42 protein-coding genes and 41 pseudogenes are annotated in these 57,671 nt (G+C 72.2%); 4 read left to right on the top strand and 79 right to left on the bottom strand.

The genetic code is table 11. From position 1 onward, the window contains the following. From UG55_RS19365 to rimP, 34 genes and pseudogenes are all read right to left on the bottom strand, one after another. The coding region (locus UG55_RS19365; RefSeq protein ID WP_128423084.1) for an MBL fold metallo-hydrolase at positions 1 to 335 on the bottom strand (335 nt) is incomplete at its 3' end. Next, on the bottom strand, positions 332 to 1,336 hold the full coding sequence (dapA, locus tag UG55_RS19370) for a 4-hydroxy-tetrahydrodipicolinate synthase (protein ID WP_066068770.1): 1,005 nt from the start codon (positions 1,334 to 1,336) through the stop codon (positions 332 to 334). The genes UG55_RS19365 and dapA, both read right to left, overlap by 4 nt. 510 nt (positions 1,337 to 1,846) lie before the next feature. Then, complete coding sequence (locus tag UG55_RS19375) at positions 1,847 to 3,424, bottom strand: hypothetical protein (protein ID WP_199865139.1); 1,578 nt, start codon at positions 3,422 to 3,424, stop codon at positions 1,847 to 1,849. A gap of 256 nt (positions 3,425 to 3,680) precedes the next feature. Beyond that, a complete protein-coding gene (locus tag UG55_RS19380) occupies positions 3,681 to 4,805 on the bottom strand; it encodes an acetate/propionate family kinase (protein ID WP_066068839.1) in 1,125 nt (374 codons plus the stop codon). A gap of 83 nt (positions 4,806 to 4,888) precedes the next feature. After that, positions 4,889 to 7,294, bottom strand: a complete 2,406-nt coding sequence (locus tag UG55_RS19385) for a phosphoketolase (protein WP_066071158.1) — start codon at positions 7,292 to 7,294, stop codon at positions 4,889 to 4,891. A gap of 204 nt (positions 7,295 to 7,498) precedes the next feature. Continuing rightward, on the bottom strand, positions 7,499 to 8,257 hold the full coding sequence (gene thyX / locus UG55_RS19390; protein WP_242424457.1) for an FAD-dependent thymidylate synthase: 759 nt from the start codon (positions 8,255 to 8,257) through the stop codon (positions 7,499 to 7,501). A gap of 713 nt (positions 8,258 to 8,970) precedes the next feature. After that, a complete protein-coding gene (gene hisS, locus UG55_RS19395) occupies positions 8,971 to 10,290 on the bottom strand; it encodes a histidine--tRNA ligase (RefSeq protein ID WP_066071292.1) in 1,320 nt (439 codons plus the stop codon). Positions 10,291 to 10,423: 133 nt separating this feature from the next. Beyond that, positions 10,424 to 12,991 carry a hypothetical protein gene (locus tag UG55_RS19400; protein ID WP_242424785.1) on the bottom strand — a complete coding sequence of 856 codons (2,568 nt, stop codon included), beginning with the start codon at positions 12,989 to 12,991 and terminating at the stop codon, positions 10,424 to 10,426. 70 nt (positions 12,992 to 13,061) lie between these two features. Further along, on the bottom strand, positions 13,062 to 14,218 hold a 1,157-nt coding region (locus UG55_RS39445), incomplete at its 5' end, for an Hsp70 family protein (protein WP_242424786.1). A 1-nt stretch (position 14,219) separates the two neighbouring features. Continuing rightward, positions 14,220 to 14,544, bottom strand: a pseudogene (locus tag UG55_RS39450) (Hsp70 family protein); the annotation flags it as partial. Position 14,545: 1 nt separating this feature from the next. Beyond that, positions 14,546 to 14,681: pseudogene (locus UG55_RS39455) on the bottom strand (hypothetical protein); the annotation flags it as partial. Between the two features lies 1 nt (position 14,682). Further along, positions 14,683 to 14,897: pseudogene (locus UG55_RS39460) on the bottom strand (Hsp70 family protein); the annotation flags it as partial. 82 nt (positions 14,898 to 14,979) lie between these two features. Further along, the gene (gene dapB / locus UG55_RS19410; RefSeq protein WP_066071165.1) at positions 14,980 to 15,723 is read right to left on the bottom strand and encodes a 4-hydroxy-tetrahydrodipicolinate reductase; all 744 of its coding nucleotides are present in this window, start codon (positions 15,721 to 15,723) and stop codon (positions 14,980 to 14,982) included. Between the two features lie 97 nt (positions 15,724 to 15,820). After that, positions 15,821 to 17,224, bottom strand: coding sequence for a pitrilysin family protein (locus UG55_RS19415; RefSeq protein ID WP_066071168.1), 1,404 nt, complete (start codon positions 17,222 to 17,224; stop codon positions 15,821 to 15,823). Between the two features lie 44 nt (positions 17,225 to 17,268). Beyond that, on the bottom strand, positions 17,269 to 17,807 hold a 539-nt coding region (locus UG55_RS39465; RefSeq protein ID WP_242424787.1), incomplete at its 5' end, for a S1 RNA-binding domain-containing protein. A gap of 1 nt (position 17,808) precedes the next feature. Then, a pseudogene (locus UG55_RS39470) lies at positions 17,809 to 18,394 on the bottom strand (polyribonucleotide nucleotidyltransferase); the annotation flags it as partial. Between the two features lies 1 nt (position 18,395). Next, positions 18,396 to 18,982: pseudogene (locus tag UG55_RS39475) on the bottom strand (polyribonucleotide nucleotidyltransferase); the annotation flags it as partial. A gap of 1 nt (position 18,983) precedes the next feature. Beyond that, a pseudogene (locus UG55_RS39480) lies at positions 18,984 to 19,455 on the bottom strand (polyribonucleotide nucleotidyltransferase); the annotation flags it as partial. A 250-nt stretch (positions 19,456 to 19,705) separates the two neighbouring features. Beyond that, positions 19,706 to 19,900: 30S ribosomal protein S15 (gene rpsO / locus UG55_RS19425; RefSeq protein ID WP_242424788.1), on the bottom strand; the 195-nt coding region annotated here is incomplete at its 5' end. A 1-nt stretch (position 19,901) separates the two neighbouring features. Beyond that, positions 19,902 to 19,975: pseudogene (gene rpsO, locus UG55_RS39485) on the bottom strand (30S ribosomal protein S15); the annotation flags it as partial. 352 nt (positions 19,976 to 20,327) lie between these two features. After that, positions 20,328 to 21,257: a bifunctional riboflavin kinase/FAD synthetase gene (locus UG55_RS19430; protein WP_066071175.1), complete on the bottom strand. Its 930-nt coding sequence runs from the start codon at positions 21,255 to 21,257 to the stop codon at positions 20,328 to 20,330. Between the two features lie 108 nt (positions 21,258 to 21,365). Then, positions 21,366 to 22,223: a tRNA pseudouridine(55) synthase TruB gene (truB, locus tag UG55_RS19435; RefSeq protein ID WP_066071294.1), complete on the bottom strand. Its 858-nt coding sequence runs from the start codon at positions 22,221 to 22,223 to the stop codon at positions 21,366 to 21,368. Positions 22,224 to 22,330: 107 nt separating this feature from the next. Next, positions 22,331 to 22,648, bottom strand: a 318-nt coding sequence (locus UG55_RS39490; RefSeq protein WP_242424789.1) for a bifunctional oligoribonuclease/PAP phosphatase NrnA, incomplete at its 5' end; no start/stop codon positions are given. A gap of 68 nt (positions 22,649 to 22,716) precedes the next feature. Then, a pseudogene (locus tag UG55_RS39495) lies at positions 22,717 to 23,416 on the bottom strand (bifunctional oligoribonuclease/PAP phosphatase NrnA); the annotation flags it as partial. After that, positions 23,413 to 23,976, bottom strand: coding sequence for a 30S ribosome-binding factor RbfA (rbfA, locus tag UG55_RS19445; RefSeq protein WP_066071181.1), 564 nt, complete (start codon positions 23,974 to 23,976; stop codon positions 23,413 to 23,415). The gene rbfA and the pseudogene UG55_RS39495, both read right to left, overlap by 4 nt. Before the next feature lie 145 nt (positions 23,977 to 24,121). Beyond that, positions 24,122 to 24,287, bottom strand: a 166-nt coding sequence (locus UG55_RS39500; RefSeq protein ID WP_242424803.1) for a DUF503 family protein, incomplete at its 5' end; no start/stop codon positions are given. A 1-nt stretch (position 24,288) separates the two neighbouring features. Continuing rightward, positions 24,289 to 24,451 (bottom strand): annotated as a pseudogene (locus UG55_RS39505) (DUF503 domain-containing protein); the annotation flags it as partial. Positions 24,452 to 24,526: 75 nt separating this feature from the next. Beyond that, positions 24,527 to 24,884, bottom strand: a pseudogene (locus UG55_RS39510) (translation initiation factor IF-2); the annotation flags it as partial. Position 24,885: 1 nt separating this feature from the next. Next, positions 24,886 to 25,530: pseudogene (locus UG55_RS39515) on the bottom strand (translation initiation factor IF-2); the annotation flags it as partial. 1 nt (position 25,531) lies between these two features. Next, a pseudogene (locus UG55_RS19455) lies at positions 25,532 to 27,226 on the bottom strand (GTP-binding protein); the annotation flags it as partial. Between the two features lie 270 nt (positions 27,227 to 27,496). After that, positions 27,497 to 27,640 (bottom strand): annotated as a pseudogene (locus tag UG55_RS47655) (translation initiation factor IF-2 N-terminal domain-containing protein); the annotation flags it as partial. A 232-nt stretch (positions 27,641 to 27,872) separates the two neighbouring features. Next, positions 27,873 to 28,253, bottom strand: coding sequence for a YlxR family protein (locus UG55_RS19460; RefSeq protein WP_313954628.1), 381 nt, complete (start codon positions 28,251 to 28,253; stop codon positions 27,873 to 27,875). A gap of 97 nt (positions 28,254 to 28,350) precedes the next feature. Continuing rightward, positions 28,351 to 29,333, bottom strand: a pseudogene (gene nusA, locus UG55_RS19465) (transcription termination factor NusA); the annotation flags it as partial. A gap of 12 nt (positions 29,334 to 29,345) precedes the next feature. Next, positions 29,346 to 30,218 (bottom strand): ribosome maturation factor RimP, encoded by an 873-nt coding sequence (gene rimP, locus UG55_RS19470; protein ID WP_066071193.1) that lies wholly within the window; start codon positions 30,216 to 30,218, stop codon positions 29,346 to 29,348. Positions 30,219 to 30,541: 323 nt separating this feature from the next. On the opposite strand from rimP, the gene UG55_RS19475 reads away from it, so the two are divergent. Both UG55_RS19475 and UG55_RS19480 read left to right on the top strand, forming a co-directional pair. Further along, positions 30,542 to 31,147 (top strand): hypothetical protein, encoded by a 606-nt coding sequence (locus UG55_RS19475; protein ID WP_066071196.1) that lies wholly within the window; start codon positions 30,542 to 30,544, stop codon positions 31,145 to 31,147. Further along, on the top strand, positions 31,144 to 31,614 hold the full coding sequence (locus tag UG55_RS19480; protein WP_066071198.1) for a DUF4439 domain-containing protein: 471 nt from the start codon (positions 31,144 to 31,146) through the stop codon (positions 31,612 to 31,614). Before UG55_RS19475 ends, UG55_RS19480 begins: the two co-directional genes overlap by 4 nt. A gap of 45 nt (positions 31,615 to 31,659) precedes the next feature. Here UG55_RS19480 and UG55_RS19485 read toward each other — a convergent pair whose 3' ends face one another. The 30 genes and pseudogenes from UG55_RS19485 to rpsB (UG55_RS39615) form a co-directional block, all read right to left on the bottom strand. Beyond that, positions 31,660 to 32,463, bottom strand: a complete 804-nt coding sequence (locus UG55_RS19485) for an HAD family hydrolase (RefSeq protein ID WP_242424791.1) — start codon at positions 32,461 to 32,463, stop codon at positions 31,660 to 31,662. An 86-nt stretch (positions 32,464 to 32,549) separates the two neighbouring features. Continuing rightward, the coding region (locus UG55_RS19490; protein ID WP_242424792.1) for an Rrf2 family transcriptional regulator at positions 32,550 to 32,894 on the bottom strand (345 nt) is incomplete at its 5' end. A gap of 1 nt (position 32,895) precedes the next feature. After that, a pseudogene (locus tag UG55_RS39520) lies at positions 32,896 to 33,005 on the bottom strand (transcriptional regulator); the annotation flags it as partial. 58 nt (positions 33,006 to 33,063) lie between these two features. Beyond that, the gene (locus UG55_RS19495; protein WP_083986996.1) at positions 33,064 to 34,188 is read right to left on the bottom strand and encodes an ABC transporter permease; all 1,125 of its coding nucleotides are present in this window, start codon (positions 34,186 to 34,188) and stop codon (positions 33,064 to 33,066) included. Further along, on the bottom strand, positions 34,178 to 34,631 hold a 454-nt coding region (locus UG55_RS39525), incomplete at its 5' end, for an ABC transporter ATP-binding protein (protein ID WP_242424793.1). The genes UG55_RS39525 and UG55_RS19495, both read right to left, overlap by 11 nt. A gap of 1 nt (position 34,632) precedes the next feature. After that, positions 34,633 to 34,939: pseudogene (locus UG55_RS39530) on the bottom strand (ATP-binding cassette domain-containing protein); the annotation flags it as partial. A gap of 185 nt (positions 34,940 to 35,124) precedes the next feature. Further along, positions 35,125 to 35,584, bottom strand: a pseudogene (locus tag UG55_RS39535) (sulfonate ABC transporter substrate-binding protein); the annotation flags it as partial. A 2-nt stretch (positions 35,585 to 35,586) separates the two neighbouring features. Further along, positions 35,587 to 35,667 (bottom strand): annotated as a pseudogene (locus tag UG55_RS39540) (hypothetical protein); the annotation flags it as partial. Position 35,668: 1 nt separating this feature from the next. Next, positions 35,669 to 36,198, bottom strand: a pseudogene (locus tag UG55_RS39545) (ABC transporter substrate-binding protein); the annotation flags it as partial. Between the two features lie 333 nt (positions 36,199 to 36,531). Next, positions 36,532 to 37,383: a GNAT family N-acetyltransferase gene (locus tag UG55_RS19510; RefSeq protein WP_066071213.1), complete on the bottom strand. Its 852-nt coding sequence runs from the start codon at positions 37,381 to 37,383 to the stop codon at positions 36,532 to 36,534. Between the two features lie 22 nt (positions 37,384 to 37,405). Next, positions 37,406 to 38,395, bottom strand: a pseudogene (ispG, locus tag UG55_RS19515) (flavodoxin-dependent (E)-4-hydroxy-3-methylbut-2-enyl-diphosphate synthase); the annotation flags it as partial. Position 38,396: 1 nt separating this feature from the next. Then, positions 38,397 to 38,555 (bottom strand): annotated as a pseudogene (locus UG55_RS39550) (flavodoxin-dependent (E)-4-hydroxy-3-methylbut-2-enyl-diphosphate synthase); the annotation flags it as partial. Positions 38,556 to 38,768: 213 nt separating this feature from the next. Then, positions 38,769 to 39,962: an RIP metalloprotease gene (locus tag UG55_RS19520; protein ID WP_066071218.1), complete on the bottom strand. Its 1,194-nt coding sequence runs from the start codon at positions 39,960 to 39,962 to the stop codon at positions 38,769 to 38,771. After that, a partial coding sequence (dxr, locus tag UG55_RS19525; protein ID WP_242424795.1) for a 1-deoxy-D-xylulose-5-phosphate reductoisomerase occupies positions 39,962 to 41,069 on the bottom strand: 1,108 nt, incomplete at its 5' end. The genes UG55_RS19520 and dxr, both read right to left, overlap by 1 nt. A gap of 25 nt (positions 41,070 to 41,094) precedes the next feature. Then, positions 41,095 to 41,212: pseudogene (locus UG55_RS39560) on the bottom strand (hypothetical protein); the annotation flags it as partial. Positions 41,213 to 41,368: 156 nt separating this feature from the next. Next, positions 41,369 to 42,116: pseudogene (locus UG55_RS39565) on the bottom strand (plasmid partitioning protein); the annotation flags it as partial. Between the two features lies 1 nt (position 42,117). After that, positions 42,118 to 42,583, bottom strand: a pseudogene (locus tag UG55_RS39570) (plasmid partitioning protein); the annotation flags it as partial. Positions 42,584 to 42,761: 178 nt separating this feature from the next. Further along, positions 42,762 to 43,447: 23S rRNA (adenine(2503)-C(2))-methyltransferase RlmN (gene rlmN, locus UG55_RS39575; protein ID WP_242424796.1), on the bottom strand; the 686-nt coding region annotated here is incomplete at its 5' end. Position 43,448: 1 nt separating this feature from the next. After that, positions 43,449 to 43,579 (bottom strand): annotated as a pseudogene (locus tag UG55_RS39580) (23S rRNA (adenine(2503)-C(2))-methyltransferase RlmN); the annotation flags it as partial. Between the two features lies 1 nt (position 43,580). Then, a pseudogene (locus UG55_RS39585) lies at positions 43,581 to 43,828 on the bottom strand (23S rRNA (adenine(2503)-C(2))-methyltransferase RlmN); the annotation flags it as partial. 1 nt (position 43,829) lies between these two features. Next, a pseudogene (locus UG55_RS39590) lies at positions 43,830 to 43,982 on the bottom strand (23S rRNA (adenine(2503)-C(2))-methyltransferase RlmN); the annotation flags it as partial. Between the two features lie 69 nt (positions 43,983 to 44,051). Next, on the bottom strand, positions 44,052 to 45,089 hold the full coding sequence (locus UG55_RS19540) for a phosphatidate cytidylyltransferase (RefSeq protein WP_066071226.1): 1,038 nt from the start codon (positions 45,087 to 45,089) through the stop codon (positions 44,052 to 44,054). A 416-nt stretch (positions 45,090 to 45,505) separates the two neighbouring features. Then, positions 45,506 to 46,063 (bottom strand): ribosome recycling factor, encoded by a 558-nt coding sequence (frr, locus tag UG55_RS19545; protein ID WP_066071228.1) that lies wholly within the window; start codon positions 46,061 to 46,063, stop codon positions 45,506 to 45,508. Continuing rightward, positions 46,060 to 46,605 (bottom strand): uridine monophosphate kinase (locus UG55_RS19550; RefSeq protein ID WP_242424797.1); only part of this gene is annotated, 546 nt, incomplete at its 5' end. The genes frr and UG55_RS19550, both read right to left, overlap by 4 nt. 1 nt (position 46,606) lies before the next feature. Continuing rightward, a pseudogene (locus tag UG55_RS39595) lies at positions 46,607 to 46,720 on the bottom strand (UMP kinase); the annotation flags it as partial. A gap of 1 nt (position 46,721) precedes the next feature. Further along, positions 46,722 to 46,833 (bottom strand): annotated as a pseudogene (locus UG55_RS45555) (UMP kinase); the annotation flags it as partial. A gap of 325 nt (positions 46,834 to 47,158) precedes the next feature. Then, positions 47,159 to 47,387, bottom strand: a pseudogene (locus tag UG55_RS39600) (elongation factor Ts); the annotation flags it as partial. Between the two features lies 1 nt (position 47,388). Continuing rightward, positions 47,389 to 47,773, bottom strand: a pseudogene (gene tsf / locus UG55_RS39605) (translation elongation factor Ts); the annotation flags it as partial. A 227-nt stretch (positions 47,774 to 48,000) separates the two neighbouring features. Continuing rightward, on the bottom strand, positions 48,001 to 48,496 hold a 496-nt coding region (rpsB, locus tag UG55_RS39610), incomplete at its 5' end, for a 30S ribosomal protein S2 (RefSeq protein WP_242424798.1). A 1-nt stretch (position 48,497) separates the two neighbouring features. Further along, positions 48,498 to 48,885 (bottom strand): annotated as a pseudogene (rpsB, locus tag UG55_RS39615) (30S ribosomal protein S2); the annotation flags it as partial. A gap of 692 nt (positions 48,886 to 49,577) precedes the next feature. Between rpsB (UG55_RS39615) and UG55_RS19565 the strand changes: the two are divergent. Together UG55_RS19565 and UG55_RS45560 are read left to right on the top strand one after the other, a co-directional pair. Next, on the top strand, positions 49,578 to 50,031 hold a 454-nt coding region (locus UG55_RS19565), incomplete at its 3' end, for a M23 family metallopeptidase (RefSeq protein ID WP_242424804.1). A 1-nt stretch (position 50,032) separates the two neighbouring features. Continuing rightward, a pseudogene (locus UG55_RS45560) lies at positions 50,033 to 50,138 on the top strand (M23 family peptidase); the annotation flags it as partial. A 153-nt stretch (positions 50,139 to 50,291) separates the two neighbouring features. On the opposite strand, the gene dprA reads toward UG55_RS45560, so the two are convergent. The 15 genes and pseudogenes from dprA to UG55_RS39670 all read right to left on the bottom strand — a co-directional run. Beyond that, a complete protein-coding gene (gene dprA, locus UG55_RS19570) occupies positions 50,292 to 51,509 on the bottom strand; it encodes a DNA-processing protein DprA (RefSeq protein WP_242424799.1) in 1,218 nt (405 codons plus the stop codon). Further along, positions 51,506 to 53,050, bottom strand: coding sequence for a YifB family Mg chelatase-like AAA ATPase (locus tag UG55_RS19575; protein WP_066071243.1), 1,545 nt, complete (start codon positions 53,048 to 53,050; stop codon positions 51,506 to 51,508). The genes dprA and UG55_RS19575 overlap by 4 nt, the downstream gene beginning before the upstream one ends. Then, positions 53,050 to 53,342, bottom strand: a 293-nt coding sequence (locus UG55_RS19580) for a YraN family protein (RefSeq protein ID WP_242424800.1), incomplete at its 5' end; no start/stop codon positions are given. The genes UG55_RS19575 and UG55_RS19580, both read right to left, overlap by 1 nt. A 1-nt stretch (position 53,343) precedes the next feature. Then, a pseudogene (locus tag UG55_RS39620) lies at positions 53,344 to 53,403 on the bottom strand (YraN family protein); the annotation flags it as partial. A 181-nt stretch (positions 53,404 to 53,584) separates the two neighbouring features. Further along, a complete protein-coding gene (locus UG55_RS19585) occupies positions 53,585 to 53,881 on the bottom strand; it encodes a DUF2469 domain-containing protein (RefSeq protein WP_018640602.1) in 297 nt (98 codons plus the stop codon). Next, on the bottom strand, positions 53,878 to 54,591 hold the full coding sequence (locus UG55_RS19590; RefSeq protein ID WP_066071309.1) for a ribonuclease HII: 714 nt from the start codon (positions 54,589 to 54,591) through the stop codon (positions 53,878 to 53,880). The genes UG55_RS19585 and UG55_RS19590 overlap by 4 nt, the downstream gene beginning before the upstream one ends. An 11-nt stretch (positions 54,592 to 54,602) precedes the next feature. Continuing rightward, the coding region (gene lepB, locus UG55_RS39625; protein WP_242424801.1) for a signal peptidase I at positions 54,603 to 55,095 on the bottom strand (493 nt) is incomplete at its 5' end. Position 55,096: 1 nt separating this feature from the next. Then, positions 55,097 to 55,280, bottom strand: a pseudogene (locus tag UG55_RS39630) (signal peptidase I); the annotation flags it as partial. A gap of 41 nt (positions 55,281 to 55,321) precedes the next feature. Continuing rightward, positions 55,322 to 55,772, bottom strand: a pseudogene (locus UG55_RS39640) (signal peptidase I); the annotation flags it as partial. 193 nt (positions 55,773 to 55,965) lie between these two features. Beyond that, a partial coding sequence (locus tag UG55_RS39645; RefSeq protein WP_242424805.1) for a 50S ribosomal protein L19 occupies positions 55,966 to 56,089 on the bottom strand: 124 nt, incomplete at its 5' end. A 1-nt stretch (position 56,090) separates the two neighbouring features. Then, positions 56,091 to 56,322 (bottom strand): annotated as a pseudogene (gene rplS / locus UG55_RS39650) (50S ribosomal protein L19); the annotation flags it as partial. A 435-nt stretch (positions 56,323 to 56,757) separates the two neighbouring features. Next, positions 56,758 to 57,250, bottom strand: a pseudogene (locus UG55_RS39655) (tRNA (guanosine(37)-N1)-methyltransferase TrmD); the annotation flags it as partial. A gap of 1 nt (position 57,251) precedes the next feature. Beyond that, a pseudogene (locus tag UG55_RS39660) lies at positions 57,252 to 57,368 on the bottom strand (tRNA (guanosine(37)-N1)-methyltransferase TrmD); the annotation flags it as partial. 1 nt (position 57,369) lies between these two features. Next, positions 57,370 to 57,449: pseudogene (locus UG55_RS39665) on the bottom strand (tRNA (guanosine(37)-N1)-methyltransferase TrmD); the annotation flags it as partial. Between the two features lies 1 nt (position 57,450). Further along, positions 57,451 to 57,547 (bottom strand): annotated as a pseudogene (locus tag UG55_RS39670) (tRNA (guanosine(37)-N1)-methyltransferase TrmD); the annotation flags it as partial. Positions 57,548 to 57,671: the final 124 nt, after the last annotated feature.

Below are 57,671 nucleotides of genomic sequence, written 5' to 3' on the forward strand. Positions count from 1 at the left end.
AGCGTCAGCCGGGTGCCGATCAGCTGGATGTCCCGGCGCTCCCGCAACAGGTAGGGGACGGCCCCGATGTGATCCTCGTGCGCGTGGGTGAGGATGACCGCCTCGATGTCGTGCAGGCGGTCCCGGATGGCCGTGAAGTCCGGGAGGATCAGGTCCACTCCGGGCTGGTCGGTCTCGGGGAAGAGCACACCGCAGTCGACGATGAGCAGCCGGCCGGCATGCTCGAACACGGTCATGTTCCGGCCGATCTCGCCGAGCCCACCCAGCGGGATGATCCGCAGGCCGTCGGCGCGAAGCGGCGGGGGCGGGCCCAGCTCGGGGTGCGGATGCGTCATGAAGCCGCCGTCCCCGCGCCCGCCGACGCGGCGCCGGCTCCTGCTCCTGCTCCGGCTCCTGCTCCGGCCAGCGCGACCGCCGGATCCAGCAGGGCCGCCGCCAGGTCGGCGCGCAGCAGGGCACGCTCGGCATCGGTCGCGTCGACCAGCGGGGCGCGCACGGGCCCGGCGGGCAGGTTCGACATCGCCAACGCCGCCTTCGCCAGGATCACCCCCTGGGTGCGGAAAAGTCCCTCGTATGCGGGCAGCAAGCCCTTGTGTAGCGCGATCGCCCGACCCACCTCACCGGCCCCAAAGGCCTCGATCATTGCCCGGATGGCGGGTGCGGCCACGTGGCCGACGACACTGACCACACCGCAGGCGCCAACGGACAGCAGCGGAAGATTGAGCACGTCCGTGCCCGAGTAGTAGGCGAGGCCGGTGTTGGCCAGCACTCGCGAGGAAGCGGCCAGGTCGTCCTTGGCGTCCTTCACCGCGACGATGCGCGGATGTTCCGCCAGCCGCAGGAGAGTCTCGGTCGCCACGGGCACCCCGGACCTGCCGGGAATATCGTAGATCATCGTCGGCAGCCCCGTCGCGTCGGCGACGGCCCGGAAGTGGGCGAGCAGCCCGGCCTGCGGCGGCTTGTTGTAGTACGGCGCGACGACGAGCAGGCCGTCGACCCCGGCCTTCTCGGCGGCCTCGGCCAGCTCCAGCGTATGCCGGGTGTCGTTCGTCCCCACACCCGCGATGACCTGGGCACGCCCGCCGACGGCCTCGCGGACCACACGCAGCAGCGTGTCCTTCTCCGCGTCCGTCGTGGTCGGGGACTCGCCCGTCGTACCGTTGATGACCAGCGCCTCGTTGCCGGCATCGACAAGATGCTCCGCGAGCGCCGCGGCGCCCGGGACGTCCAGGCCGCCGTCCGAGGTGAACGGCGTGACCATCGCCGTGATCATCCGCCCGAACGGGGCCGGGGGCAAAGCTGACATACCTGCCACGCTAGCGGGCACCTCCGACATCTCCTCCGACGGTCACCGACCGGCGAAGTCGGCGTTCCCCCACCACATGCCTCCACCGTGCGCGGGCGACACCGCCCAGACGCTCACGGCTGGACACCCGCCACACACCGGCGGACCGGGGCAGGGAACGAAGTACTACTTCCAAGCGGCTTTCAGGAGCGTGATGCCAGCTCCGCAGAACTCGACGGACGGGCGGGCACACGGCCCGCAGGCCGCGGACGGGCCCCGGCGATCATGTTCCGGTCGAGCCGCAACCACAGCTCACGACGGCCGAGACGGACGAACGACCGCAGGCCACCCGCGCGCGCCGCGCTGCCCGCGACTCCCGCGCCGTAGTTCTTCGGCATGCTCACCGTCCCGTCTCGCACGACAGTTGGTTCAGGGTACCGCCCTGGCCGGGGCGGGGGCCGCCGTTCGGTGGCTCCGGCCGCGTCCTGCCCGCATGGCCTGGCCGAACGGCTCCCCCGCGGACACCNTGCGGGCCACATACGCCGTACCGACTGGTCCCGGTCATGTCCGCGCACCGGACTCGCCGGACTCAACGGACATGATGGACGGAGCCGGTTCCTCCGGTGGGGTGTGCCAGCCCAGCGCGCGCAGCCCGGACAGCACCGCCAGCGCGACCAGCAACGCCAGCAGAGCCTGTTTCGTCGGACCCAGGACCCAGGCCGCGAGGCTCGACCGCTCCCGGGTGAGCAGCATCGTCGCGGCGAACGACGAGGGGACCGCCACCACCGCAACCGCGTCGGCACCGAGCCGGAACGGCAGCGCCGACAGGGCGACGGTGAGCACCATCAGGACCAGGATCGCCATGGCCACCCGCCCGACGTCCGGCGAGACGCTCAGGCCGACGACCAGCTTCGCCCGCGCCGCCCGGCTCGCGTCGATGCTGTAGAAGGCGTACACCTCGCGGTTCTGATGGACGTCCTCGATGTAGGTCCGGTCGATCCGCTGGTCCCACAGGTCGACCGTCACCGGTGTGCTCAGTTCGATGCTGGAGTCGTCGGTGCCCACGCTGGCGTGGTAGCTGCCCGGGCCACCGGGGTCGATGTCCACCAACGCGACCGGGGTCAGCCACCGCCGCCGCAGCGGGACGGCGCCGTCCCGCACCGGGAACCGGCGCGCCAGCACCGTCCGGCGCTCCTCCTTCATCTTGATCAGGCACGGGCGGTACGGGTCCACCGTCACGGCCGCCAGTGCCTCCCAGCGCCGCCCGTACTCGGCGACGGTGCTCAGCACCGGCGTCGCCGCGGCGCCGACCAGGCTCAACCGGTCGATCCAGGCGGTGAACTCACCCAGGTAGCCGGAGATGTGGTCGATCTCCAACGGGGTGGGGACCTCCGGGTCCCGCCACAGCTCACCGACGGCGAGCAGGAGGGTGTCGGCGCTGCTCAGCGGGTCGAACGGCTCGTCCAGCACCTGGCCGAGCAGGCTCTGGGCCGGTTCCAGCAGCCCCTGCCAGGACCGCATGGTCGCCGCGGGTACCGCCAGGTCGGCCTCCCGCTCCAGATAGGTCCGCACGTCCTCGAGCGACAGCGGACGTCCCCGCCGGGGCGCCAGCCGCGGCAGGTTCCCCGTCAGCCGACCGGGGCGGAAGCGGGAGATCGCGTCCACCACCCGGCGGGCGTCCCCGGGGAGCGGACAGCCCGCGTCCTCGGCGAGCAGCGCGACGAGGTTCCCCTGGATGGCGACCGAGGTCCCATACGGCATCAGGTGGGCGTCGGAGCCACCCGGCCCGACCAGATCGAAGCCGACCAGCGCCCGCTTGGGCAACGTGGAGATCGGCAGCAACAGGCAGACCTCCGGGGGCAGCCGCCCCGCCGTGTCCAGCCGGCCGGTGCCCGGCACGATGCTGTTCAGCAGCCCGTCCAGCGGGCCCCAGTTCACGGACCGGGCGAGCTGGCAGCGGTTGGCGCTGACGATCGTGAACTGGTCGACGACCCGGCGGCGCAGCCCCTGGTACTCGGCCGGTGGCGCCAGCAGCATCGTGGTGACCTCGTCCACGTCGGTGAGGTCGAGCACCGGGGCGCTGTCGGCGTCGTCCCGCCGGCTCCAGCGCCGGAGCCGGCTGGGCCACGCGCCGCCCATGCCACCGAAACCGCCGAAGCCGCCGAAGCCACCCGGTCCGCCCGGCCCAGGCCCAGGCCCAGGCCCGGGACCCGGACCGCCCGAGCCTCCCGAAGCCACTGCGCGCTACACCGGTCCCTCGGCGGCGGCCGGCACGCTCCGGCCGGTCCCGCGGGCTTGTCCGCTCACAGTCCGGCAGAGTAGCAGTGTCTCCACGGACGGGGACATCCGCGACATGTCGCGTGTCAGGGGGTCGCGGCGGCAGGGGGTCGCGGCGTCAGGGGAGAAGCGCGCGGGCCGCCCGGGCGATCTCGATGTCCTCACGGGCCTCGATGACCAGCGTGCGCGCCGGCGCGCCGGCAGCGGTGATCTCCAGGTCACCGCCGGCGTAGGACGCGTTCAGGTCGTCGTCGACGGCGACGCCCAGGAAGCCGAGGCCGGCGGCGGCGCCCGACCGCACCGGAGCCGCCCGCTCCCCCACCCCGCCGGTGAACACGAGCACGTCGAGCCCATCGAGCGCCGCGGCCATGGCGGCGGTCTCGGCCCGCAGCCGGTGCAGGTAGACGGCGAATCCCAGCGCCTCCGGGCTGCCTTCCCGCCGGGCGCCGTCGAGGACCGACCGCATGTCCGCCGAACCGACCAGCCCGGTCATACCGCTGCGGTGGAACAGCGCATCGGTGAGTTCCTCGGCGGTCAGGCCACGCTCGGTCTGCAGCCACAGCAGCAGGCCGGGATCCACCGTCCCGGAGCGGGTGGCCATGACCATGCCCTCCAGCGGGGTGAAGCCCATCGTCGTGTCGACGCTCACGCCATCGCGGACCGCCGCCAGCGACGCCCCCGAGCCCAGGTGCGCCGTAACCACCCGGCGGCCCCCGGTCAGCTCGGCGGCCCGCCGGGAGGCATACGCGTGGGACAGGCCGTGAAACCCGTAGCGGCGCACCCCGTACTCCTCGCGCCAGCTCGCCGGAACCGGGTAGGTCACCGCCTCGGGCGGCATGCGCGCGTGGAAGGAGGTGTCGAAGCAGGCGACCCGCGGCACCCCGGGGAGCACCGCCGAGACGTCCGCCAGCGCGGTCAGCGCCGCCGGCTGGTGCAGCGGGGCCAGCGGCACCAGCTCGCGCAGCCGCCGCTCGACCTCCTCATCGACCAGGACCGGGTCGGTGAAGACCGGACCACCGTGCACCACGCGGTGACCGGTGATCGCTACCTCACCGGCGTGGGCGAGGTTCTCCACCGCCCGCTCGAGCTCGCCGGGATCCGGGCTGCCGGCGACCGCGCGCAGGTTGTGCGCTGCCAGCACCTGATCGCCCGGATCGAGCAGCCGCAGCTTCACGCTGGACGAACCGGCGTTCACCACCAGTACGTTCCGGTCCCCGCCGATACCTGCCCCGCCTTCGTTCATGCTGCCCTCGGTCGAGCCGGCCACAGTCGAGCCGGCCACAGTCGTGCCACCCTCGGTCGCCCCGCCCTCGGTACGGCGCATCCTCAGTACGGCCAGGTCCAGTCGCGGATGCTCGGATCGTCTTCGCCGTGGTCCCGGGTGTAGGCCCGGGCCGCCAGCCGCGCGTCGATCATCCGCTGCCGGACATGCGCCGCGCGCGCACCCAGGCTCGGCACCCGGTCGATCACGTCGACCACCAGGTGGAAGCGATCCAGGTTGTTCATCATCACCATGTCGAACGGCGTGGTGGTCGTGCCCTCCTCGATGTAGCCCCGTACATGCATGTTGTTGTGGTTGCGCCGGCGGTAGGTGAGCCGGTGGATCAGCCACGGGTAGCCGTGGTAGGCGAAGATGATCGGCCGGTCCTCGGTGAACAGCGCGTCGAACCGGGGATCCGAGATGCCGTGTGGGTGCTCCGCCTCGTCCTGGAGGCACATCAGGTCGACGACGTTGACCACCCGCACCTTCAGGTCCGGGAAGTGCTGGCGCAGGATGTCGACGGCAGCCAGCGTCTCCAGCGTCGGGATGTCCCCGGCGCAGGCCATGACGACGTCGGGGGTGCCGTCACCGGCGTCGGTGTGGTCGTTGCTCGCCCAGTCCCAGATACCCAGGCCGCGGGTGCAGTGCGCGATCGCGTCCGTCATCGACAGATAGTTCAGCGCGGGCTGCTTTCCCGCGACCACCACGTTGATGTAATGCCGGCTGCGCAGACAATGATCGGCCACCGAGAGCAGGGTGTTCGCGTCCGGCGGCAGGTAGACCCGGATGATCTCGGCCTTCTTGTTCACCACATGGTCGATGAAGCCCGGGTCCTGGTGCGAGAAACCATTGTGGTCCTGCCGCCAGACGTGGCTGGTGAGGAGGTAGTTCAGCGAGGCGATCGGGCGGCGCCACGGAATGTTCCGGGACGCCTTCAGCCACTTCGCGTGCTGGTTCACCATCGAGTCGACGATGTGGATGAACGCCTCGTAGCAGGAGAAGAAGCCGTGCCGGCCGGTGAGCAGGTATCCCTCCAGCCAGCCCTGGCACAGGTGCTCCGAGAGCACCTCCATCACCCGGCCGTCGGGAGCCAGGTCCTCGTCCGTGGGGCGGATCTCGGCGTTCCAGGCACGGTCCGTGGTCTCGAACAGCGCGCCCAGCCGGTTCGACTCGGTCTCGTCCGGGCCCATCACCCGGAAGGTGTTCGGATTGGCCCGCATGACGTCGCGCAGAAAGCCGCCGAGCACCCTGGTCGCCTCGCTCAGCGTGACGCCCGGCGCGGGCACGTCCACCGCGTAGTCCCGGAAGTCGGGCAGCGCGAGGTCCCGCAGCAGCTCGCCGCCGTTGGCATGCGGGTTGGCGCTCATGCGCCGGGTGCCCACCGGAGCGAGTGCCGCGAGCTCCGGCCTCAGCCGCCCGTCGGCCTCGAACAGCTCCCAGGGCCGGTAGCTGCGCAGCCACGCCTCCAGCTGGCTCCGCTGGGCCGGATCCCGTTTCGGGTCGGCGATCGGCACCTGATGGGAGCGCCAGTTCCCCTCGACCGGCTTTCCGTCCACGGTCGACGGGCCGGTCCAGCCCTTCGGCGTCCGCAACACGATCATCGGCCAGGCCGGGCGGGACGGGTCACCGAGCCGGCGGGCCCGGTCCTGGATGTCGTGGATCCGCGCGATCGCGAGGTCGAGCACGTGCGCGAGTCGCTGATGGACCTCGGCGGGGTCGTCCCCGGTCACGTGCAGCGGCTCGTAGCCGTAGCCGCGCATCAGCGCGTCGAGCTCCGGCTCCGGTATCCGGGCGAGGACCGTCGGCTGCGCGATCTTGTAACCGTTGAGGTGCAGGATCGGCAGCACCACCCCGTCGCGCACGGGATCGAGGAACTTGTTCGAGTGCCAGCTCGCCGCGAGCGGCCCGGTCTCCGCCTCCCCGTCACCGACGACCGCGGCCACCAGCAGGTGCGGGTTGTCGAAGGCGGCACCGAAGGCGTGGGTGAGGGCGTAGCCCAGCTCACCACCCTCGTGGATGGAGCCGGGCACCTCCGGGGCGACGTGGCTGGGAATGCCGCCGGGGAAGGAGAACTGGCGGAACAGCCGCCGCATCCCGTCCACGTCCTGGGCGACGGACGGGTAGATCTCGCTGTAGGTGCCCTCCAGGTAGGTGTTCGCCACGATACCCGGCCCGCCGTGGCCGGGGCCGATCACGTAGATGGCGTCCAGGTCGTTGCGGCGGATCACCCGGTTGAGGTGGGTGTAGATCAGGTTGAGCCCGGGAGTGGTTCCCCAGTGCCCCAGCAGCCGGGGCTTGATGTGCTCCGGGCGCAGGGGCTCCGTCAGCAGCGGGTTGTCCAGCAGGTAGATCTGCCCGACCGACAGGTAGTTCGCGGCACGCCAGTAGGCGTCGAGCAGGCGCAGCTCGTCGACGGACAGCGGTTTCGCCACCGCGCCGGACTGCGCGCCGATCTCGGCAACCTTGGTCATACCGGCCCTCCCCTGCCCGTTCCGCCCCGGCGCCGTTGCCCGCGCGTCCATCCCACCGCTCGACCCCACCATCGTTCCCCGCGGTCATCACCGATCGGTGGTCCGTTGTGAGCAGCGGCGTGGTCATCTCCGCCTGTGCGAAGGCATGGCGAACGGCCCGGGCGCATGTGCCGGACGGCCCTTACGGCCCGTCGGAACGCGGAATCAGCCTTCGCCGACGAGTGGGCTGGAGGCCACCTCGGTGCCGTCGTCGAGTGTGCTCACCCGGAAGTCCGCGAACACGTTCGGCGCCACCTCCCGCAGGGCTCCCAGAATCGCGATCGCGAGACCGCGGATCTCGACATCGGCGTGCTCGCTGGCGCGCATCCCGATGAAATGCCGCCAGGCCCGGTAGTTGCCGGTGACGACGATCCGGGTCTCGGTGGCGTTCATCAGCACCGACCGGGCCGCCTGCCTCGCCTGCTTGCGGCGCGACGTCGGCGCGGAGACGTCGGCGAACCGCTTCTCCAGCCCTTCCAGCAGCCGGGCGTACGCCTCCATCGAGGCCGTCGCGGCTTCCGTGAACAGCGCATGCAGCTCCGGGTCGTCGGCGATGACCTCGGGTTCGACCAGGGCCGCGTCATGCTCGGGGACGTAACGCTGCGAAAGCTGGCTGTAGGAGAAGTGGCGGTGCCGCACCAGCTCGTGGGTGAGGCTGCGGGACACCCCGGTGATGTAGAGCGACACCGTCCCGTGCTCCAGCACGGACAGGTGCCCGACCTCCAGGATGTGCCGCAGGTAGCCGGCGTTCGTCGCCGTCGCCGGGTTGGGCTTGCTCCAGCTCTGGTAACAGGCCCGCCCGGCGAACTCCGCCAGCGCCTGGCCGCCGTCGGCGTCGGTGCTCCACGGGACGTCGTCCGGTGGAAGGAACTCGGTACGGGCGACGACCTGCACCTTCAGGCGCGCCGTGCCCGCGCCCGCGATGTCGCCCCGCGGTGACCCGAGCGCCTGGACCCGCTCCGCCGACCGGGCGGCGCCGGCGGGCCCACCGACCTCCCCAGGCGCTCCGCCCGTACCGGCGGTGCCCCCGCCCACAGCGACCTCACCCACAGCGACCTCCACGACAGCGACCTCCCAGAGGAACGACGTCCCACGGCCGACGCGCACCACGGTATCCGCTCGATGCGGGCGGCCCAGGGCCCGGCGCCTGACGAGGCCCACGAGGACCACCACGCCGCACCGGCGGGCATCCGCCCACGGCGGGGGCACCCGACGACGGGCGGTGCGACCGGCATCGGCATGCACCGGACCGGTTGCGTTCGAACCGCCCAACCGGCCCGTGTCGTCACCCACTTACCCGTCCGGTGACCCGTCCGGTACACGGCGGTGGCCGGGGCGGCCCACCGTGGTACACCGGATGTGGGCCCCCCGCCGCGGTCGGCGAGGGGTCCGGTGCTCGCCCGGCGGGTGGTCCGGCCGGGGGTCTCCGCCCCCGTCAGCCCTCGGCCGTGACCCTCGCCGATGGCGGGCACCGCGTCCACCACGCGGCCGCGACCGCCGGTCGGCCCGTCTCCCGCGCCGCCGACCGGCGCCGCGGTCGCGTGGCGACCCCGAGGGCCACGCGGCGGCTTCGCGGGCTGGGCGGCTTCGCGGGCTGTCAGCCCACGGAGCCGGCAATCACTCTCCGCGACGGGCGGTCACCCGGCGGGAACCCACACCGCGGGATCGGCCGGCCCCTGGTCGCCGGTCGCCATGTTCTTCACCTCGTGCGGGCGGTCGTCCCCGAACGGCGGGAACCAGACGTGCGGGATCCCCTTGCGGGAGGCATAGCGGATCTGTTTCGCGAGCTTGTCCGCCTGGTGGTAGGTCTCGACGTTGAGGCCGCGGCCACGGAGCAGGCGGGCGGTCGCGAGCGCGTCGGGACGCCGCTCGTCGCTCGGGATGACCATGAGCACCTGGGCCGGGCTGGCCGGCCCGCCCCCGATCGCCCCGTCCGCCACGAGCTTGGCGAAGATCCTGGTCAGCCCGATCGAGATCCCCACGCCCGGCAGGTTCCGGCGGATGAACGTCCCGGCGAGATCGTCGTACCGGCCACCGGAGCAGATGCTGCCGTACGCCGGTGAGTCCACGAACTTCGCCTCGTAGACCGTGCCCGTGTAGTAGTCCAGCCCGCGGGCGATCGACAGGTCGGCGACCACGCTGCCCGCCGGCAGGTCGGTCAGGTCGTCGAGCACCCGCGCCAGCTCGTCCAGACCCTCGCTGAGCAGGTCGGACTTCACTCCGAGCCGGCCCACCTCGTCGACGACGGCGGCGTCCGCGCCCCGCACCTGGGCCAGGTCGAGGCAGGCACGCGCCTGGTCGGCGCTGAGGCCGACCGGACCCGTCAGCAGCGCCTCGACCCCCGCGGATCCGATCTTGTCGATCCGGTCGGCGGCCCGGATGACCGCGAGCGGGTCGCCGATGCCGAGACCTTCGTAGAACCCCTGCAGCACCTTGCGGTTGTTGATGTTCAACGTCCACGCGGGAACACCGAGGTCGGTGAGGACCTCGTGCACGATGCGGGGCAGCTCGGCGTCGAAGTGCAGCGGGACGTTGTCGACGTTGATGACGTCGATGTCGCACTGGGTGAACTCACGGTAGCGGCCCTCCTGGGGCCGCTCCCCGCGCCAGACCCGCTGGATCTGGTACCGCTTGAACGGGAAGACCAGATCGTTGAAGTGCGCGGCGACGTAGCGCGCGAACGGAACGGTCAGGTCGAAGTGCAGCCCGAGCCGCGCGCTGTCGTCATCGTCGCCCGCCTGCAGACGCCGCAGGGTGTAGACCTCCTGCGACGTCTCGCCCTTCGCCATGAGGGCATCCAGCGACTCCACCGACGGCGTCTCGACGGAACAGAACCCGTACCGCTCGAAGGCGGCCCGGATGGTGTCCAGCCAGCGGAGCTCGACCATCCGCACATCGGGCAGCCATTCCGGGAAACCACTCACCGGGGTGGGACGGACCACGGGCGCGTCGGCCATCGCCGGGACCAACTCCTCATTCTCGACACTGCTGGCGCGCGCCACCTCGACGCACGCTCATCGGACCTGAAAGCGCGGCGATCACCGATGTCGAGAGGAGAAAAGCACGCTCGAAACAATACAACGCCCGCCGCTACCCGGACCCGCCGCCGCCCCCGGTCCCGGCCCCGGCGCCCCCCGAAGCGGTGGCCCCCGAGGCCGGAGCCGCCGAAGCCGGAGCCGCCGGAGTTGGAGCCACCGAAGCTGGAGCCACCGAAGCTGGAGCCACCGGAGTTGGAGCCACCGAAGCTGGAGCCACCGAGGCGGGAGCCGCCGGGGAGCGCGATCCGATCACGGTGAAGGTCCCGGCGGCATCGATCAGGCATCGCCCGGCCGCCGCGCCGGCCACCACGAGCTCACCGCGCTCCCGGACGCACGCGAAGATCGCGACGTGCAGCGGGCGGACGTCCGGCAGCATGAAGCCGCCGTCGATGTCGTAACGGGTGTTCGTGACCTTACGTGTGGTCGATCCCAACTCCTGCGCGCCGGCCGGCGGGATGTCCGCCCGGACCGTGACCATCATCTCGGTGCATCCGACCGGCCAGTTCCAGCACAGCCGGCCGGCCACGACCCGAAGATCCCCAGCCGGGCCCACTTCGTCCGCCGCCGTCCGGGGGCCCGGCGGCGGGACCTCGAACGACGCCGCGGCCCGCGTGGGCTGCCCCGCCTGCCCGGCGGTGAGACCCGGGTCCGGCCACCTGGCGGGAGTCGACCACACGCCGCCGACACCGGCGATCACCTCGTACTCGGGGATCGACGAGCCGCGGAACACCCCACCGTCCTCGATGGTCGTGGCCGAGGTGACGCCCACCGCGCGGGCGTTGCCGTCCGCGGTGATCCGGCGGATTCGGTAGCGCACGTCCCCCGCCGTCGTCGTCGGCTGCCAGGTGATCACCACCGACGCGCCGTCCCACCGTGCCGCGACACCGGACGGTGGTGCCACGGAAGGCCGCGGCTCCACCGGCGGCCGGCGCTCCACCGGCGGCCCCGAGGCGGCCGGGGTCTGCGCGGCGCCGGGCGGGGGCGGCACCTGACGCGGCTCCGGCAGCGGGAGCCCGGCCGCCGGCGTGGGACGCGCCGGGTCGACCTGCGCGCCGCCGGAGACCAGCGCGCGTGCCTCCTCGTGGTCCGCCACCAGAGCCAGCGCCTCGCGGGCCAGCCGGGCACCCTCCGGGCCGGAGGCCGCCCGCGCGCGGCGGACCAGCTCGTCGGCCTGGGCGCAGCGGGACACCGCCTGTGCCCGTACCTCGTCCAGCACCCTGCCCTCGGGCCCCGGCACGTCGGCGGCGACCCGGGCGAGTTCCTCGGTGAGCCGGGCCACCGCGCGCTGGCGGTTCGCCGCCAGCTCGGCCACCACCGCCCGCCAGCTCTCGCCGGCGGCCCGGATGACCCGCTCCACCTCGTCACCGAGGGCCCGGATGGGCGGCAGTGTCTCGCCGGCGACCTCGCGGGCCCTGGTGATCTCGTCACTGGCGGCGATCGGGCGCCCCGCCCGGAGCGCGGCGCGCGCCCGGGACAGGATCGCCTGCCAGTCACCCGCCCGCGCTGGCGCCGGCCGCACCGGTACCGGACCGGTGTGCGGACCTCCGCCGGACGGATGCGCCCCCGAGGCCCCCGACGTCCCCGACCAATCCGGAGATCCCGAAGGGCCGCGCGAACCGGGCCGGCCCGGCGGCGAGGATGCCACCGCGGGAGCCTCCACCCCGTGCTCCCTGGCGAGGTCCGCGACGACCGTGCGGGCCCTGGCGGGATCGAGCCCCTCCGCCTCGGCGTGGGCGACGAACTCTGCCGCGGCCGAATGCAGCAGCCGGTCCTCGATCAGCACCGCGGTGGCCACCCGCGGACGCAGCGCGGCCTTCACCGGCTCCACCAGGGCATCGAGATACGCCTCGGGATCACCGTCCACGAGCAGTGAGTGGACGGCCGTCAGCAGGTCGTCCAGCAGCGCACGGCGACGGTCCGGTCGGCGCTCGCGGTTGCGTGCCGCGGCGGCGTCGCGGACGGCGCGGATCTCCTCCCGACGGCTTCCCGGAGCCACCCCGAGGAGATCGAACAGGCTGCGCGGCGGTGGGGTCCCGACGATCCGGCCGAGCTCGTCGAGATCGGCCCGGATCTGGCGCATCACCTCCGCCGGCACCGGCCGGGGGGCCGGTGCGGGCCCCGTCCGCTCCGGTGCGCCGGCGGGAAGCACCCGGTAGCGCCGGATGCGCAGCGCGAAGGCCGCCTCGTCGACGCCCTGCGCCCCCGCCAGTGCCCGCAGTCCGGCGATCTTGTCCTCGGGCAGGCCACCGAAGCGGCCGACCAGGCGGCGGACCGCGGCGTCGAGCTCGGCGAAGCGCTCGTCGTCCCGGGCCGCCCGCGCGGCGGCGACCCGTTCCGCGAGTTCGGCCCGGGACGCGGCCGTCGCCAGTGCCGCGGACAGCTCGCCGTGCAGCCCCAGCAGCGCGATGATCACACCGCGGTAGCGGGGATGGTCCCGGCTGCGCTGCCAGAACGCCCAGACCTCGTCGACGCGGGCACGCACCTCGGCGTCATCGAGCCGGGGAACCTCGCCGATCGGGATGTCGTAGATCTCGAAGGGGTCGCTCTGCTCGGCACCGCCGCGGGCGTGCACCGCCGCGAGTACCCGCCGCCGGTAGTCGTTCGAGTCGAAGGGCAGCACCGTGGACCCTCTTTCTCTTCCGTCTCGTCCGTGACGCCCGCCAGCCGTTCCCTCCGGTACCGTGCCGCTGCTAGGTCCAGCCGGGCGGCCCGGCGAGGCCGCCCGGGTCACCGTCCGTCGGCCTGCCGCGTGGCGGCTTCCCGAGTGGCGGATCACCGCCGGTGAACGGATCCGTACCCCGCTCGCGACGCGCCCGGGCCACCTGCTCGCGTTCCCGCGCGACGTCCGCCTGGCTGAGCGCCGCCGAGGTCTCGATACGGACCGTCAGCGGTCGGTCGGCCAGCCCTTCGTGGCGCGCCGTCACCTCCAGGATGCCGTCAAAGCCCATCCGGAACATGATTTCTATCTGGGTTCCGGCCGGATAACCCGGTGGAATCCCGGTGATCTCGGCATTCGCGATGATCTTGTTGTCCTCGATCCTGGCGGACTCCACACCGCCGGCCTGCTCGACGACATGCACGGTCACCGCGTCCTGGTCATCGCGCACCGTCCCGAAGAGCCGGCGGACGGCCACCGGCAACCGGTCGTTGCGGTGCACCAGGAACACCGCCCGCTGATCACCGAACCGGTCCAGGGCCAGTACCCCGAAACCCCGGGAGACCACGTTGACGACCTGGACCTCGACCGTGCGCCGCACCCGTTCGGCGGACAGCCCCAGGGCCTCGGCCAGCCGGCGGCAGGCCGCGTCCAGGTCGGCCGGCGCCGCGGTCTCCACCGAGGCCCCGTCCACCAGCTGGCCGCGGGTGACCAGGTCGGCCGTCACCAGCCGTTCCAGCGACTTCTTCTCGCCGTAGATGGCGGCGCCCCGGGCGACGGCGAGGTCGGGATCGCTCAGTTCCACCGGGACGGACAGTTCCGCGGCCAGCCGGCGGGCGACCGCGGGCATCCGCGACGCCCCGCCGACGAGCAGGACCCGGTCGACCCCGCGCACCCCCCGCTCCCGCGCCGCCTCGATCGCCGACCTGGTCAGGGCCAGCGTGCGATCGAGCAGCCCGGAAGTGAGGCGCTCCAGCTCCTCGCGGGTGAGCGTGACGTCGAGGGATCGGCCGTCGTGGCTGACCGTGACCACGGTCGAGGTCGCCTCGGTCAGCTCCCGGCGGGCACGCTCGGCCGCGAGCTGCAGCACCTGGGCGGCCTCGCCGTCATCCAGCGGGTCGGCGGCCTCGGGATGGGCGGAGAGGAAACGGTCCGTGAGGAAGAGGACGATCTTCTCGTCCCAGTCCGCCCNGCCGAGCTGATGGTCACCGTCGGTGGCGACGACGGAGACCCTCCGGTCGGCGAGCTCCACGATGGTGACGTCGAACGTCCCGCCGCCGAGGTCGTAGACGAGCGCGACCTCCTCGGCCAGCGCGCCCGGACCACCCAGCGTGCGCCGGCCCGTCACCTCGAAACGGGCGAAGCCGTACGACAGGGCGGCGGCCGTCGGCTCGTTGATGACGTCCACGACGTTCAGGCCGGCGTACTCGCCCGCCAGCACGGTGGCCCGCCGTTCCTCGTCGCCGAAGTAGGCCGGGACGGTGATGACCACATCCCGGACCGCCTCCCCCGCGGTCNGTCCGGCGTCCGAGACCAGCGCCTTGAGGATCAGGCCGCTCACCGCCGGCGCCGACCACTGCGACCCGCGGGCCACGAACCGCCACTCGCGGTCGCCCATCCGGCGTTTGACCAGAGAGCACACGTCGTCAGGACGNGCCCGGGCGAGCCGGCGCGCGGTCTCACCGGTGATGTATTCGTCCCCGCCGACGAACAGGACGACGCTGGGGAGGGTCTGTGAGCCGTCCATCAGCCCGAGGACCTCGGGCTCGCCGGAGCCAGCGACCCTGGCCAGGCAGCTGAACGTCGTCCCGAGATCGATGCCGAACACGGTTCCGGTGTTTGTCAGCCGCCCACCTGTATGTCGCGCCACACCCGAAACCTATCCATCCGCGCAGGCTCACGCGGACAGCGGACCGGGTGACGGCTTGGCGACACCCGGTCGGCGTGCCGGGTCAGCCGAGGTCGAGCAGGGCCTCCAGGCCCACGGTGAGCCCCGGGTGGGCGGCCACCTCGCGCACCGCCAGCAGCACCCCCGGCATGAACGAGGCGCGGTCGAGCGAGTCGTGCCGGATCGTCAGCGTCTCGCCCGAGCCGCCGAGCAGGACCTCCTGGTGCGCGACCAGGCCACCGAGCCGGACGGCGTGCACCGGCACCCCGGCGACCCGCGACCCGCGCGCCCCGTCCAGGGCGGAGGTCGTCGCGTCGGGTCCGGCCGGGTCCTGGCCGGCGGCCACCCGGGCCGCCGAGATGAGCTCGGCGGTCCGCCGGGCCGTGCCGCTGGGCGCGTCCGCCTTGCCCGGGTGGTGCAGCTCGACGATCTCCACCGACTCGAAGTACGGAGCCGCGCGGGCCGCGAAGAGCATCATCAGGACCGCCGCGATGCCGAAGTTCGGCGCCACGAACACGCCGACCGAGGGGTCGGCGCCCAGCCAGCCACGCACTGTGGCCAGCCGGTCCTCGTCGAAGCCGGTCGTGCCGACGACCGCGTGGACGCCGTTGTCGATCGCCCACCGCAGGTTGCCCATGACGGCGTCGGGGTGGGTGAAGTCGACGACCACGTCGGCCTTCGCCAGGCCGGCGCGATCATCATCGGCGTCGACCTCCGCCACCAGTTCCAGATCCGGCGCCTCCGAGACGGCCCGGCACACGGTGGCGCCCATCCGGCCACGGGCGCCGAGCACCCCCACAGCGATCACTGCACACCCCTCGTGTGAACGATGTCGGAAACGGTTCCCAGGCACGGCACGCGGCACGCACGCGCGCGCCGCACCGGCCGGGCCGGCTCTCGTGCGCTCAGCGCGCGACGGCCGCGCTGAAGTCGTGGTCGTCGAACGGCCCGATGACGCCCAACGCCCACGGCCGGTCGACAAGCTCGGCCGCGATCGCCCGGACGTCGTCCAGGGTGACAGCCTCGACCCGGGCGAGCACCTCGTCTACCGAGAGCAGTTCGCCGTGGACGAGCTCGCTCTTGCCGAGCCGGCTCATCCGCGACCCGGTGTCCTCCAGGTTGAGCACCAGGCCCCCGCGGTTCTGGCCCCGCGCTCGGTCGAGCTCCTCCGGGGTGATGCCGTCCTCGGCGATCCGGTGCATCTGCTCGCGGCAGATCTCCAGCACGTCGTCGGCCCGGCCCGGGGCGCAGCCCGCGTAGACGCCGAACAGGCCCGCGTCGGCGAACTGGTTGTCGAACGAGTAGACCGAGTAGGCCAGGCCGCGCTTCTCCCGCACCTCCTGGAACAACCGCGAGCTCATGCCGCCGCCGAGCGTCGTGGACAGCACCCCGAGGGCATACCGGCGCGGGTCATGCCGGGACAGGCCGGCCGTCCCGAGCACGACATGCGCCTGCTCGGTCGGCCGCCGGTCGACGACGATGCCGGGCGGCGGCGGGAACGGGTAGTCCCCGCGCCGGACCTCCTGGGCCAGCGCGGGCCCGGTGAGCTGGTCGGCGAAGGCCCGCACCACCCGGTCCAGGGCCTGGTCGTGGTCGAGGTTGCCCGCGATGGAGACCACGAGCGCCCGCGGGGCGTACCGGTCGCGGTAGTAGTCGTTGATCGTCTCCCGGCCGAGGGCCTGGATCGTCTCGACGGTGCCCAGCACCGGCCGGCCCAGTACGGAGGAGCCGAGGACCGCGTCGGCGAAGACGTCGTGCACGACGTCGCCGGGGTCGTCCTCGTGCATGGCGATCTCCTCAAGGATCACGCCACGCTCGGCCTCGACGTCGTCCGCGGTCACCAGCGAGTTGGCGACCATGTCGCAGACGACGTCGACGGCCAGGTCCAGGTCCGTGTCGAGGACCCGGGCGTAGTAGCAGGTGTACTCCTTGGCCGTGAACGCGTTGAGATCGCCGCCCACCGCCTCGATGGCGGCACTGATCGTCAGCGCGTCCCGGCTGGGGGTGCCCTTGAAGAGCAGATGCTCCAGGTAGTGCGAGCACCCGCCGGTGAGCGGGGTCTCGTCCCGGGAGCCGACGCCCACCCAGACGCCGACGGCGACCGACCGGACCCCCGGCACCTTCTCCGTGATGACCCGCAGCCCGCCGGGCAGGACCGTGCGGCGCACGGTCCCGGCGAGCAGCTGCTCGGTACCGGAGCCCGCCGCCAGTAGTTCGGCCACGCGGGCCGGGGGCGGGCCGGAGGTGGTCTCCGGCCCGCGCGGAACCGACGTGCGCTCGTCAGAGGTGGACAGATCCATCTCCGTCACAGCACTCCTGTCAGGAGGAGGATCCCCGCGTGCACGGGGACGACTCAGGACTCGGCGGCAACCGCGTCAGCCTCGGCGCCCGGCGCGAGGCTGATCTTTCCACGGGCGTCGATCTCGGTGATCTCCACCTGCAGCTTCTGGCCGACCGAGAGCACGTCCTCGACCTTCTCCACCCGCTTGCCGCCGGCGAGCTGCTTGAGCTTGCTCACGTGCAGCAGACCGTCCTTGCCCGGTGTCAGCGAGACGAAGGCGCCGAAGTTGGTGATCTTCACGATGGTGCCGAGATAACGCTCGCCCACCTCGGGCATCTGCGGGTTCGCGATCGCGTTGATCGCGGACCGCGCGGTCTCCGCCGCCGGGCCGTCGGCCGCACCGATGTAGATCGTGCCGTCGTCCTCGACGGTGATCTCAGCCCCGGAGTCCGCCTGGATCTGGTTGATCATCTTGCCCTTGGGCCCGATGACCTCGCCGATCTTGTCAACCGGGATCTTCACCGAGATGACCCGCGGCGCGTGCGCGGACATCTCGTCCGGCGCGCCGATGGCCTCGGCCATCACTTCCAGGATCGTGAGCCGGGCGGCCCNGGCCTGCTGGAGCGCGCTGGCCAGCACCGACGCCGGAATGCCGTCGAGCTTGGTGTCGAGCTGCAGCGCGGTCACGAACTCGCGGGTGCCGGCGACCTTGAAGTCCATGTCACCGTAGGCGTCCTCGGCACCGAGGATGTCCGTCAGGGTGACGAAGCTGTCGCCCTCCTTGATCAGACCCATCGCGATACCCGCCACCGGCGCCTTGAGCGGCACACCGGCGTTCAGCAGGGACAGCGTGCTCGCGCAGACCGAACCCATGCTGGTCGAGCCGTTGGAGCTCAGCGCCTCGGAGACCTGCCGGATCGCGTAGGGGAACTCCTCGCGGTCCGGCAGCACCGGCAGCAGCGCCCGCTCGGCGAGCGCCCCGTGGCCGATCTCGCGACGCTTCGGCGAGCCCACCCGGCCGGTCTCACCGGTGGAGTACGGCGGGAAGTTGTAGTTGTGCATGTACCGCTTGGTGCGCTCCGGGTTGAGCGTGTCGACGGTCTGCTCCATCCGCAGCATCGCCAGCGTCGTGACGCCGAGGATCTGCGTCTCGCCCCGCTCGAACAACGCCGAGCCGTGCACCCGCGGGATGTAGTCGNCCTCGGCCGACAGCTCCCGGATCTCGGTCGTGGAACGGCCGTCGATCCGCACGCCGTCGGCGACGATCCGGGAGCGGACCAGCTTCTTGGTCAGTGCCCGGTAGGCCGGGCCGATCTCCTTGTCACGGCCCTCGAACTGGCTGGAGACCTTCTCGACGGCCAGCGCGCGCACCCGCTCCAGCTCCGCCTCGCGCTCGGCCTTGCCGGCGATGCGCAGCGCCGCGGCCAGCTCCTCGCCGACCGCCGCGGTCAGGGACTCCAGCACGTCGTCGTGGTAGTCGACGAACAGCGGGAAGTCGCGCCGCGGCTTCGCCGCGCCGGCCGCCAGCTCGCTCTGTGCCCGGCACAGCTCACGGATCGCCGGCTTGGCCGCCTCCAGGCCCGCCGCGACGACCTCCTCGGTCGGCGCCGGAGCACCGCCGGCGAGCAGACCGACCGTGCCCGGAGTCGCCTCCGCCTCGACCATCATGATCGCGACGTCGGTGCCGTCCTCCAGCACCCGGCCGGCCACGACCATGTCGAAGGTGGCGCGCGCCAGCTCACTGTGGGTCGGGAAGGCGATCCACTCGCCGTCGACGTAGCCGACCNGGGTCGCGCCGATCGGGCCGCTGAACGGCAGCCCCGCCAGCAGGGTCGAGGCGCTGGCCGCGTTGATCGCGACCACGTCGTAGAGCGTGTCGGGATCCAGCGCGAGCACCGTGGCCACGACCTGGATCTCGTTGCGCAGACCCTTGGTGAACGAGGGGCGCAGCGGGCGGTCGATGAGCCGACAGGTCAGGATCGCGTCCTCGCTGGGGCGACCCTCCCGGCGGAAGAAGGAACCGGGGATGCGCCCCGCCGCGTACATCCGCTCCTCGACGTCGACCGTGAGGGGGAAGAAGTCCAGCTGCTCCTTCGGCGACCGGCTCACCGTCGTCGCCGAGAGAACCATGGTGTCGCCCAGGAAGGCGACCACCGACCCGGCGGCCTGCCGTGCCAGCCGGCCGGTCTCGAACCGCACCGTGCGGGGCCCGGCCGGGGTCGTGATAACGGCCTCTGCCGCCTGTGTCGAGTCGTCCACTCGATACTCCATCCTCTTCGTGGGCCGTGCCCGCGCCATCGAGGATGCCGGTGCTCAGTCGAAGTCTCCGGGCCCGGCGCCGGTGGCGCCGTCCAGGGGGCCACGACCGAGGACCGGCGGCTCATGCCGCGCGGACCCGGTCAGGTCCTGCGGCCGCCGGCCGGCACGAGCTGCCGCCGGCGGCCTGACGCTCCGGTACCTACCCCGGATGCGCCGGAGGGAGCGCCACCGGGGCGCTCCCTCTTGGTTGCTATCGACGCAGGCCGAGTCGCTCGATCAGCGCGCGATAGCGGTTGATGTCCGTCTTCGCCAGATAGTTCAGCAGGCGGCGCCGGCGCCCGACGAGCAGGAGCAGCCCGCGGCGGCTGTGATGGTCGTGCTTGTGGACCTTCAGGTGCTCGGTCAGGTCGCTGATGCGACGGGTCAGCATCGCCACCTGGACCTCNGGCGATCCGGTGTCCCGTTCGACCGTGGCGTAGTCCGTCATGATCTTCTGCTTGACGTCGCTAGAGAGCGGCACGCTCCACCTCGTTCCTTCGTCCGGGGCGGCGCGCGCCCGGGGTCTTCTGCACCCGAGCCTCCTGCCGGCATAAGCCACCGGACGTCGCTCCGTGGCCGGCGACCACCCGGGACCACCCGGCAAAGTGCCGAATCCACCCGACCGCCGCCGAACCTCGGCGACCACTGGGCACCATCACTGAACACCACCAGCAACCGCGCACCATCAGCANCCGCCGCGAGCCGACCATCCGGCACGCCGTCACCGGACACACCGCTCCCGCCTGAGGGGGAAGCTTATCAACCCCGAGAGACTCCCNCGAACAGCGACTGTCGGCACCCACGCGTACCCCGAAAGTGGCAGCCGGGTGGCATCAGACCGGAAGCGTGGCCGACCGGGTCGCCTCGACGTCCCGCCCCATCTGCTCGACGAGTTCGTCGACGGACTCGAAACGCAGGGTCGGGCGCAGCCTGCGGGTGAACTCGTAGGTCATGTACTCGCCGTACAGATCCCCGTCGAAGTCCAGCAGAAACGCCTCGACCCGACGGTCGCGGCCCTCGAAGGTCGGGTTCGTGCCGATGGAGATCGCGGCGGCGCGACGCTGGTCCGACCAGCGCGCGAACCCCGCGTAGACCCCGTCCGCGGGCACCGCCGACCAGGGCGTGCACTGCAGGTTCGCCGTCGGGTAGCCGATCGTGCGCCCGCGGGCGTCGCCGTGGACCACCACGCCCTCGACCCGGTGCGGCCGGTCCAGGGCCGCTGCCGCCCCCTCGACGTCCCCCGCGGCCACCCGCCGGCGGATCTCGGTGGAGGACAGCACCTTCTCGTCCGCGCGGACGAGCCCGACGCCCTCGACCTCGAAGCCCTCCGCACGCCCGCCGGCCAGCAGCGTCTGGATGTTCCCGGCCGCCCGGTGCCCGTACGTGAAGTTCTCCCCCACCACCACCGCGGTGGCGCGCAGCCGGCCCACCAGCACCTCGCGGACGAACTCCTCCGCCGGCATCCGGCTGAAGTCCAGGTCGAACGGCGCCACGCAGAGCGCGTCGACGCCGATCGCCGCGAGCAGCTCCGCCTTGTGCCGCAGCGTGGTCAGCTGCGCCGGATGGGAACCGGGGCGCAGCACCTCCGCGGGATGCGGGTCGAAGGTCAGCACCGTCGACTGTTGCCCGCGCTGGCGCGCGAGCTCCACCGCCCGGCCGACAATCCGACGATGCCCCAGGTGGACTCCGTCGAAGTAGCCGATGGTGACCACTCCGCCCGGCCAGTCCTCCGGGGTGTTCTCCACTCCGCGCCAACGTCGCACCTGCCGAAGCCTAGGGCATGGCGAGTCGATCTTCGATCGTCGTGGCTGACAACGCCAGAGACCACCGAGGAGCGACGACCGGGCCGGGTGGCCCGGTCGTCGGAACCGCTACGCCGGCGCGAACACCACGGTTGGCCGGGCTCTTCCGCCCTGCTCCTCGAACAGCGCGAGGACCTCGCCGGCCGGCCCGAACACCCCGTAGGGACCGGCCTGGCCCAGGGCCGGGAGCCACCGACCGTGAGCGACATCACGTGCCTGGTCCGCGTCGACATCCCGGCGCGGGAAGGCCGCCGCCACCGCCGACCCGAGCGGAACGACCGCCTCGCCCCCCCGCTCGGCCAGTTCGTCGAGACCCACCGCCACCGAGAGCCCGAACGGCCCGACCTCGCTGCGCCGCAGAGAGGTGAGATGTGCCCCGCAGCCGAGCGCGGCCCCCAGATCGCGGGCGAGCGCCCGGATGTACGTACCGCTGGAGCAGGCCACCAGGACATCCAGGTCGGTGCCGCGGTTGGCGAGCAGCTCGAAACGGCTCACCGTGACCCGGCGGGGCGCCAGCACCACGTCCTCGCCGGCCCGGACCCGCGCGTAGGCCCGCACCCCGTTCACTTTCACCGCGCTGACGCTGGACGGCACCTGTTCGATCTCGCCGGTCAGTTCCGCCATCCGGGCCGCGAGCTCGCCGGGGTCGACATCGACCGGCCGGTCCTCGACCGGTTCGCCCTCGGCGTCATCGGTCGTGGTGGTGCGGCCCAGCCTGATCGTCGCGGAGTACACCTTGGCGGTCAGCGCCAGATGGCCGAGCAGCCTGGTTCCCCGGCCGACGCCCAGGACCAGCACGCCGGTCGCCATCGGGTCGAGGGTTCCGGCATGCCCGACCCGCCTGGTCCCCAGCAGCCGCCGGGACTTCGCGACGACGTCATGCGACGTCCAGCCCGATGGCTTGTCGACGACGACGAGACCGTCCACTGCCGTCCTGGTGGGCCTGGCGGTCTTGGGGGTGTCGGCGGCCTCGGGAGAATCGGCGGCCTTGGGGGTGTCGGCGGCCGTGTGCGCGGAGGCAGGCACCGGGATGCTCACCCCGCGAGACGGGGAGCGCGCACGAGCTTCTCCCGAAATCGAGCCATGAAGGACTCCAGCGGCGCGGACGACGAGACCCCGGCCGCGAAACGGTGACCACCGCCACCGAGGGCGGTACACACGGCACCGACGTCCACCGCGCCCTTGGACCGCACCGAGAGCTTCCAGAGGCCGCCATCCTGCTTGCAGACGGCGGCGATCTCCGCCTCCGACACGGTTCGGACGACGTCGATGACGGCCTCGATCTCGTCATAGCCGATGCCGGCCGCGCGCAGGTCGGACTCGGTGCACCAGGTCCAGACCAGGTCGAACTCNGGTTCCAGCCGGGCCCGCTCCAGGACCTGCGCCAACAGCCGGAGGTAGCCGAAGCGGTGGGTGTCCNACAGCGTGCGGCCGATCACCTCATGTTCGATACCGGTCGCCAGCAGCCGGGCGGCGAGCTCGTGCACCGCGGGAGTCGTCGCGGCGAACCGGAACGAACCGGTGTCGGTGACGAGCCCGGTGTAGACCGCCGCGGCGATGTCCCGGTCGAGCTCGACACCGAGCGCGTCGATCAGGCGCATCACCAGAACACTGGTGGACGCCGCCTCGGGGTCCACCAGGTTGATGTCCCCGAACAGGGTGTTCGAGGGGTGGTGGTCCACGACGAGGCAGCGCGTGCCGGCGAGCTGCCGGGAAAGGCAGCCGAGCCGTTCCTCGCTGCCGGCGTCCAGAGTGACCACGAGCGCCGGAGCGGCGCCCAGTGCGCCCAGCTCACCGGGTGCGACCAGAAGGTCCTGGCCTGGCAGGAACCGCAGCGTGCGGGGGACCACGAACGGATCGGCGTCGAAGGAGACCCGCGGGCGGGCACCCAGCCGGCGCAGCGCCAGGCCGAGCGCGATCGCCGACCCGAGGCTGTCGCCGTCCGGATTGAGGTGGGCGAGCAGGAGGACCTCGGCACCGGCCTCGGTGGCCGAGCACAGGGCCTGGACGGCTTCGTGGAGGCCTTCGGCCCGGCCCGCCGCCGCGGCGGGAGTGGACGCACCACCGACGCCGCCGGCAGCCGACCCCAGCCCCCCGGACATGGCGGACATCACGGTCATGACGCCGACTCCCGCCGCGCTCCGGCGGCCTCCGTCACCCCGCCGTCGAGACCGTTTGAGGCGTCGAGGTCGGCCGTACCGAGGTCAACATCATCAAAGTCGGCGTCAAGGTCGGCGTCATCGGGGTCGGCCTCGTCCGCCTCCCTGGGCCGCCGGTAGGGATCCGGCTCACCGGCCGGCGTGGCGTCCTGGCGGACCAGGGCCACCTCGGCATCCCGCCGACGGGCCTCGTCGAGCAGGTCCTCCAGGTGGCGCGCGTCATCGGGCAGGCGGTCGTGCACGAAGGTCAGGGTCGGGGTGACCTTGATTCCCGTGGCACGCCCCACCTGGCTACGCAACAGCCCCTTGGCCGACTCCAGCGCGAGGGCCGACGCCTGCCGGGCCTCGTCGTCGCCGTAGACGGTGTAGAAGACCGTGGCGTCCATCAGGTCAGGGGTAACCCGCGCGTCCGTGATCGTCACCATCCCGAGCCGGGGGTCCTTCACGCCGCGTTCCAGCGCGGACGCGACCACCTCACGGATGCGTACCGCCAACCGACGCGCACGAGCCGGATCAGCCACCGTCCGCCTCCCTCACTCACCCGGCCGACCTGGGCGGCGGGCACCACGGTGCCCAGCCGGACCACAGCCGACACCCACCATTTCCATGCCTACCCCGCACGGTGCGGACGAACGACACACCGGCGGCGGAACAGCGCCACGGCAACTACGAAGCGGCTGCGTCCGAGCAGGCCACACCATCAGCGTCCTCGTCGGAGAGGTATCGCACCCGAGCCGAGAGGACCTCCAGCTCGGGGCGGCCTGCCACCAGTTCCTCACAGGCCCGCAGAACATCCACGCAGTGCGCCCGGCTCGCCGCCACGACGGCCACCNCGATCTCGACCCGGCGATGCAGGTCGAGGCTGCCGGTCTCCGCCGCGCTGACCACGAAACGCCGCCTGAGCTCGGCCACGACCGGCCGGACGACCGACCGCTTCTCCTTCAGGGAACGCACGTCCCCCAGAAGGATGTCCAGTGTCAGGCTCCCGATCCACATGATCTCTCCACAGCCGACCCCGGGCGGGTCGGTGCCGGGCGAACACGTCGCCCGGCACCGACCCGGACCGGTGGATCAGGTGCGGGGGACCTCCCGCTGCTCGAAGGTCTCGATCACGTCATCGATCTTGATGTCGTTGAACGACCCGAGACCGATACCGCACTCGTAGCCCTCGCGGACCTCTGTCGCATCGTCCTTGAACCGCTTGAGCGACTCGACGTTGAGGTTGTCCGCGACCACGACACCGTCCCGGATGAGCCGGGCCTTGGTGTTACGGCGGATGATGCCGGAGCGGACCAGCGAACCGGCGACATTGCCCACCCGCGGTACGCGGAACACCTCGCGCACCTCCGCGGTGCCGAGCTGAACCTCCTCGTACACCGGCTTGAGCATGCCCTTGAGCGCGTTCTCGATGTCCTCGATGGCCTGGTAGNTCACCGAGTAGTAGCGGACCTCGACGCCCTCGCGGTCAGCCAGCTCCGTCGCCTTGCCCTGCGGCCGGACGTTGAAGCCGATGATCACCGCGTCCGAGGCCGACGCCAGCATGACGTTGGTCTCGGTGATCGCACCGACACCGCGGTCGATGATCCGCAGACCGACCTCGTCACCGACATCGATCTTGAGCAGGGCGTCTTCGAGCGCCTCGACCGAACCGGACACATCACCCTTGAGGATGAGGTTCAGCTGGGTCTTCTCGCCCTCCTTCATCCGCTCGAGGATCGTCTCCAGCGTCGGGCGACCGCGGCTCAACGCCAGCTCGGCGTTGCGCTCACGGGCCTGCCGGCGCTCGGCGATCTGGCGGGCCACCCGGTCCTCCGGCACGACGAGGAAGTTGTCGCCGGCGTCGGGAACGCTGGTGAAACCGAGGACCTGCACCGGTCGAGCCGGGCCGGCCTCCGACACCTGGGCGCCGTTCTCGTCGAGCATCGCCCGGACCCGGCCGAACGCCTCACCGGCGACGACCGAGTCACCGACCCGCAGGGTTCCGCGCTGGACCAGCACGGTGGCCACCGGGCCACGCCCGCGGTCGAGACGACCTTCGATCGCCACACCCTGTGCCTCGGTGCCCGTGGGCGCCCNCAGGTCGAGCGAGGCGTCGGCGGTCAGGATGACCGCCTCCAGCAGTGTGTCGATGCCGGTCCGGTTGCGCGCGGAGACGTCGACGAACATCGTGTCGCCGCCGTACTCCTCGGCCACCAGGCCGTACTCGGTGAGCTGGCCACGGACCTTCGCCGGGTCCGCGCCCTCCTTGTCGACCTTGTTCACCGCCACCACGACCGGCACACCGGCCGCCTGCGCGTGGTTCAGCGCCTCGATCGTCTGCGGCTTCACACCGTCGTCCGCCGCCACCACGAGGACCACGATGTCGGTCACCTGCGCACCACGGGCACGCATGGCGGTGAAGGTCTCGTGACCCGGGGTGTCGATGAAGGTGATCGGACGCTCGTTGCCGTCCACGACCGCCCGCACCTGGTAGGCGCCGATGTGCTGGGTGATGCCGCCGGCCTCGCCGCCGACCACGTCCGTGGACCGGACCGCGTCGAGCAGCTTGGTCTTTCCGTGGTCGACGTGACCCATGACCGTCACGACCGGCGGACGGGCCGACAGCTCGACGTCGTCGCCGTACTCACCGCCGAAGGAGAGGTCGAAGCTCTCCAGGAGCTCCTTGTCCTCGTCCTCGGGGCTGACGATCTGCACCTCGTAGCCCAGCGTCACGCCGAGCAGCTGCAGCGTCTCGTCCGTGCAGGACTGGGTGGCGGTGACCATCTCACCCAGCTGGGTGAAGACCACCTGGACCAGCGCACCCGGGTTCGCGTCGATCTTGTCCGCGAAGTCGGCGAGGGACGCGCCGCGAGGAAGCCTGATCGCCTGCCCGTTGCCGCGCGGGACCATCGCCCCCATACGCGGCGCCTCGAGCCCGCTCTCCCATTCCTGGCGCTTCGCGCGCTTGGACTTGCGCTGCCGGCCGGGACGCCCACGACCACCCGGGCCGAAGGCACCTGCCGTCGTCCCGCCGCGGCCACGACCGCCGGCGGCCGGACGCCCGCCGCCACCGGGACCGCCGCCACCGGGACGACCCGGAGCACCGCCACCGCCGCCGGGACGACCCGGAGCGCCGCCGCGACCGGCGAAGCCGCCGGGACGCGGGCCGCCACCGCCGCCACCGGGACGACCCGGAGCACCGCCACCGCCGCCACCGGGACGACCGGGAGCGCCGCCCGCGGGACGCGGCTGGAACATGTTCGAGTTGGGGCGCGGGCCACCGGAACCACCGGGACGCGGCGGCATCTGACCGGGCGACGGCCGCGGGCCACCGGAACCACCGGGACGCGGCGGCATCTGACCGGGCGACGGCCGCGGCCCACCGGGGCCACCCGGGCCGCCGGGACGCGGGCCACCAGGCCGGGGAGCCCCCGGGCGCGGAGCACCGGGACGGGCCGGCGCGGACGGCGCGCCGCCCTGGCCGGAACCGGCCCGCGGGCCTGCCGACGGGCTGGTGTAGGGGTTGTTCCCGGCACCCGCCGGGCGAGGGCCGGGCCGGGGCCCGGGACGCGGGCCACCGGGGGCACCAGCGCCACCGGGGCGCGGGCGACCCTGCTGGGCCGGTCCGGGGGCAGGCCTGGAAGCCGGGCCGGGACGCGGCCCGGAGGGACCGGCCGGAGCACCGGGAGCGGGTGCCGCCGGTGCGGCGGGCGCGGCCGGCGCCGACGGCGCGGCCGAGGCCGCGATGGGCCGCGGAGTCTGCGGCGCGGCCGGCCCCGACGGCTGCGACAGCGGCGGCTGCGATGCCGGCGGCTGCGAGAACGAGGGCTGCGACGGCGACACCGGCGTGGTGGGCCGGTCGGCACCTGGCGATGCCGGGGCCGGAGCGGAGGGCGACGCCGGGCGACCGGGCCCTGGAACCGGGCGACCGCCGGGGCCGGGCCGCGGACCGGGCCGGCCGGGGATCGGGCCCGGACGGGGCGGCGGCGTCGGACGGGCGCCGTTACCGGGCCTGCCACCGGGACGCGCGGGCGAACCGGAGCCTTCCGCGGGGAAGGCTTCCTTGAGCTTGCGGACCACTGGTGCCTCTACGGTGGACGAGGCGGACTTCACGAACTCGCCAAGGTCCTTCAGCTTGGCGAGAACGGTCTTGCTGTCGACACCGAGCTCCTTCGCGAGCTCATGTACGCGGGCCTTTCCTGCCACGGTGCTCCTTCTTTCGGCCCGCGGTCCATGCCCGCGTGACCTCGTTACCTGCCGGTCGTGATCATGGCTGCGTTCTCACTGCGCGGTCATCGCTGTCTCGACCTGCTTCCCTGTCGACGTCGATCTGGCGTCGCCTGCCAGCGCGTGCCACCCGAACCGATCCCATCGGACGGGCGACCGCTCCGCTGTTCCACCGGGCGCCGCGCCGAGGCGCCTCGCCCGTACCGCTGTTCTACCCGCCGGTGTTGCGCGGGTACTGCTCCAGATGCGCTCTGACCTGCTTCAGCCCGAGCGGCCCGGCAACCCGCAACGCCCGCGGGAACGCCTTGCGGCGCTCCGCGAGTTCGACGCAGGCCAGGTCGGGGTGCACATGGGCGCCCCGACCGTGCATCCGACGGCGAACATCCGGGAGGAGCTCCCCGCCGACCACGACGATACGCAACAGGTGCGACCGCGCCACCCGGCTTCGACAACCGACACAGGTACGAATCGGTTCGGAGTCCTCAGATGGGCACTGCTCGGTCATCGGGTGCTCGGCAGTCGAGAACTCGACGGTCGAGACCATTGCCCGGACAGGGACCACGCGAGGCGTCGGCTCCGCACGGCGCGCCATGATAAGTCTATCCCGTTGCGCCCCGAGAGTGTCCGCCCGCCGCGGAGGACCTCCGCGGGCCCGTGCTCGATCCGTTGTGCCGAGGAGCGGTCTCCCNGGCTGGTCGGTCGGCACGATCCGGGCCTCCCTCGGTGTCGGAGTGGATGTCGATCCGCCAGCCGGTGAGCCTGGCCGCGAGCCTGGCGTTCTGCCCCTCCCGGCCGATGGCGAGCGAAAGCTGGTAGTCCGGCACCACCACCCGAGCCGACCGGCTCGCCAGGTCGGTCACCTCGACCCGGGAGACCCGCGCCGGCGAGAGCGCGCTGCCCACGAAGGCCGCGGGGTCAGCCGACCAGTCGACGATGTCGATCTTCTCTCCGTGCAGCTCCGCCATGACCGCGCGGACCCGGCTCCCCATCGGGCCGATGCAGGCTCCCTTGGGGTTCACACCGGGCGCCTTCGAACGCACCGCGATCTTGGTCCGGTGGCCGGCCTCCCGGGCGATCGCCGCGAGCTCGACCGTTCCGTCCGCGACCTCGGGGACCTCCAGCCGGAACAGCCCCTTCACCAGCTCCGGGTGCGTCCGGGAGAGGGTGACGGTCGGCCCGTGCGGCCCACGGGCCACGTGCACCACATAGCACTTGATCCGGTCACCGTGTTCCAGCCGCTCGCCGGGAACCTGCTCGGCCGGCGGCAGCACGCCCTCGACGGTACCGAGGTCGACCAGGACCACCCGGGAGCCCGCCCGCTGCTCGTGGTGTTGGACCACACCGGAGACGACCTCGTGCTCGCGGTCCGCGTACTGGCCGTAGGTCACCTCCTGCTGCGCCTCACGCAGGCGCTGCATGATGACCTGCTTCGCGGTCATGGTGGCGATCCGGCCGAAGTCCGCGGGCGTGTCGTCCCACTCCCGGGAGGTTCCGTCCGGCCCGCTCTCGCGCGCGACGACGGCGACCTCACCGCTGGTCCGGTCGATCACGACCCGGGCGTCTTCGGCGGAACCAGCGGTGTGTTTGTAGGCGGTCAACAACGCGGTCTCGATCGCCTCGACAAGTGTGTCGAAGGCGATCTCCTTCTCGCGCTCGATTCCCCGCAGCGCAGNGACGTCGAGCTTCACCGGTTCATCTCCTTGCCGTTCTGGCCAGCCGCGCTCGCTTCCGCGCCCACGGCCTCATGATCTTCCTCTGCCCCACCGGTCGTCGACGCGGCGGGTCCGCCGACACCACCCGTGCCGTCCGGCGCGGCCTCGACGTCCAGGCTCGCATCATCGCCGGCCCCGACATCCGGGGCATCGTCGTGATCAGTGTGTTCCTCGTCTGCGGTGCCCTGTTCCGCGGCCTCGTGATCGGCCGCTGACCCGAACTCGACCTGAACGGTCGCGCGGGTCACCGTGCCGTAGACGACCCGTTCCAGCCGGGTGCGGGGCGGCCGGCCCCGCCGGGCGGGCCCGCTCGGCACCGCCAGGTCGGCGCCCTCGTCATCGGCGGAGAGCACCCTGCCCTCGACCTCGTCGCCGTCAGCGCGGCGGACCAGCACCAGGCGTCCGACCGCCCGGCGCCAGTGCCGCGGCTCCACCAGCGGCCGGTCGACACCGGGCGAGGTCACCTCAAGCACGTAGGCGCCCCCCAGGGGACCCCCACCGGCCGCGGCCCCGGCACCCTCGCCACCCGCGCCGTCGCCGGTCTCGTCATCGAGAACGGCGGACACCAATCTGCTCGCGTCCGCGACGGCGTCGAGGTCGATACCTCCGTCGCGGTCCACGACGACACGAACGACGCTGCGCGAACCCGCCCGCGAGACCGCCACATCCTCGAGGTCGAAGCCCTCGGCCGCCAGCCTCGGCTCCAGCCGGCGGCGCAGTTCCGCGCGCATGGCCTCCGTTGCGGCGCGGTTGCCGCCAGCCGCCTTCTGTGTCCTGCCGGTACCCCGGGACGGCGCCGTCGGCCGACGGACCCCCGCCCGGCCGGAGTCTTCCGCCCTGGCCACCTCGCCTGTCCCTTCCCGCGCCACCGCGGTGCCCCTGCCCGTAGCCGCCTTTGCGGCCGCCTAGCCACCCTGTTCCGTCTCGGCCGCGCCCAGTGGACGTTGATGACCGGCCACGACCACGGCGCGACAACGGCAGCGACAGCGACACCGGCCGCGTCCCGGATGCGCGCCCACCCGTTCGGGCGTCCAGCGTCACACCGTCGAGATCCTTAGCCTACGTCCGCCGGTGTGGCTCTCCAATTTCGGGCCGGCCCAGGCCAGCGCCCTCCGGCGACACCACCGTGGAGCCGGGACCGGCAGGTGCGTGTGCGAAGCTGCCTGCCGTGCCCACAGCAGCCGGTACCGGCCCGTCTCGCCGGGCGGTCCTCGCCGCCGTCCCGGTGGCCGGCGTCGGGGCATTCTTCCTCGCCGGCGCCGGCTGCACCTCCTCCTCCGGCCCGACCGCCCCCGGGCGTACGGCCGGCCCGGCCGACATCGCGGCCGCGGCCGCGGCATACGAGCGGGAGGCCGAGTTGCTGGCCTCCTACGACGCCGCCATCAGCCGGCATCCCGGGCTGGCCGAGATGCTTCGGGTGGTCCGTGCGCACCACGCCGACCACGCCCGCGATCTGGCGGCCCTCGGCCTGCCGGGCGTCGGCGCGACCGCGACCACCACGCCCACGGCCGGATCCGCCCCCGGGACCACCGCGAGCGGCTCGGCCGGGGCGTCCGCCGACGAACCGGGAGGGTCGGTGACGGACACGCCCGAGACGCAGACCGCCACTCTCACCGCCCTCGCCGGCCTCGAACGGGCCGCGGCGGCCACCCACCGCGCCGGCTGCCTGTCCGCCGGCTCCGGGCTGGCCCCGCTGATGGCGAGCCTGTGCGCCGCGGAGTCCGCGCACGCGGAACTCGTGGAGACGGCCCAGGCCGCGGTGGCCCGGCGATGACGGCCACCGGCACCACCGCGGACCCGCGGATCGGGGCGCTGACCGCGATGCTCACCTCGGCGCACGCCGCCGTCTACGCGACCGGCGCGGCGGGTGGTGTGCTGGCGCCACTGGGAGACGCCGCCCAGGCCGCCCGCGGCCTCGCCCGTACCGCCCTCGACGACCACCGCGGCCTGCGGGACGCCCTCGTCGCGGCACTGCGGGCGGCCCACGCGACGCCACCACCCGCCCTCGCCGCCTACCGGCTGCCGGTCGAGCCGGCCGGCGTCGGCGGGTCACTCGACCTGCTGGCCCGGGTCGAGGACCAGTCCGCGGTCACCGCCCACGCCGCGGTCGGCGTGCTGACCGGCGCCGAGCGCGAGCTGGCGGTCGACGCGCTGGTGGCCATGACGCTTCGGAGGCAGCGCGCCCGGCTGCTGGCCGGCATCGCCCTCGGTTCCGCGACGACGGCTTTCCCCGGCCGCTGACTCCCCCGGCCGCTGACTCCCCCGGCGGCTGGCGCACCGGATGGTTCAGCGCGGCGGCGGAGTGCCCGGAGGCGCTGCTCCGAGGACGTCGAGCACCTCCAGCAGCTGCCCGAGCCGACCGATGACAGCGTCCGTGGGCTCGGGGCCGCCCGGCCTTCGGCCGGCTCCGCCGTCCGCCACGAGAACGGTCCGCATCCCGGCCGCCCGGGCGCCCCGGATGTCGGTCCGCACCCGGTCACCGACGAACAGTACGCGGGACGGATCAGCCAGACCGAGGGCGTCGAGCACCGCCTGGAACGCGATCGGATGCGGCTTGTCGAACGGAAGATCACTCGTGTAGACCCGCGCGTGGAACAGGTCGAGCAGGCCGTCCCGCTCCAGCAGGCGCTCATGCCACAGCCGAGGCCACCTGGTGTTCGTCAGCAGCCCGACGAGCAGCCCGCGGGCACGGACCAGATGCAGCAACAGCAGTGCCTCGGGATCACACACCGTGTGCGGTGTCCAGGCGGTCAGGTCACGCCGGCTCGTCGCCCGCAGCACGGCGGCGGCGACGTCGACACCCAGCCTGGCGGACGCCGCCGCGAGCAGCTCGGCGACCGCTCCGGTCATCCCGCCCGCGGCGCCGTTCCCCGACAGTCCGTCCGAGTCATCCCGGCTGTGCCACCAGGCGGCCTCCAGGCCGGCCAGGATCGCGGTGATCTCGTCGGCGTCGCCCGGTGAGATCTCCAGGGCAGCCATCCGCCACAGGTCGAGCAGGTCGACGTCGTGGAACGGGGTGAGGGTGCCGCCCCAGTCGAACACGACGGCTTCCAGCTGCCGCCGGTCACCCGGTCCCGGGCGTGCGGCCACGCTCGCGCCCGGTTCCGCACTCGAACCGTCGCCGGCGGCGGAAACCGCGCCCTGTGCGAACCAGGAGAAAGCCACCCCGCACCGCGCTATCTGGTCAGCCAGGCGTCCGGCTCCTCGCGCAGCTCGCGGACGATCTCCGGCAGGTTGCCACTGGCGACATCCGCGAGGGTGACGGACTCCAGCACCCGGCGCAGGTTGACCCGGACCGCGATCCACACGTCCTGCAGGTGCTTGGCCGCGCCCTCGTAGTGCGCGGTCTCCGGCGGACGCCCCCGGACGCTGGCCAGCGGACCGTCGGTGGCCCGGATGACAGTCGCGATCGTGATCTCTTCTGCCGGTCGGCAGAGCTGGTAGCCCCCGTCCGCGCCGCGGCGGCTCTGCACGAGGCCACTGCGCCGCAGGTCGGTGAGGATGTTTTCCAGGAAGCGCAGNGGGAGGTCCTGCGCCGAGGCGAGCGTCTCCCCCTTGACGAGGTTGCCGTCCGAGGCGGCGAGCGTGAGCAGGGCCCGCAGTGCGTAGTCGGCCCGGGCGGAGATCTGCATGGGACCATCTTGCCGCCCGGGCCGTGCCCGGGCCTCCGGTGGCCCGTCCGCGGACCGCTCAGGCGGTGGTGTCCGCCGAGCCAGGGCCGTTGGAAACAGCCGCCACGGCGCCGGAACCAGCGGCCGGCACGCCGTTCTGGGAGCCACCGGAACCGCGCGAGCCACGAGAACCGCGGGAACCGCGCGAGCCCCGGGCGGAACGGACCGCGGCCGAGCCCTCGGCGAGCAGACCACGGCGCTGGCGCATCCGCCGGTCGAGCACGGAGAAGCCGGCGTCGACGGTGACGCCGATCAGGAAGATCGTCATCATGGAGGCCAGCACACCGACCGTGTCCGACAGCTCCCGGGCGTTCTGCAGATCCACTCCGATCGAGGAGTGGCCCGGGACGGTGACGAGCAGCTCGCCGGCCATCAGGCTGCGCCACGCGAACGCCCAGCCCTGCTTCAGCCCGGCGATCACCGACGGCAGCGCCGCCGGGGCCACGACGTACCGGTAGAGCGTGAACCCCTTCGCGCCCATGCTGCGCCCGACCCGGACGAGCAGCGGCGGGACGTAGTCGACGCCGTAGATGACCCCGTTCGCCACCGACGGGGCGGCGCCGAGCACGACGACGAACATGATCGCCGACTCGCTGAGCTTGAACAGCAGGATCGCGAGCGGGAACCACACGATGGACGGCATGGTCTGCAGCGCGGTGATGAACGACCCCACCGCCGTGCGCAACAGCGCGAACCGGGAGACCGCGAGCCCGACGACCACGCCGAGGACCAGGGCGAGGGCGTAGCCCTCGCACGCCCGGGTGAGCGTCCGGGCCAGGGCGTCCCAGAAGTCGGCCGACCCGAGCTGGTCGAAGAACTCCGGCAGCGCCTCGTCGGGCCCCGGCAGCACGTAGGAGGGCTTCCAGCCCGACCAGACCACTACCTGCCAGAGCAGGAGGAACAACCCGAGCGCGGCGACCTTCGGCCAGGTCGCCGCCCAGGCGCGGGCGGCCAGCGGACGTCGCTCGCGCATCGGGATGTCGAGGGCGTCCAGCCCGGCGAGCGTCTCGTCGGCGTCGCCGGCCGTCCGGTCCGCCGCGGTGAGCCGCTCGGTGTCCTCCCCCGCCGCCGCGGGCCTCCGCCCGGCCGGGAGGTCGATGCCGACGTCCTTGCCGGTGAGGGCGGTGTCGGTCTCAGTGGCCATGGCGGGCGACCTCCTCCCGAAGCCGCGCCGTCACGACGGAGGCGAGCTCGGAAACCTGGGGCTGGTCGAGGCGGCGCGGGCGGTCGATCGCCACATCGAAGATCTCCGCGACCCGTCCGGGGCGGGAGGAGAGCAGGACGATCCGGTCACCGAGGCGCACCGCCTCCCGCACGTCGTGCGTGACGAACAGCACGGTGATGCCCGTCTCCCGCCAGATCCGCTCCAGCTCGTCATGCAGGAGATCACGGGTCATGGCGTCGAGCGCGCCGAAGGGTTCGTCCATGCACAGGATGTCCGCCTCCTGCGCGAAGGCCCGCGCCAGGCTCACCCGCTGGCGCATGCCGCCGGAGAGCTCGTGCGGACGCCGGTCCGCCTGGCCGGCGAGGCGGACCATCGCCAGCAGCTCGCGGACCCGGGCCTGGCGCTGGGCCTTCGGCATCCGCNGCAGCTTCAGCGGCACCTCGATGTTGCCGCCGGCCGTGAGCCAGGGCAGCAGCGCCGAGTCCTGGAACATCATCCCGACCCGGTGTCCGTGGGTGTCCACGGTGCCCGCCGTCGGCCGGTCGAGGCCGGCCACCAGCCCGAGGAGGGTCGACTTTCCACAGCCCGACGCCCCGAGCAGGCAGACGAACTCTCCGGGACGAACATCCAGGCTGATGTCGTCGAGGGCGCGGACCTGGGCGGCGCCGGCGCCGAAGACCCGGCTGACCCCGTCGATCCGCAGCGCCGTGTCCGTCGCGAGCGCGGTCACATCTTGCTCCCCTCAGGGTGTGTCAGGTGCTGGACGAAACCCCTGCGGGTACCGCCGTGTGCCCGCGCCCCTCCGCCCGGCCGCGGCCAGCTGCTCAGGCTGACCGCGACCGGGCGGAGCGGAAGCGCGGGCGGACCGGCCCGGCGGGCGCTCGGCCCGCCGAGGTCAGGCCGCTGTTCCGGACCTCACTTGTCCGCGACCGCGGGCTGGCCGTCGGCGGCGAGGATCTCGTTCAGGATCGTCAGATCGAAGATCCCGTCGAGCTTGGGGTCCTCGATGAGCCCGAGCTCCTCCTGGTGCGCCGCCGAGGTGAACAGCGACTTCGCGACCGGGTCGGGGCTGAAGGTCAGCCTCTTCCACGCGGAGCTGACGACACCCTCGGCCAGCGGCTTGCCGGTGATCTTGCCGAGCGCCTCGTTGGTGGCGGTCTGCCCGGCGGCCGGGTCGTCGTTGAGCTGCTTGATCACGGCGATGTTGGCGGTGAGGAGCCGCCGGATGATCTCGGGGTTCTTCTCCAGGTAGTCGGTGCGGACCAGCAGGACGGTCGTGACGAACTTGCCGTCGGTCTCGGGCCACTCGTCCGCCTCGTCCACGAGCACCGTGCCGCCCTCGGCGATCAGCCGGGAGGCGGTGGGCTCGGGCACCNNGGCGCCGTCGATGGCGCCGGACTTGAAGGCGTCGACGGTGGTCGAGTTCTCCTGCGGACGAATCGAGAGGTCGCCGCCACCNTTGGTGTCGGTCGCGATGCCGTTCTTCTTGAGGAAGAAGCGCAACGCCACGTCCTGGGTGTTACCGAGGCTGGGGGTCGCCAGCGTCTTGCCGCGCAGCTGCTCCACCGAGGTGATCTCGGGCTTGACGACCAGCGCCGCGCCGCCGGAGGTCACACCGGAGACGACGCGGATGGCCTCACCCTTCGACTTGATGAAGGTGTTGACCGCGGGGTTCGGGCCGATGAAGCCGGCGTCGAGCGCGCCGGAGAGGATCGCCTCCGCCTCCTGGACGCCCGAGTTGAAGGTCGAGGGCTGCAGCTTCACCCCGGCACCGAGTTCCTTGGCGAAGGTTCCCTGCTCAACGCCGACGATCGCCGGGGCGTGGGTCAGGTTCGGGAAGTACCCGAGGCGCAGGGTTCCCGTCACCTCCCCGGAGTCCGACACGGACTCGGTTCCCCCGTCGTCGCCCGAGCAGGCGGTCACCGCCAGCGCGAGTGCACCGGCAGCAACCAGTGGCACGAACCGCTGCCACAGCCTCTTGGGCTTCATCACGTTCCGCTTCCCTTTCCGCACCCCTGACGCGCACTCACAAAGTCGATCAAACGGATCTTGTCGACCGAACACGTCAAGTCAATTGAAGACATCGGGAAAGTAAGGATGCCAGACGTGTGCGCATCTCGCCATCGGAATTCACACGGAAGACACGATGCCGCACCAGGAGTACATAACTGCTCACGTAAAGCGCCGAACCACACGGAGCGAGTCCCAGCGGCACCCGCTTCGTCCCGACCCCGGCCGGAAAACGGGCCGGTCAGGCCGGCCGGGCCGGCCGGGCCGACGAACCGAGGGGCGAGGGGCGAGGGTGCGAGCCGAAAGAGGCGATCAGAAGAGGATCGAGGCGAACGTTCCCACGCGCTCGAAGCCGACCCGGTCGTACGCCCGGCGCGCGACGTGGTTGAAGTCGTTCACATACAGGCTCACGACCGGGGCGAACATCGTCTGCGCCAGCGCCACGACACTGGCCGTCCCGGTTACACCGAGGCCGCGGCCGCGCAGGGCGGGATCGACCCACACACCCTGGATCTGGCAGACGTCGCCGGCGACGGCCCCGATCTCCGCCTTGAAGAGCACCCGACCGTCCTCGATGCGGGCGAAGGAACGCCGCTGCCCGATGAACTCGGCGACCCGGGAACGGTAGAGCGAGCCGCCGTCGGCTCCGACCGGGGAGACCCCGATCTCCTCGGTGAACATCGCGATACAGGCGGGAAGCAGAACGTCCAGCTCGTCCGGCCGGACCAAGCGGACCGCGGGGTCCGGCGCCACGCGCGGCGGCCCGCTGATGGCGAGTAAGGGCTGCTCGCGGCGGATCTCCCGGGCGGGGCCCCAGACCGGTTCCAGATGCCGCCACATGGCGGACACCGCCGAGCCGGTACCCACGATCGACGAGCAGCGGCGGCCCTGGCGGCGGGCCCGCTCGGCGAACAGCTTCGCCGAGTCCGGGCTCGCCGCCACGGGCCAGAGGTTCGCGCCGGAATAGCACAGGGCGGTGAGACTGCCGTTGACGGTGTGCCCCCAGATCTCGGCGCCGAGGCGCCAGGGATCGAGACCACACGACGCCACCCGGGACGCGACGAAGACGTCGGCGACCGGATCGCGACTCAACAGCTCGGTGACAGCGGGCAGATCCCGATCATCGAGCAGCCGGGTCGGAGCAGAGCGCAGCGGCAGACCCATCCAGCCCTTCCCAGTTGCTAGNCCACGGACACCGTCGGCGAGCCGGAGGCCGCGCCGTCGGCACTGATCTCCTCCGCCAGGCGCATGGCCTCCTCAATCAGAGTCTCCACGATCTGCGCCTCGGGCACCGTCTTGATGACCTTGCCACGCACGAAGATCTGACCCTTGCCGTTGCCGGAGGCGACACCGAGGTCGGCCTCACGCGCCTCGCCCGGGCCGTTGACGACGCAGCCCATGACGGCCACCCGCAGCGGCACCTCCATGCCCTCCAGCCCGGCGCTGACCTCGTTGGCCAGGGTGTAGACGTCGACCTGGGCCCGGCCGCAGGCCGGGCAGGAGACGATCTCCAGCCGGCGCTCCTTGAGCCCGAGCGACTCCAGGATGGCCGCGCCGACCTTGACCTCCTCGATCGGAGGGGCCGACAGCGAGACCCGGATCGTGTCGCCGATGCCCTCGGCGAGCAGAGCGCCGAAGGCGACCGCCGACTTCACGGTGCCCTGGAACGCGGGGCCGGCCTCGGTGACGCCGAGGTGCAGCGGGTAGTCACAGGCCTGGGCCAGCAGCCGGTAGGCCTGGATCATCACCACGGGGTCGTTGTGCTTCACCGAGATCTTGATGTCGCGGAAGTCGTGCTCCTCGAACAGGGAGCACTCCCACAGCGCGGACTCGACCAGCGCCTCCGGCGTGGCCTTGCCGTACTTCTCCAGGAGCCGCTTGTCGAGCGACCCGGCGTTGACGCCGATGCGGATCGGGACCCCGGCCGCCTTGGCGGCCCGGGCGATCTCGCCGACCTTGTCGTCGAACTGCTTGATGTTGCCCGGGTTCACCCGCACCGCGGCGCAGCCCGCGTCGATCGCGGCGAACACGTACTTCGGCTGGAAGTGGATGTCGGCGATCACCGGGATCGGCGACTTGCGGGCGATCGCCGCGAGCGCGTCCGCGTCGTCCTGACTCGGGACGGCGACCCGCACGATCTGACACCCGGAGGCGGTCAGCTGGGCGATCTGCTGCANGGTGGCGTTGACGTCCGAGGTCAGCGTGGTGCACATCGACTGGACGGAGACCGGGGCGTCACCCCCGACCGGCACGTTGCCCACTTGGATCTGCCGGCTGACCCGCCTGGTTCCGACCGGGCGGGGCGGAGCGGCGGGCATGCCCAGAGTAACGGTCACGATGTCCTCACTGGCGTGTCGGATTCTTGATCGTCAGTTGGAGACCCGGCCCCGGTCCGTCACGGCCGGGTCGTCCNGGTCGATCGGCGTCGTGTGGTGTGGGGCGGCGCACTCACGACGGCCGGCGCGACGTTCCGGTCAGATCCACCGGATGCACCGGCGGCCGGGACGCCCGCTGACCACCACCGCGCGCCACCGCGGGTACACGGCGGCTCACTGGTTGATGCGGATTGGGTTGACGATGTCGGCGGACAGAATGATCAGACTGAACCCGACGAGAACGACGACCGTTGCGTACGTGGCTGGTAACAGCTTCGCGAAGTCCACCGGCTGCACCGGGCCGCGGTAACCGCGTAGCCGCCGCAGGCCGTGTCGGGCCTGCTCGAACCCGAGCACCGCGATGTGCCCACCGTCGAGCGGAAGCAGCGGAAGCAGGTTGAAGATCCCGATAGCGAGGTTGATCGCGGCGACAAGGATCAGGAAACCGCCGATGCGGTCGGACCAGTCCTCGTCCGCGGTGGCGACCTCGCCGCCGAGACGAGCCGCACCGACCACACTGATGAAACCGCTTTCGTCGCGGTCGTCACCGAAGATGCGGCTGATGTCGTCGATCCGTTCGGTGAACGTTTCGTACATCCCGGTGAACCCGGATCCGATGACCTTGAAGGTCTCCGGGACGGCTCCGAGCGGGCCGTAGTGGCGGGTCTCCTGCCCGGGGCTCACACCCAGCGCGCCCACCGGATCGGTGCCCTGCCCCCCGGTCCTGCGGTCACGCAGGACCTCGACGAGGTCGGGCCGCAGGGTCAGGAGCTCGCCGTCCCGGGAGACCACGAGCTCCGCCGGCCCCGGCCCGTGATCGCGCACGAGCTGGGTGAAGGCGTCCCAGGTGCTGATGGGGTGGCCGTCGAAACTCACCACCCGGTCGCCCGTGAGCAGGCCGGCGGCCGCCGCCGGGCCGGGCCCGGCGCAGGCGTTCGTGCTCGTCCCCGCGGTCGCGACACAGCTCGTCCGCCCGATCATCGTCTCGCTGGTCTGCGTGGTGCCGAGTGCCACCAGCACGCCGTAGATCAGCACGATGGCGATGACGAAGTGGACGAACGAACCCGCGGACATCACGACCAGCCGCGCGTGCGCCGCGGCCTTGTAGAAGGCCCTCGGCTCGTCAGCCGGGTCGATCTCCTCGAGGGAGGTCATTCCCTCGATCTTGACGAACCCGCCGGCGGGAATGGCCTTGATGCCGTACTCGGTCTCCCCGCGCCGCTTCGACCACAGGGTGGGACCGAAGCCGACGAAGAAGCGGGACGCCTTCATCCCGAAGTACCTGGCCGTGACGAAATGCCCGGCCTCGTGCAGGACGACCGAGACGAACAGGGCGAGGACGAACGCGCCGATGCCCAGAGCTGCCATCAAGCATGTCCTCCGGCCGCCACCGGCCGCCCGCCGACCTGCTCGATCAGGCGGTTCGCGGCGGCGCGCGCCTCGCGCTCGACGGCGAACACCTCGTCCAGCGTCGGACGGGCGATCACCTCGTGCGCCTCCACCACCTCGGCCACCAGGTCGACGATACGGACGAACGGCAGCCCGCCCGCGAGGAAGGCGGCGACGGCCTCCTCGTTCGCCGCATTGAACACCGCCGGGGCGGTGCCACCGAGCCGGCCCGCCGTGCGGGCCAGGTCGACCGCGGGGAACGCGACGGTGTCCAGCGGCTCGAACGTGAGGGACTGGGCTCGGGTCCAGTCCATCGGTGGCTGGGCCTGGGGCACCCGGTCCGGCCACCCCAGCGCCAGCGCGATCGGGAGCCTCATGTCCGGCGGCGAGAGCTGGGCGATGGTCGATCCGTCGGTGAACTCGACCATCGAGTGAACCAGCGACTGCGGATGAACGACGACCTCGATGTCGTCATAGGGCACCCCGAAGAACAGGTGCGCCTCGATGAGCTCAAGGCCCTTGTTCATCAGCGTCGCCGAGTTGATGGTGACCAGGGGCCCCATCGCCCAGGTCGGGTGGGCCAGCGCCTGCTCCCGGGTCACACCGGCCAGCTCGTCCCGGCTCCGCCCGCGGAACGGGCCACCGCTGGCGGTCAACACCAGCTTGTGAACCTCCTCACGCCGCCCCCCGCGCAGGCACTGCGCGAGAGCCGAGTGCTCGGAGTCCACCGGCACGAGCCGGTCAGGGTTGCCGCCGAGCGCGTCGAGCACCAGCGGACCACCCGCGACCAGGGATTCCTTGTTCGCCAGCGCCACTGTCGCGCCGGCCTTGAGCGCCGCCAGGGTCGGCGCGAGCCCTACCGAGCCCGACACGCCGTTGAGGACGATGTCCGCCGGCCACGCCGCGATCTCGGTGGCCGCGTCAGGCCCCGCGAGAATCTTCGGCACCGCGAACTCCCCGCGGCGGTACCCACGCTTGGACGCCTCCGCGAAGAACGCGAGCTGCAGGTCCTGCGCGGACGAGGCAGCGGCGACACCAACCGCCTCGACCCCGAGATCGAGCGCCTGCTCGGCGAGCAGGTCTACCNGCGACCCCCCGCCCATCAGCGCCNCCACCCGGAACTTGTCCGGGTTGCGGCGTACGACATCTATCGCCTGGGTCCCGATCGAGCCGGTAGACCCGAGCAGAACCACCTCACGCTGGACCGAAGCCTCCGCCACACCGCCTATTCTCGCAGGCCCTTCGGCGCTTCGACCGAGGCCTGTTCGGTTCCTGACAGGTGCGACCCGAAGGTGTGCGTTGGGTGCACCCGCACCTACCAGGGGTCAACGCCGGGAAGGCGGCCGCGCCCGGGATGCGTCAGGCCCTCACCGGGCGTTGTCCCGCTACTGGCCTTCGGGCGCGGTGCTCGCCGACGGGGCCACCGACGACGAGGTTGGCACCGGGGTGGGGGTCGGGCTCGATGTGGTCGCGGGCTCGCCGGTGGTATCCGGTGCCGTTGATGCGGACGGGCCCACCCCCGGAGTGGGTGTCGCGGACGCCGGCCGGGGTGTCGCGGCCTCGGGGGTGCCGGCCGGGCCGCCGCCGGACGAGCCGCCGCCGGCCGCTCCCCCGCCGGTGATCGTCCGCCCGTCCGCGGGGTGGCCGGCGAAGAAGGCCAGCGCCACGACCGTCGCGCTCAGGCTGGACACCGTGCGCCCCAGCTCCGCGGGCGCGGCCACGGGCGCCCCGGGCCAGGTGTGGCCGCCGCCCTGCATCGCCAGCACACCCACGTCCTTCCCGTTCGGGCAGGACGTCCAGGCGGTCCGCATCACGTTGGCCAGGTCCCGGGAGGTCGGGTGCTCACCGCCGCAGCCCAGCGCCCTGGCATAGCTGTCGAGACGGCTCTCCACCGGCTGGGCGACCAGCCCCGCGTAGGGGGCGGGGCGCGCGGGGCCCCCGCCGTCCCAGGGCGCGATCGGGTCCTCGGTCCCGTGCAGCTCCAGCACGCTTGCCCGCGGCCCCGCGCAGTCGTCCGGCAGCCGGCTCGATCCAGCCGTGACGAGTGCCGCGATCCGGTCGGGCAGCGCACAGGCGAGAGCGAAGGCCATGTCGGCCCCGTCGGAGAAGCCGGTCAGGAAGACGCGCTTCGCGNCCAGGCACATCCGACCGGTCAGGTCGTTGAGCAGCGTTCCGACGAAGAGGACGTCGTCCGGGCCCACCTCGGCCGAACGGGTGAAGTTCCATCGGGCGGCCGCGCCGAGTGGTGCGGCCACGGCATAGCCGGCCCTGGTTCCCGCGTCCGTCAGCTGGGTGTACTGCTCAAGCTCCGCCGGGGACTGGTCCTGGTCGTGCAGACTGACGATCAACGGCAGTGGGGAGCCCGCGCCGCCACCCTGCGGGACTGCCAGCTGGTACTGCCGGTCCGTGCCGGCTACCGAAATAATCTGGTTCGTGACGCCGGCCGGCAGGCTCTGGCCCGTGTCGCACCCGCTGGCCGGCGGTGGGGGCACCGTGGGCAGCGCGACCGCGCCCGGAGCGCCATCGGGGCCGCCGGCCTCCGCCAGTGCCGAGGCCACTGGAGCGACCGCCCCGGACTCCCCCGACGGGGACTGTGCCATCGCGTACCACAGCAGCAGCAGCAGGACCCCGGCCGCGGCGGTGATCGGCAGCCACAGCGTGTTCGCCGGGCGGGAACCGTTCCGCAGGACCCCGGACCGCGCCAGTCGCTGCCGCCCCGGCACCGACCTCGCGGCCCCGGCCACGGACCGGCCGGAACCGCGCCGCCTGCCGGCGGAGCTACCGAACGCCAAGACTGCCGCCCCGCTCACCCAGCACGGACTCACCCAGCGCGGGCCGCACCGCCGCGCCCGGCCCACCACGCGCTGCTCGGCCGCGGGCGGGCGGTTCCGCCGCCAGCTGCCCGCAGGCGGCCGCGATCTCGCGGCCGCGGGTGTCCCGGACCGTCGCCGCGATCCCCCGCGCCCGCAGCCGGTCGACGAACTCCCGCTGGCCGCGGGGAGCGCTCGCCTGCCAGGACGAGCCACCGGTCGGGTTGAGCGGAATCAGATTGACGTGGGCCAGCTGCCCCACCAACAGTGCGGCAAGGGCCTCGGCACGCTCGGGTGAGTCGTTCACGCCGTCGATCAGGGCGTACTCGATGCTCACCCGCCGGCCGGTGACCTCGGCGTAGTCCCAGGCTGCCGCGAGGACCTCGGCGACCGGCCACCGGGTGTTGATCGGTACCAGCTCGTCCCGCAGCTCGTCGTCCGGCGCGTGCAGGGACACCGCGAGGGTCACCGGCAGACCTTCCGTGGCCAGCCGGCGGATACCCGGCACGAGGCCGACGGTGCTCACCGTGAGGCTCCGCGCGGACAGGCCGAGACCGTCCGGCGCCGGGTCGATGAGCCGGCGCAGCGCGGTGAGCAACGCCCGGTAGTTGGCCAACGGCTCGCCCATGCCCATGAACACGACGTTCGACAGCCNGCCGGCACCGCCGGGCAGGCCGCCCCGAGCCATCGTGCGGGCCGCGTCCACCACCTGTTCGACGATCTCGGCGGTGGAGAGGTTGCGGGTCAGCCCGCCCTGGCCCGTGGCGCAGAACGGACACCCCATCCNACAGCCCGCCTGGCTGGAGACGCAGACCGTCGCCCGGCGCGGATAGCGCATCAGCACCGACTCGATGCGGGAGCCGTCCGCCGTCCGCCAGACGGTCTTGCGGGTCTGCCCGCCGTCACAGTCGAGGGTCGTGGCGGCGGTGAGCAGCCGCGGCAGCATGGCCTCGACGAGCGTCGAGCGGACCGGTGCGGGCAGGTCCGTCATCAACGCGGCGTCGTCGGCGCCCAGGTGCCGGGCGAAGTAGTGCCNGGCGAGCTGGTCGGCGCGGAATGCCGGCAGCCCCAGTGAGGTGGCCACGGAACGCCGTTCTTCGCGGGAGAGGTCCGCGACGTGACGCGGCGGGCGGGACCGTCCTGCCACCAGTGGCAGAAGGTCTCCGGAATCGGCGGGCGTGGCAGTCATGGCAGCTCCAGTCTGCCAGGGAGTCCGGCGAGACGGACAGCCGGTGATCGACCGTTCCCCCGCGGTGGCTCAGCCGAGGAAGGCGGTGATGAGCAGCCAGGCCACCGGAGCGGTACACAGCAACGAGTCGAGACGATCCATGATGCCGCCGTGACCGGGCAGCAAATTGCCCATGTCCTTGATGCCGATGTCCCGCTTGAGCAGGGACTCCCCGAGATCACCCACGGTCGCGGTGCAGGCGACGGCGACACCGAGCAGCGCCCCCTGCCAGATCTCGCCGCCCAGTGGCCAGGCCGTCAGAACGGCGCCGACGATGACGCACGCGATGGTGGAACCGGCGAATCCCTCCCAGGACTTGCCCGGCGAGACCGTCGGCGCGAGCTTGTGCCGGCCGCCGGAGAGCACCCCCGCGGTGTAGCCACCGATGTCGCTCGCCACGACCGTGCCGAGGAACGCGATGGTGCGCCAGTGCCCGTCCGGCGCGGAGGTGAGCAGGGTGGCGAAGCCGGCGGGGAAGCCCACGTACGCCGAGGTGAAGACGCAGGCGGCGAGGTCGGGCAGCAGGCGCCCACCGCCCTCGGGCCCGGCCGGTTCGCGCAGCGCGCGCACGGCGACGGACACGGCCGTGGTGGCCGCCAGGGCCAGTACCAGTCCGTTCGTGCCCGCGGTGTAGGCCGCGACGGGCATCGCCACCGCCCCCACGGCCAGCGGCACGAGGGGCACCGACATCCCGGCGACGTGCAGCGCACGGACGACCTCGTAGGTGCCGAGCGCCACCGCCGCACTGACCACCCCGACCCAGACGGGATAGAAGGTGAACAGCGGCACCAGGATCAGCGCGCCCAGCGCGACCCCGACCGCGATGGCGGCCGGCAGATCGCGGCCGGCCCGAATCACCCGCCGACCGCCCGCGGGCGCCGGCTCGGCACCACGGGACGGCTGCTCGTCATGGCGGGACGGCTGCTCGTCATCGCGCGCCGGCTGGCTCTCGGTCCCGGTGGGCGCCGAGCTTCCCGATCCCGGGCCGTCGGCCATGTCCGCGCGATCAGTCACCGTCGTGTCCTCTGGAGGCACGCCCAGAGCCGAGATACTCACAACTCCGCCCATCCCGCCCGCCACGGCTGGCATGACCGCCGTCGGCAGCCTGGGCCCAGGCCGATCCGAATCTGTCTATACGAAATCTGTCGAGACGCGCGATGCCGCACTTGATGCCCTCCCCCGCGCCGTATCGGGACACGGCCAGAAGATCGGCACGGACACACCCTACCATTACACACGGCAACGCAACAGACACACAATCAACCCTCCGGGCGTCTCGCGCGTCCCGCCACTGCCGCGAAGGCAGGCGCGCGATTCCGGAACCGGGGAGATTCATCCACCCGCCAGGTACGCGAACGCCGATCCTGGCAGGTCGGTGTTCGCTCCCCCGCACCGCGGGAAGCCCTTCCTCCCCGGCCNGGCAGCCGGCACCCATCCCGGAGATCAAGGCGACTGGACGCTGTCNAGTTCAGACCTGCTCCGGGTCAGACCGAGAGAAGGTCCGACTCCTTGACGCGCAGAAGTTCGTCGACCTGGGCGACGTAGCGGTGGGTGGCCTCATCGAGGTCCTTCTCAGCGCGCCGGCCCTCGTCCTCCCCCGCCCCGCCGTCACGAACGATGCGGTCGATGGCGTCCTTGGCGTGGCGGCGGATGTTGCGGATGCTGACCCGGGCTTCCTCCGCCTTGGTCCGGGCGACCTTCACCAGGTCGCGACGGCGCTGCTCGGAGAGCTCGGGGAAGAGGCAGCGAATGATCGACCCGTCGTTGGTCGGGTTGACGCCGAGGTCCGAATCCCGGACGGCCTTCTCCACCGCGGCCAGTGACGACTTGTCGTAGGGCGTGATGATGACCATGCGCGGCTCGGGGATGTGGAACGAGGCGAGCTGCTGGACCGGGGTCGGAGCTCCGTAGTAGTCCACCAGGATCTTCGAGAAGACCGCCGGCGTGATACGCCCGGTGCGGATGTTCGCGAAATCATCCTTGGCGACCAGGACGGCCTTGTCCATCTTCTCCTCGGCCTCGAGGAGCGTGTCGTCGATCACCGGGTACCTTCCGTTCCGTACGTCTCGACACCGACCAGGGTGCCGATCTTCTCACCCCGGACGGCGCGGGAGATGTTTCCCTCGGTCAGAAGGTCGAAAACCACGATGGGCAGGTCGTTGTCCATGCAGAGACTGATCGCGGTCGCGTCCATGACCTTCAGGCCACGCGCGAGGACCTCACCGTAGGTGAGGGAGTCGAACCGGACGGCGCCGGGGTTCGTCGCCGGGTCGGCGTCGTACACGCCGTCGACCTTCGTCGCCTTAAGTACCGCCTGGGCCTTGACCTCCAGCGCCCGCTGCGCGGCGGTGGTGTCCGTCGAGAAGAACGGCGCACCCAGCCCCGCACCGAAGATCACCACCCGCCCCTTCTCCAGGTGACGGATCGCCCGCAGGGGGAGGTAGGGCTCGGCTACCTGGCCCATGGCGATCGCCGTCTGGACCCGGGTGACGATGCCCTCGCGCTCCAGGACGTCCTGCAGCGCCAGGCAGTTGATGACCGTGCCCAGCATGCCCATGTAGTCGGCACGCGCACGGTCCATGCCNCGCTCGGCCAGCGCCTGGCCGCGGAACATGTTCCCCGCCCCGACGACGATGGCGACCTCGATGCCCGACCTGCTCACCTTGGCGATCTGCCGGGCGATCGTCGCGAGGGTCGTGNGGTCGATCCCGAGCTGTTCCCCCCCGGCGAAGGCCTCCCCGGAGAGCTTCAGCAGGACACGGGTCCATCGGGGTGTGGTCTCGGCGCGATCTTCAGCGGCCACTTCACCCACGGCACTGTAGGCGTCATCGGTCACGGGCGGCTCCTTCGCCGACGGCCGGGATCATCGGCCAGGGACGTTCATGCTGACTGCAGTCTGCCGCACGCCTCCGGGACGGCTGCCCGTGGGCTCGCGTGGCGCGCCGACGGGCGCGAACCGTGGCCGATCGGATCGTGACGGTGGGGCCCCGGCGGCGCGGTCGGGCGCCGCCGCGCCCGACGCAGCGAGCTCCCCCGACCAGCGGACGGCGGCGAACCGACGTCGGCCGGACACCCGCGGAGACAATGTCACCCCGCCAGGTGCCCGGCCGTCTCGCTCCGCCGCGGCGCGTGCCCGCTCAGGCCTGCCGGACGTTGAACCGGGCGAACCGGCCCACTTCGATCTTCTCGCCAAGCGCGGACCCAGCCTGCTCCAGCAGGGCGCGGATGGTGATCTTGCCGTCCTTCACCCAGGCCTGGTCAAGCAGAACGGTGGCCTTGACGTAGCCGTTGACCCGACCCTCGACGATCTTCGGGATGGCCTTCTCGTTCTTGCCTTCCTCGCGAGCGGCCGCCTCGTAGATCTTCNGCTCCGACTCCAGCACCTCGTTGGGGATCTGGTCAGCCGTCACGTACAGCGGGTCCGCCGCGGCGATGTGCTGGGCGAGGTCCCGCGCGAGCTGCTTGAAGTCCTCCGTCTTGGCGACGAAGTCGGTCTCGCAGCGCAGCTCGACGAGCACCCCCAGCGTGGGCGGGAGCTGCGGGTCGCTGCGGTGGAGGTAGGACTCGACGAGGCCGTTCGCCGTGCTGCGGCCCGCGCGCTTCGCGACCTGCGCGAGGCCCTTCTCGCGCAGCCAGGACTTGGCCTTCTCGAAGTCACCGTCGTGGTCGACGAGCGCCTTCTTGACGTCGCTCATCCCGGCACCGGTCAGTTCCCGGAGCTTGCGGATGTCGGCGGCTGTGATGTCTGCCATGGTGCTCTTCTCGTCAGTTCGATTGCTGGCGATGGGGGGCGTTCTGTCTCGGCGCCGGGACATACGCGACGCCGCCACGCGGCGCCACCGGCGATGCCCGCCGCCGCCCTGGGCGGCCGACGGTCACGCCGGACGGTCGCCTGCCCCGCCGGCAGATACCGCCGGGGGGTTGGATCGTGTCCTCCGGAGGGCGGACCCCCTCCGGAGGACACGGAAACCAGGATCTGTCAGACGGCGGTACCGACGGCGTCCGGCTGGGGCTGCTCCTGAGCCTCCGCCACCGGAGCCTCCGCCGCGGGCGCCTCCGCCGCCGGGGTCTCGCCAGCCGGAGCGGCGTCTCCGCGCAGCAGCGCCTGCTCCCACTCCGCCAGCGGCTCCTCGCCCACGGACTGCTCCGGCTTCGCCTCGGCGTTGCTCGACGCGCCGGCGCGCGACATCAGACCCTCGGCCACCGCGTCCGCGACAACCCGGGTGAGCAGCGCGGCGCTGCGGATGGCGTCGTCGTTGCCCGGGATCGGGTAGTCGACCTCGTCCGGGTCGCAGTTGGTGTCGAGGATCGCCACGACCGGGATGCCCAGCTTCCGGGCCTCACCAACCGCGATGTGCTCCTTCTTCGTGTCGACGACCCAGACCGCGCTCGGAACACGGCTCATGTCGCGGATACCGCCGAGAGTGCGCTCGAGCTTCGCCTTCTCCCGGGTCAGCACGAGCTGTTCCTTCTTCNTGCGGACCTCGGTACCGCCGGTCAGCTCGATCTCCTCGAGCTCCTTGAGCCGCTGGAGCCGCTTGTAGACCGTCGAGAAGTTGGTCAGCATCCCGCCCAGCCAACGCTCCTTGACGAAGGGCATGCCGACCCGCTGGGCCTGCTCCTCGATCGCCTCCTGCGCCTGCTTCTTCGTGCCGATGAACAGGACGGTCCCACCGTGGGCGACCGTCTCCTTCACGAAGTCGTAGGCGCGGTCGATGTAGGACAGCGTCTGCTGGAGGTCGATGATGTAGATGCCATTGCGCTCGGTGAAGATGTAGCGCTTCATCTTCGGGTTCCAGCGCTTTGTCTGGTGCCCGAAGTGAACGCCGCTCTCCAGCAGCTGCTTCATGGTGACGACGGCCATGTTCCCGTCGCTCCCTTCTCGCCCGGCATGCTGGCCGGGACGCCTCGGTTGTGACGGCCCCGGCGAAGAACCGAGGCCCCTGACGCCCGAATGGCCGTGGCCGCCGCAGGGCGACGGACCGAGGAGGCCCTCCCGGTCACAGCCGGGAGCAGGCGTGCGAACTGAGCCCGCTGGTGGCCGGAGATCGGCCGATGGCCGCCGCCGACCACTCGCCGGGGTGACCCCAGCCAGTGGACTCCGTATCGATGATACCCGGCCGGCGTGACCGGTCCGCTCGGACGGTGACCGGTCCGCTCGGATGGACGGCGCGGTCACCGGATGCCGGCGGGCCACCCACCGCCAGTCCGGTCGGCCGGTTGCTCCTCACCGGTGCACGCCCACCCGGGCCCCGACGGTGAGGCCACCAGGAGACACCCGAGCGCCTCTTCCAATTCCGGTTATCCACATTTGCCTTCGTCATCCTGCATTTTCTGGCAGACGAGCGCATTCTGATCCTGCTGGCTCCATTTGCCCCTGCCGGCCAGCAGAGCGGCGGTCGGGACCGCCCGACACGGACCCGACCGCCCTCGTCACCCGGTAGCGCCGGGATCCCGGCCGAGCCGGGAACAACTCCCCAGACCCGGAGGCGATCCGTCATGTCCCAGCCCCCGCGCCTCGACCCGGCCTGGCTGATCGTTCCCATCGTCGCGCTGATGGTCGCGATCGCCGGCCCTGGGCGGGTGCCGATCCGCCCGCCCTTCGGTGCCGGAACCCCCGTTTCCCCGCCCGCTCGCGTGCTTCCGGACCAACCACCGCCCGCCCGCCTCGTGCCCGCGCGGCTGGCCTCGACCGAAGGCGACGGCACCGGTTGGCGCTGGCCACTACCGGCTCCCGGCACGGTCGCGCGCGCGTTCCAGGCACCGGAACATCCGTACGGCCCGGGACATCGCGGGGTCGATCTGAGCTCCGTCCCCGGCGGGCGGGTCGAGGCCGCCCGGGACGGTGTCGTCGGCTTCGCCGGCTGGATCGGCGACCGGTGGGTCGTCACGGTCGTCCACGGTTCGCTGCGCACCACCTACGAGCCCGTGCGACCGCTCGTCCGCGAAGGCGAGCCGATCGCCGGGGGGCAGCCGATCGGGCTGCTCGAGTCTGGCCATCCCGGTTGCCNGGCACGCGCCTGCCTGCACTGGGGTGTCCTGCGAGGCAGCGAGTACCTCGATCCCGTCGCCTTCTTCCGACGGGTCCCGCCCCGGTTGCTTCCGCTGCTCGGCTGAGGCTCCACCCGCACCTGAAGAACCCGTTCCCGAGGGAACGCCGGCCCGACAGACCGACGGGCCACCCGCCGCAACGGTGGGTGGCCCGGTTCTCGCTCCTCCCTCAGGTTCTCGCTCGCCGCGTCGCCTCCCCCGGCCGACCGACCGCCGCTCTCAGGGACCGGACCGCTCCGACCGTCCCGGCGGCACGGAGCCCGCCTCCGGGTTCCGGCGGCGGTCCTGGGACGACGAGGATCGGCCGAGGGCCGTCAGCCGATACCCCGCCCGGGTCGCCTCGACCAGGCCTTCCACGGCCAGCGGGCCGAGCAGCGCCAGTGCCGTCCCGGGAGGACAGCCGACCCGGCGTGCCAGTTCAGCAACGCCGATGGCCGCTCTGGCCGGCATCACGTCGAGCAGTTCCAGGACCAGATCGGCCAGGCCGTCGCGGGCCCTGGCCGGGCCGGTCGACCGGGGCTCCAGCTCACCGATGTCACCGATCTCCTCTCCTACGTCGCCGGCAGTCGTGACCAGCACCGTCTCCTCTCGGTGATCCCGCAGCAGGCGATGGCATCCGCTGCTCATCGCGCTTGTCACCGGCCCGGGAACGACCATCACAGTGCGACCGAGGCGCCGGGCGTGGCGGACGGTGTTCAACGCCCCGCTACGCAGCCCCGCCTCCACCAGCACGGTGCCCGCGCCGAGCGCGGCGATGATCCGGTTCCGGGTGAGGAACCGACGCCGGTAGGGCGGACTTCCCGGCGGGGTCTCGCTGAGCACGAGACCGGACGCGGCGATCTCGTCGAGCAGATCGGCGTGGGCCGCCGGATAGGGCACGTCGACGCCACCGGCGAGGACCGCGATCGTGGGGCCGGCGGCGGCCAGCGCACCACGGTGGGCTGCGGCGTCGATACCGAACGCGGCCCCGGAGACGATCGTCCAGCCGCGTTCGGCCAGCCCGAAGCCGAACTCCTCGGCCTGATGGATGCCGTATTCCGTGGCCGCCCGGCAGCCGACGACCGCCACCGCCCGACGGGCGATCTCCGCCAGACTGGCCGTCCCCCTGGCCCACAACACGAGCGGAGCGCCATCCTCGCCCGCCCGGTCGACGCCGGCCCGGTCAAGCACGTCGAACGCGGTCGGCCAGTCCGCGTCGCCGGGACAGAGCGGGCGGGCCCCGACCCGCGCCGCGGCCTCGACATCCTGCTGGGGATCGATGCCCGGGTGCTGCGGCCTGAGCCGCTCCCACAGCGCGACCTCCCCGATGGCCTTCATCTGTTCGCGCATCGACGAACGGGCCGGACCGGCGATCCGGCTGAGCCCGATCCGGGCCAGCCGCCGCGCGTGGTCGGCTTCCCGCGGCCCGGACTGCCCGGACAGCTGATCGCCCCTCACGCGGACCTCCCGGGAAGACGCAGGTCCAGGGCGAGCCCCACCTCGGCAGGACCCGGGCGGTCCGTGCCCTCGATGTCGGCGATCGTCCAGGCGACTCGGAACACCCGGTCCAGCCCGCGAGCCGTGAGCAGGCCACGCTCATAGGCACGGTCGGCGAGCCGGGTCGCTTCCGGGCGCAGTGGCCACCGGCGGCGCAGCGCCGGCCCGGGAACCTCCGCGTTTCTTCGCCACGGGGTTCCGGCAAGTCGGCGCTCCATCGCCGATCGAGCCCTGCTGACCCGCTCGGCGACGGCTCCGGAGGACTCCCCGAGACCCCGGTCGGCCTTCAGTTCGGCCCGGGTGGGTGAGGCCAGTGCGACCTGGATGTCGATCCTGTCGAGAAGTGGGCCCGACAACCGCGCCAGGTAGCGCCGCCGCACCGCGCTCGGGCACTCACAACTGGGGTCGCGCGGCCCGCGGGCCCGTGAGCAGGGACAGGGGTTCGCGGCGAGGACCAGCAGGAACCGGGCCGGGAACCGGGTCGTGGCCCGCGCTCTGGCGACCTCGACAACCCCGCTCTCCAACGGCTGACGCAGTGCGTCCAGGCTCGTTCTGCCGAATTCCGGCGCCTCATCCAAGAACAGGATGCCGTGGTGCGCCTGGCTGGCGAGCCCCGGCCGGATGACCGAGGAGCCGGAACCGACGAGCGCCGCCGGGGTGGCGGAGTGGTGCGGGCTCCGGAAGGGCGGCCGAGTGACCAGCGGCCGACTGGCAGGCAGGACGCCCGCGACCGAATGCACCGCCGTGACCTCGAGAGCCGCCGTGGGATCCAGCGGTGGGAGCACCCCCGGCAGCCGCTCGGCCAGCATCGTCTTGCCGGAGCCCGGCGGGCCCACCATGAAGAGGTGATGCCCGCCGGCGGCGGCGACCTCGGCCGCGAGCCGCCCCCGGGCCTGCCCGGCGACATCCGCCAGGTCCGTGAGTTCGGGATCCGGTGGACCCGCCGCGGCGGCTACCGGCGGAACCGAAGGCGGAAGCGACGGCACTGACCTGCCTCGGAGCAGGTCGAGGACACCGGAGAGGTTGCGCATGGGCTCGATGACCGCGCCCGGCACCAGCGAAGCCTCCGCCGCGTTCGCCTCCGGGACGATGATGCGCTTCCGGCCGGCCTCGACCGCCGCCAGAACAGCGGGAAGAACCCCCCGCACCGGCCTGAGCCGGCCGTCGAGCGCGAGTTCCCCGATCAGGATGCGACGGGCCACCGCCCTCGCAGGCACGGCACCGGAGGCGCACAGGATCGCCGCCGCCATCGCGAGGTCGAAACAGCTGCCCGACTTCGGGAGTGTCGCCGGGAAGAGACCCACGGTGATCTTCTGATCCGGCCAGCGCTCGCCGGAGTTCAGCACCGCGGCGCGCACCCTGTCGCGTGCCTCGTGCAGGGCCGCGTCGGGCAGCCCGATCAGGGTGAAACCAGGCAGGCCGCGGGCCAGATCGGCCTCCACCTCCACGAGGTGGCCCTCGATCCCGATGACCGCGACGGCCAGCGAACGGGCGAGGACCATCAGAAGGCTCCCCGGCGGTGCTCGATCCGGAGCGGCCCCTGCTGTTCCCGGTAGACCGACAGCACATCGAAGCGCACGACCGCGGGCGGGTGGGGATGCTCGGCCAGCCAGCGCACGGCAAGCCGCCGGATTCGGGCGGCCTTCCGGCCCGCGACCGCCTCGGCACCGCTCCCGTAGCCGGACCCGCCGCGCGTCTTCACCTCGCAGAAGACGAGGGTGTCGCCGTGCCGGGCGACGATGTCGATCTCACCCTCGCGGCAGCGCCAGTTGCGGGCGAGGATCTCGGCGCCCTNGGCCCGCAGATGACGGGCGGCGACGTCCTCACCGAACCTGCCGAACCGCTGACTGACCCGCATGCGAGCCTCCGTCCCACCGGGGGTCGAACGCCCACCGGTGAGATCAGACTCCGCGCGCGCCGGCCGGAACGGACCCGCGGACGACCTCCTGTGGACAACGGATTTCCGTCCACAGCCCGCGGGCGGCGTGCACCGGCCGGTGCGGCCCGGGCGGCAGTCGTGCCGACGCGGGCGTCAGTCAGAGTTCGGCTTTGGTCAGTTCCTCGACGTTGATGTCCTTGAAGGTCACAACCCGAACGTTCTTCACGAAACGTGCCGGCCGGAACATGTCCCAGACCCAGGCGTCCCGCAGGGTGAGTTCGAAGAAGACCTCGCCGTCCGAACTGTTGCGAACCTCGATCTGGTAGTCGTTCGCCAGATAGAACCGCCGCTCGGTCTCGATGACATACGAGAACAACCCGACCACGTCGCGGTACTCGCGGTAGAGCTGGAGTTCCATCTCGGTCTCGTACTTTTCGAGGTCCTCCGCGCTCATGCGCGCTCCGTGGCGCCACGCAGGCTGGTCATAGCAACTCTGTCCTCCAGCCGCAACGATCGTGCTTTCCCCGCCAGCGCCGCCTGCGCGACGTTGACATATGACAGGCGGTGCTCCTCGCACGGCCCGTACCGCGCCAGCGCGGCGGCGTGCGCCGCGGTGACGTAGCCCTTGTGCTGCGCGAAATCGTACTCGGCATGCCGCTCGTGCAAACCACGCATGATCCGGTCTCTGGTCACCTTGGCCACCACGGACGCCGCCGCGATACATCCGACAACCCGGTCTCCCTTGATCACCGCGAGCGACTCCGCGCCGAAACCGTCGACGGCGAACCCGTCCGTCAGCACATATCCCGGGCGGATGTCCAGCCGCGCCACCGCCCGCCGCATCCCCATGATGTTGGCGACGTGTACACCGATCCGGTCGATGCGCGCGGCGGACACAACGGTGGTCGCGACCGCCGCGGCACTGGCCAGAACGTCGGAGTAGACCTCCTCGCGGATCCGCTCGGTGAGCAGCTTCGAGTCCGCGAGCCGCCCGAGCAGGCGCGTCCGGCGGGGGTCCACCACCACCGCGGCCACGACCAGCGGACCGGCGCAGGCACCCCGACCCGCCTCGTCCACGCCGGCCACCGGGCCGAGGCCCCTGCGCTGGAGCGCCCGCTCGTAGCCGAACAGGCCGGCGTCACTGCGGATCGCCGGGCCGCGCACGTCCGTCGGGATCAGGGCGAACCACCTGTGCCACGGCGCCGACGCCCACGCCGCCGACTCCCACGCCACCGACGCCCCGGGATGACGAGGGCCACCGCGGCCACCGGCGCGAGCAGGGCGTCCAGGGATCCGAGCGGGCCCGCGGCTGCCGGCGTCTGCCCAGCGGCGGGCGTCGGGGCGCTCGCGCCGGCGGCGGACGGGACGTCCGAGAACGTGCCCGGCACCGACAGCACGCCGGACCGGCCGATCGGCCAGACCCGCACGAACGCCCGACCGATCACCTTGTCCTGGGGCACCGGGCCGTTCTGCCGCGAGTCCGACGATCTGGAGCGATGGTCCCCCATCAGCCAGAGGTCACCATCCGGCACGGTGATCGGCCCGAACTCGCGGAAGTCGTTCTCGTAGACGTAGGGCTCGTCGAGGCCCTTGCCGTTCACCGTCACCCGCCCGGCACTGTCGCAGCAGGCGACGACGTCCCCGCCCACTCCGATCACACGCTTGATGNAGTCCTTCTCGCTCGGCGCACCGAGACCGAGCAGTTGCTGAACACTGCGGACAAAGCGGCTCACACCATTGCCCGGCTCCACGACGACCGACTCCCGCTCGAAGCCGGTGCCTTCGCCGTTGAACACCACGATCTCGCCACGGTGCACGTCGCGGAAGTGGTACACGACCTTGTTCACCAGCACNCGGTCGTTGATGAGCAGCGTGCGCTCCATCGACTCGGAGNGGATCCAGAACGCCTGAACGAAGACCGTCTTGATCAGCAGTGCGAGCAGAAAGGCGACCAGCACGAGGATCGGAAGCTCACGCAGGAACGAGCCGCGCCCACGGTCCCGGCGATCGGTCGGCCGGGAGACCCGGCGCCCGGTGGCCGCCGGGGCACCGCCCACGCCCGGCTCACCGTCACTCGGGCGGTCGCCCGCCGCCGCGGCGGCCGCCGGCCCGCCCGCACCATGCTCGAGAACGTCGGGGCCGGGCCTGGAGCCGGTCGGACCGATGTCGGAGGTTCCGGCAGCGGCACCGGAGGTTCCAGGGGCCGGAGCTCCAGGGCCAGCCGCCCCAGGGGCCAGAGCCCCAGGTTCAGGCGCATCACGGCGCGCGCCGGGGCCGGGCGTCGCTGGAACGCTCCCGGCCGCGCTGTCGGATGATTCGGGCGGGCCATGGTCCGATCCACTCACTGCGCCACCTCGCCAGGTCGGCCGTCAATCGTCATGGGGCGGGCAGAAGCCCGCCAAGGCCGCGCTCTGACCCCGATCAGCCCACGGTCTGACCATCCTGATGCACCGCATGCGCGGCGGAGTGGTTTGATGACCGGCCAGTCGCCCGGCGCCCTCCGCCCGGAGGGCACCGGAAGACAACCTGCCCGCAGGATCAGCGGCCGACCGGCTCGCGCTTCTCCTTGATCTTGGCGGCCTTGCCGCGGAGCTGGCGGAGGTAGTACAGCTTCGCCCGGCGGACGTCACCGCGTGTCACGATCTCGATCCGCGAGACGATCNGGCTGTGGAGCGGGAAGGTCCGCTCGACACCGACACCGAAGCTCACCTTGCGAACGGTGAACGTCTCCCGGATCCCGCCGCCCTGGCGTCGGATCACCACGCCCTGGAAGACCTGAATCCGCTGACGGTTACCCTCAACCACGCGCACGTGGACCTTCAGCGTGTCGCCCGGCCAGAAGTCCGGCACGTCCGTCCTGCGCGACTCGGCGTCGAGGCTGTCCAGGGTGTGCATGGCAGTCGCTTCCTCAGGGTTGTCACAGGCAAATGCATGGAACAGTCCACCGGCCGTGCCCGGCGGGCCNCCGCGGGCCGCTCCGCCACTCGGTCACACCAGACACCGGCACGGGGCCGGGCGGGATGCGCCAGAACGACGTGAAGCCGAAACGGCTGGTACACCAGGTCGACAGGCCGACCGGGTGCGCCGAATCGACAGACCGACGATGTCGGCGGCTGCCAGCGACGTGGCTACCAGTGACAATGTCAGTTGGCAGAGCCAGCGGCAAGGCAAGNCACGAGGCCAGTCACCAGCCATCAGGCCAGTCACGAGGTCGGCCAGCGACGGAGTCGGTCATGAATCGGCGGACACCGCATCCTACTGTGCCACACGTGCGCGGTGTCCCGTCGACAGGCCCCACCGCGAGCGCCCCACGCCTTGGTGCCAGCTCCGTCACATGGTGTCGTCGCCGGCGTCCGGGACTGGACCCGCGCCCTCACCGGAGGCCACCACCGTCGCGCCTCCCGCGGTCGCGCCCACCTGTGCCGGGTGCCCGGCGGTACCCGCCGAGGGTGTCCCCTCGGTGGCCGGCCGGTCCGCCAGCACCGCACGGTCAGCCGCTGACAGCTCGATTCGTTCGAGCAGCTCCGGGCGCCGGCGACGAGTTCGCAGCAGCGCGGCGTCCCGGCGCCACCTGGCGATGGCGGCATGGTCCCCGGAGCGCAGGATCTCCGGCACCGGGCGGCCCTCCCAGACCGGCGGGCGGGTGTACACCGGGCCTTCCAGGAGACCGTGGGCGAACGAGTCATCGGTGATCGACTCGGCGTTGCCGACCACTCCCGGCAACAGTCTGGTGACCGCCTCGACGATGACCAGCGTGGCGGCCTCCCCGCCGGCAAGCACGTAGTCACCGATGGAGATCTCGTCGTCGGCCCAGGCCTCGACCNCCCGACCGTCGATGCCCTCGTAGCGGCCGCAGCAGAAGACCAGCCAGTCCTGCTCCGCGAGTTCGGCGGCGTAGCGCTGGGTGAACGGCACGCCGGCCGGGGTGGGAACCACCACCCNTGGGCGCCGCGAAGGATCACGCTCGCCGATGGCCCGCAGCGCACTGTCCCAGGGCTCAGGCCGCATGACCATTCCGGGCCNGCCCCCGTAGGGCGAGTCGTCCACCGTGCGGTGGACGTCCTGGGTCCACTGCCGCAGGTCGTGGGTGTGGATGTCCACCAGGTTCCGGGCCGCGGCCNGCCCGACCAGGGCCAGGTCCAGCGGGCGCAGATAGTCCGGAAAGATCGTCACGACGTCGATGCGCATCCGCTGCCTTCGTCGGAAAGTGGTTACGACCATCCGCCGGGGCGCACTCCGACACC

The organism is Frankia sp. EI5c (genome assembly GCF_001636565.1).
GTDB lineage: Bacteria > Actinomycetota > Actinomycetes > Frankiales > Frankiaceae > Parafrankia.

Coding starts and splice junctions, on each gene's coding strand:
- UG55_RS19380 (WP_066068839.1), bottom strand. CDS start 4,805: ATGAACGAAGGCGGGGCAGGTATCGGCGGGGACCGGAACGTACTGGTG.
- hisS (WP_066071292.1), bottom strand. CDS start 10,290: ATGGCCGACGCGCCCGTGGTCCGTCCCACCCCGGTGAGTGGTTTCCCG.
- UG55_RS19575 (WP_066071243.1), bottom strand. CDS start 53,050: ATGGTCCTCGCCCGTTCGCTGGCCGTCGCGGTCATCGGGATCGAGGGC.
- UG55_RS19480 (WP_066071198.1), top strand. CDS start 31,144: ATGACGGCCACCGGCACCACCGCGGACCCGCGGATCGGGGCGCTGACC.
- UG55_RS19585 (WP_018640602.1), bottom strand. CDS start 53,881: ATGAGCGCGGAGGACCTCGAAAAGTACGAGACCGAGATGGAACTCCAG.
- UG55_RS19540 (WP_066071226.1), bottom strand. CDS start 45,089: ATGGGCGGAGTTGTGAGTATCTCGGCTCTGGGCGTGCCTCCAGAGGAC.
- UG55_RS19495 (WP_083986996.1), bottom strand. CDS start 34,188: ATGGCCACTGAGACCGACACCGCCCTCACCGGCAAGGACGTCGGCATC.
- UG55_RS19460 (WP_313954628.1), bottom strand. CDS start 28,253: ATGGCGCGCCGTGCGGAGCCGACGCCTCGCGTGGTCCCTGTCCGGGCA.
- UG55_RS19375 (WP_199865139.1), bottom strand. CDS start 3,424: ATGGGCGGCGCGTGGCCCAGCCGGCTCCGGCGCTGGAGCCGGCGGGAC.
- UG55_RS19520 (WP_066071218.1), bottom strand. CDS start 39,962: ATGGCAGCTCTGGGCATCGGCGCGTTCGTCCTCGCCCTGTTCGTCTCG.
- UG55_RS19510 (WP_066071213.1), bottom strand. CDS start 37,383: ATGGGTCTGCCGCTGCGCTCTGCTCCGACCCGGCTGCTCGATGATCGG.
- dapA (WP_066068770.1), bottom strand. CDS start 1,336: ATGTCGGAGGTGCCCGCTAGCGTGGCAGGTATGTCAGCTTTGCCCCCG.
- UG55_RS19385 (WP_066071158.1), bottom strand. CDS start 7,294: ATGACCAAGGTTGCCGAGATCGGCGCGCAGTCCGGCGCGGTGGCGAAA.